Source organism: Pseudomonas sp. RC2C2 (assembly GCF_018390435.1).
GTDB lineage: Bacteria > Pseudomonadota > Gammaproteobacteria > Pseudomonadales > Pseudomonadaceae > Aquipseudomonas > Aquipseudomonas donghuensis.
Genome location: NZ_JAHBAX010000001.1, coordinates 3,737,694 through 3,795,364, shown reverse-complemented (window position 1 = coordinate 3,795,364; position 57,671 = coordinate 3,737,694). Strand labels below are relative to the sequence as shown.

General features: G+C 62.6%; 47 protein-coding genes and 2 pseudogenes (2 of these 49 cut by a window edge). 17 read left to right on the top strand and 32 right to left on the bottom strand.

Features of this window, described 5'->3' with window-relative positions; genetic code table 11:
- Together KHO53_RS17525 and KHO53_RS17520 are read right to left on the bottom strand one after the other, a co-directional pair.
- Positions 1-6,948: the 5' portion of a retention module-containing protein gene (locus KHO53_RS17525; RefSeq protein WP_213570559.1), read on the bottom strand. It extends 171 nt beyond the left edge of the window; 6,948 of the gene's 7,119 nt are visible here — the first part of the coding sequence; the start codon lies at positions 6,946-6,948; the stop codon falls past the left edge of the window.
- Positions 6,949-7,327: 379 nt separating this feature from the next.
- On the bottom strand, positions 7,328-7,510 hold the full coding sequence (locus KHO53_RS17520; RefSeq protein WP_162471131.1) for a hypothetical protein: 183 nt from the start codon (positions 7,508-7,510) through the stop codon (positions 7,328-7,330).
- Here KHO53_RS17520 and KHO53_RS17515 point away from each other — a divergent pair.
- The 3 genes from KHO53_RS17515 to KHO53_RS17505 are packed head-to-tail and all read left to right on the top strand — an operon-like array spanning position 7,467 to position 12,395.
- Positions 7,467-8,840 (top strand): TolC family outer membrane protein, encoded by a 1,374-nt coding sequence (locus KHO53_RS17515; RefSeq protein WP_010223049.1) that lies wholly within the window; start codon positions 7,467-7,469, stop codon positions 8,838-8,840. The genes KHO53_RS17520 and KHO53_RS17515 overlap by 44 nt on opposite strands.
- Before the next feature lie 40 nt (positions 8,841-8,880).
- On the top strand, positions 8,881-11,028 hold the full coding sequence (locus KHO53_RS17510) for a type I secretion system permease/ATPase (RefSeq protein WP_249684610.1): 2,148 nt from the start codon (positions 8,881-8,883) through the stop codon (positions 11,026-11,028).
- A gap of 11 nt (positions 11,029-11,039) precedes the next feature.
- Entirely contained in the window at positions 11,040-12,395 is a 1,356-nt protein-coding gene (locus tag KHO53_RS17505) for an HlyD family type I secretion periplasmic adaptor subunit (RefSeq protein WP_010223051.1), read from the top strand.
- A gap of 122 nt (positions 12,396-12,517) precedes the next feature.
- Here the strand turns inward: KHO53_RS17505 and KHO53_RS17500 are convergent, their stop codons facing one another.
- From KHO53_RS17500 to KHO53_RS17490, 4 genes and pseudogenes are all read right to left on the bottom strand, one after another.
- Positions 12,518-13,117 (bottom strand): tRNA-uridine aminocarboxypropyltransferase, encoded by a 600-nt coding sequence (locus tag KHO53_RS17500; protein WP_010223052.1) that lies wholly within the window; start codon positions 13,115-13,117, stop codon positions 12,518-12,520.
- Between the two features lie 78 nt (positions 13,118-13,195).
- Positions 13,196-14,173 (bottom strand): annotated as a pseudogene (locus tag KHO53_RS26045) (methyl-accepting chemotaxis protein); the annotation flags it as partial.
- A 273-nt stretch (positions 14,174-14,446) separates the two neighbouring features.
- Positions 14,447-14,755: pseudogene (locus KHO53_RS26040) on the bottom strand (PAS domain-containing protein); the annotation flags it as partial.
- A 142-nt stretch (positions 14,756-14,897) separates the two neighbouring features.
- Positions 14,898-15,791 carry a LysR family transcriptional regulator gene (locus KHO53_RS17490; RefSeq protein ID WP_010223054.1) on the bottom strand — a complete coding sequence of 298 codons (894 nt, stop codon included), beginning with the start codon at positions 15,789-15,791 and terminating at the stop codon, positions 14,898-14,900.
- A gap of 222 nt (positions 15,792-16,013) precedes the next feature.
- On the opposite strand from KHO53_RS17490, the gene speB reads away from it, so the two are divergent.
- Positions 16,014-16,964, top strand: a complete 951-nt coding sequence (speB, locus tag KHO53_RS17485; RefSeq protein ID WP_010223055.1) for an agmatinase — start codon at positions 16,014-16,016, stop codon at positions 16,962-16,964.
- Between the two features lie 145 nt (positions 16,965-17,109).
- Entirely contained in the window at positions 17,110-18,489 is a 1,380-nt protein-coding gene (locus KHO53_RS17480; protein WP_010223056.1) for a sodium:solute symporter family protein, read from the top strand.
- A gap of 54 nt (positions 18,490-18,543) precedes the next feature.
- Here KHO53_RS17480 and KHO53_RS25785 read toward each other — a convergent pair whose 3' ends face one another.
- Together KHO53_RS25785 and ptrR are read right to left on the bottom strand one after the other, a co-directional pair.
- Entirely contained in the window at positions 18,544-18,669 is a 126-nt protein-coding gene (locus KHO53_RS25785; RefSeq protein ID WP_010223057.1) for a PA1414 family protein, read from the bottom strand.
- A 123-nt stretch (positions 18,670-18,792) separates the two neighbouring features.
- Positions 18,793-19,686 (bottom strand): putrescine utilization regulator PtrR, encoded by an 894-nt coding sequence (gene ptrR, locus KHO53_RS17475; RefSeq protein WP_010223058.1) that lies wholly within the window; start codon positions 19,684-19,686, stop codon positions 18,793-18,795.
- Between the two features lie 106 nt (positions 19,687-19,792).
- On the opposite strand from ptrR, the gene KHO53_RS17470 reads away from it, so the two are divergent.
- Entirely contained in the window at positions 19,793-20,974 is a 1,182-nt protein-coding gene (locus tag KHO53_RS17470) for a YbfB/YjiJ family MFS transporter (RefSeq protein ID WP_036994229.1), read from the top strand.
- Here KHO53_RS17470 and KHO53_RS17465 read toward each other — a convergent pair.
- The 3 genes from KHO53_RS17465 to KHO53_RS17455 form a co-directional block, all read right to left on the bottom strand.
- Complete coding sequence (locus KHO53_RS17465) at positions 20,925-21,851, bottom strand: DMT family transporter (RefSeq protein WP_010223060.1); 927 nt, start codon at positions 21,849-21,851, stop codon at positions 20,925-20,927. The two genes, KHO53_RS17470 and KHO53_RS17465, sit on opposite strands and share 50 nt — an antisense overlap.
- Positions 21,852-21,960: 109 nt before the next feature.
- On the bottom strand, positions 21,961-22,353 hold the full coding sequence (locus tag KHO53_RS17460) for a hypothetical protein (protein ID WP_010223061.1): 393 nt from the start codon (positions 22,351-22,353) through the stop codon (positions 21,961-21,963).
- A gap of 234 nt (positions 22,354-22,587) precedes the next feature.
- On the bottom strand, positions 22,588-23,913 hold the full coding sequence (locus tag KHO53_RS17455) for a DEAD/DEAH box helicase (RefSeq protein ID WP_010223062.1): 1,326 nt from the start codon (positions 23,911-23,913) through the stop codon (positions 22,588-22,590).
- A gap of 144 nt (positions 23,914-24,057) precedes the next feature.
- Here KHO53_RS17455 and KHO53_RS17450 point away from each other — a divergent pair, with 144 nt between their 5' ends.
- On the top strand, positions 24,058-25,359 hold the full coding sequence (locus KHO53_RS17450) for a mechanosensitive ion channel family protein (RefSeq protein WP_010223063.1): 1,302 nt from the start codon (positions 24,058-24,060) through the stop codon (positions 25,357-25,359).
- Here the strand turns inward: KHO53_RS17450 and KHO53_RS17445 are convergent.
- The 3 genes from KHO53_RS17445 to KHO53_RS17435 all read right to left on the bottom strand — a co-directional run bounded on the left by KHO53_RS17445 (position 25,300) and on the right by KHO53_RS17435 (position 27,415).
- Positions 25,300-26,178 carry a carboxylate/amino acid/amine transporter gene (locus KHO53_RS17445; RefSeq protein WP_213570557.1) on the bottom strand — a complete coding sequence of 293 codons (879 nt, stop codon included), beginning with the start codon at positions 26,176-26,178 and terminating at the stop codon, positions 25,300-25,302. The two genes, KHO53_RS17450 and KHO53_RS17445, sit on opposite strands and share 60 nt — an antisense overlap.
- 213 nt (positions 26,179-26,391) lie before the next feature.
- Positions 26,392-26,991, bottom strand: coding sequence for an FMN-dependent NADH-azoreductase (locus tag KHO53_RS17440; RefSeq protein WP_100783142.1), 600 nt, complete (start codon positions 26,989-26,991; stop codon positions 26,392-26,394).
- A 109-nt stretch (positions 26,992-27,100) separates the two neighbouring features.
- Entirely contained in the window at positions 27,101-27,415 is a 315-nt protein-coding gene (locus tag KHO53_RS17435; RefSeq protein ID WP_010223066.1) for a hypothetical protein, read from the bottom strand.
- 49 nt (positions 27,416-27,464) lie between these two features.
- Between KHO53_RS17435 and KHO53_RS17430 the strand changes: the two genes are divergently transcribed.
- The 4 genes from KHO53_RS17430 (at position 27,465) to KHO53_RS17415 (ending at position 31,663) form a co-directional block, all read left to right on the top strand.
- Entirely contained in the window at positions 27,465-28,388 is a 924-nt protein-coding gene (locus KHO53_RS17430; protein WP_010223067.1) for a PA3225 family LysR-type transcriptional regulator, read from the top strand.
- A 14-nt stretch (positions 28,389-28,402) separates the two neighbouring features.
- Positions 28,403-29,215 (top strand): alpha/beta fold hydrolase, encoded by an 813-nt coding sequence (locus KHO53_RS17425; protein WP_213570556.1) that lies wholly within the window; start codon positions 28,403-28,405, stop codon positions 29,213-29,215.
- Entirely contained in the window at positions 29,209-29,766 is a 558-nt protein-coding gene (locus KHO53_RS17420; RefSeq protein WP_010223069.1) for a peptidylprolyl isomerase A, read from the top strand. The genes KHO53_RS17425 and KHO53_RS17420 overlap by 7 nt, the downstream gene beginning before the upstream one ends.
- Positions 29,767-29,830: 64 nt before the next feature.
- Complete coding sequence (locus KHO53_RS17415) at positions 29,831-31,663, top strand: ABC transporter ATP-binding protein (protein WP_213570555.1); 1,833 nt, start codon at positions 29,831-29,833, stop codon at positions 31,661-31,663.
- Between the two features lie 66 nt (positions 31,664-31,729).
- On the opposite strand, the gene KHO53_RS17410 is transcribed toward KHO53_RS17415, so the two are convergent.
- From KHO53_RS17410 to hrpA, 6 genes are all read right to left on the bottom strand, one after another.
- Positions 31,730-32,854, bottom strand: coding sequence for a GNAT family N-acetyltransferase (locus KHO53_RS17410; RefSeq protein WP_213570554.1), 1,125 nt, complete (start codon positions 32,852-32,854; stop codon positions 31,730-31,732).
- Positions 32,855-32,938: 84 nt separating this feature from the next.
- Positions 32,939-34,252: an OprO/OprP family phosphate-selective porin gene (locus KHO53_RS17405; RefSeq protein WP_010223072.1), complete on the bottom strand. Its 1,314-nt coding sequence runs from the start codon at positions 34,250-34,252 to the stop codon at positions 32,939-32,941.
- 198 nt (positions 34,253-34,450) lie between these two features.
- Positions 34,451-34,681, bottom strand: a complete 231-nt coding sequence (locus tag KHO53_RS17400; RefSeq protein WP_010223073.1) for an anti-sigma factor family protein — start codon at positions 34,679-34,681, stop codon at positions 34,451-34,453.
- Positions 34,675-35,286, bottom strand: a complete 612-nt coding sequence (locus tag KHO53_RS17395; RefSeq protein WP_010223074.1) for an RNA polymerase sigma factor — start codon at positions 35,284-35,286, stop codon at positions 34,675-34,677. Before KHO53_RS17395 ends, KHO53_RS17400 begins: the two co-directional genes overlap by 7 nt.
- 111 nt (positions 35,287-35,397) lie before the next feature.
- The gene (locus tag KHO53_RS17390; RefSeq protein ID WP_213570553.1) at positions 35,398-36,519 is read right to left on the bottom strand and encodes a beta-ketoacyl-ACP synthase III; all 1,122 of its coding nucleotides are present in this window, start codon (positions 36,517-36,519) and stop codon (positions 35,398-35,400) included.
- 206 nt (positions 36,520-36,725) lie between these two features.
- Positions 36,726-40,631, bottom strand: coding sequence for an ATP-dependent RNA helicase HrpA (hrpA, locus tag KHO53_RS17385; protein WP_213570552.1), 3,906 nt, complete (start codon positions 40,629-40,631; stop codon positions 36,726-36,728).
- Positions 40,632-41,079: 448 nt separating this feature from the next.
- Between hrpA and KHO53_RS17380 the strand changes: the two genes are divergently transcribed.
- A complete protein-coding gene (locus tag KHO53_RS17380; RefSeq protein ID WP_010223077.1) occupies positions 41,080-42,444 on the top strand; it encodes a glutamine synthetase family protein in 1,365 nt (454 codons plus the stop codon).
- Between the two features lie 30 nt (positions 42,445-42,474).
- Positions 42,475-43,782: an NAD(P)/FAD-dependent oxidoreductase gene (locus KHO53_RS17375; protein WP_213570551.1), complete on the top strand. Its 1,308-nt coding sequence runs from the start codon at positions 42,475-42,477 to the stop codon at positions 43,780-43,782.
- 97 nt (positions 43,783-43,879) lie between these two features.
- Here KHO53_RS17375 and fadD1 read toward each other — a convergent pair whose 3' ends face one another.
- Together fadD1 and fadD2 are read right to left on the bottom strand one after the other, a co-directional pair.
- Positions 43,880-45,577, bottom strand: coding sequence for a long-chain-fatty-acid--CoA ligase FadD1 (gene fadD1 / locus KHO53_RS17370; RefSeq protein ID WP_213570550.1), 1,698 nt, complete (start codon positions 45,575-45,577; stop codon positions 43,880-43,882).
- 265 nt (positions 45,578-45,842) lie between these two features.
- Entirely contained in the window at positions 45,843-47,531 is a 1,689-nt protein-coding gene (gene fadD2, locus KHO53_RS17365; protein ID WP_010223080.1) for a long-chain-fatty-acid--CoA ligase FadD2, read from the bottom strand.
- Between the two features lie 208 nt (positions 47,532-47,739).
- Here fadD2 and KHO53_RS17360 point away from each other — a divergent pair, with 208 nt between their 5' ends.
- Positions 47,740-48,684, top strand: coding sequence for an alpha/beta hydrolase (locus tag KHO53_RS17360; protein ID WP_010223081.1), 945 nt, complete (start codon positions 47,740-47,742; stop codon positions 48,682-48,684).
- Positions 48,685-48,719: 35 nt separating this feature from the next.
- Entirely contained in the window at positions 48,720-49,190 is a 471-nt protein-coding gene (locus KHO53_RS17355; protein WP_010223082.1) for a MaoC family dehydratase, read from the top strand.
- 3 nt (positions 49,191-49,193) lie between these two features.
- Here KHO53_RS17355 and KHO53_RS17350 read toward each other — a convergent pair whose 3' ends face one another.
- The 10 genes from KHO53_RS17350 to KHO53_RS17305 all read right to left on the bottom strand — a co-directional run bounded on the left by KHO53_RS17350 (position 49,194) and on the right by KHO53_RS17305 (position 56,034).
- A complete protein-coding gene (locus KHO53_RS17350) occupies positions 49,194-50,429 on the bottom strand; it encodes an RNA polymerase sigma factor (protein ID WP_036994212.1) in 1,236 nt (411 codons plus the stop codon).
- The gene (locus KHO53_RS17345) at positions 50,429-50,920 is read right to left on the bottom strand and encodes an SRPBCC family protein (protein WP_010223084.1); all 492 of its coding nucleotides are present in this window, start codon (positions 50,918-50,920) and stop codon (positions 50,429-50,431) included. Before KHO53_RS17345 ends, KHO53_RS17350 begins: the two co-directional genes overlap by 1 nt.
- A gap of 19 nt (positions 50,921-50,939) precedes the next feature.
- Positions 50,940-51,284 (bottom strand): YciI family protein, encoded by a 345-nt coding sequence (locus tag KHO53_RS17340; protein ID WP_010223085.1) that lies wholly within the window; start codon positions 51,282-51,284, stop codon positions 50,940-50,942.
- Between the two features lie 86 nt (positions 51,285-51,370).
- Positions 51,371-51,805: a YybH family protein gene (locus tag KHO53_RS17335; protein WP_213570549.1), complete on the bottom strand. Its 435-nt coding sequence runs from the start codon at positions 51,803-51,805 to the stop codon at positions 51,371-51,373.
- A 660-nt stretch (positions 51,806-52,465) separates the two neighbouring features.
- A complete protein-coding gene (aac(6'), locus tag KHO53_RS17330; protein WP_010223087.1) occupies positions 52,466-52,915 on the bottom strand; it encodes an aminoglycoside 6'-N-acetyltransferase in 450 nt (149 codons plus the stop codon).
- Positions 52,912-53,397, bottom strand: a complete 486-nt coding sequence (locus tag KHO53_RS17325) for a GyrI-like domain-containing protein (protein ID WP_010223088.1) — start codon at positions 53,395-53,397, stop codon at positions 52,912-52,914. Before KHO53_RS17325 ends, aac(6') begins: the two co-directional genes overlap by 4 nt.
- Before the next feature lie 298 nt (positions 53,398-53,695).
- Positions 53,696-54,355: a LysE family translocator gene (locus KHO53_RS17320; RefSeq protein ID WP_026001317.1), complete on the bottom strand. Its 660-nt coding sequence runs from the start codon at positions 54,353-54,355 to the stop codon at positions 53,696-53,698.
- An 81-nt stretch (positions 54,356-54,436) separates the two neighbouring features.
- Complete coding sequence (locus tag KHO53_RS17315; protein ID WP_213570548.1) at positions 54,437-54,769, bottom strand: type II toxin-antitoxin system HicB family antitoxin; 333 nt, start codon at positions 54,767-54,769, stop codon at positions 54,437-54,439.
- Positions 54,766-55,020 carry a type II toxin-antitoxin system HicA family toxin gene (locus KHO53_RS17310; protein WP_010223091.1) on the bottom strand — a complete coding sequence of 85 codons (255 nt, stop codon included), beginning with the start codon at positions 55,018-55,020 and terminating at the stop codon, positions 54,766-54,768. The genes KHO53_RS17315 and KHO53_RS17310 overlap by 4 nt, the downstream gene beginning before the upstream one ends.
- 57 nt (positions 55,021-55,077) lie before the next feature.
- The gene (locus tag KHO53_RS17305) at positions 55,078-56,034 is read right to left on the bottom strand and encodes a threonine dehydratase (protein ID WP_010223092.1); all 957 of its coding nucleotides are present in this window, start codon (positions 56,032-56,034) and stop codon (positions 55,078-55,080) included.
- Between the two features lie 87 nt (positions 56,035-56,121).
- Here KHO53_RS17305 and KHO53_RS17300 point away from each other — a divergent pair, with 87 nt between their 5' ends.
- Positions 56,122-57,465, top strand: a complete 1,344-nt coding sequence (locus KHO53_RS17300; RefSeq protein WP_010223093.1) for an aminotransferase-like domain-containing protein — start codon at positions 56,122-56,124, stop codon at positions 57,463-57,465.
- Positions 57,465-57,671, top strand: partial view of a DNA-3-methyladenine glycosylase family protein gene (locus tag KHO53_RS17295; protein ID WP_010223094.1) — the start only. The gene runs 423 nt beyond the window's last position; 207 of the gene's 630 nt are visible here — the first part of the coding sequence; it begins with the start codon at positions 57,465-57,467; its stop codon lies off the right edge, out of view. The genes KHO53_RS17300 and KHO53_RS17295 overlap by 1 nt, the downstream gene beginning before the upstream one ends.

The following is a 57,671-nucleotide window of genomic DNA, read 5'->3' as shown; positions in this document are numbered from 1 at the left end:
GCTGACCTCGATGGTCGATACCACGCTGGCGCCACTGCCAGTGACCTTGAAGTGCAGGTAATCATCCAGCGACGCTGTCGTCGCATTCTCACCCTGCAGCAGTTGCGACAGGTCCAGGTGATCGGTGCCCGGGGTAAAGTCGGTGACCACGTCATGGCCGCTGTTGCCCTGCTGATACAGGAAGGTATCGCTGCCCGAGCCTCCCGTCAGGGTGTTGTTGCCCGGCCCGCCGATCAATACATCGTCGCCGTCACCCCCTATCAGGGTGTCGTTACCCAAGCCGCCATTGAGCACGTTGGCATTGTCGTTACCGGTCAGGCTGTCGTCGTAGTCCGAACCGATCAGGTTTTCGATCGCCGCCAGGGTGTCAGTGCCCGCGCCACCGGTATTCTGCGCACCGGCTGTACCCAGGTTGACCGTCACCGCACTGCCTGCACTGGCATAGCTGGCGGTGTCGATACCCGCGCCACCGTCGAGCAGGTCGTTGCCGGCACCACCGATCAACAGGTCGTTGCCATCGCCACCGTAGAGGAAATCGTTGCCATCCCCACCGATCAGCACATCATTGCCCGCCCCGGCATTGAGGGTGTCGTTGCCGGCACCTGCCAGCAGGGTGTCGTCGCCGCCGGTACCGGTGAGGGTGTTGCCCACCTGGTACGTGATGTCGACATTGCCGGTGCCGGTGCCGCCATGCCCGTCGCTGACGGTGTAAGTGCCGTAGGCGGTTTCGTTCTGCGTATTGGAATAGTCGACCGTCATGGTCAACGCGTAGTTCTCCGCAGCGGTGGAACCGTTACTGTTGGCCAGGTTGACCAGGTGGATGCTGTAGACACCAGCATGGCTGGCGGTGAAGGCGCCACCGTCAGCGATGGTCTGATAGCTGCCGCTGTCATCCTTCCACTCCATCAGGATGTTGCCGGCCGCCAGGTTGTGATCGAGGGTCAGTGTCTCGCCTTTTTTCAAGGTGACGGTCAATACGTCCTCATCGTTGGCGTTGCCCCCGTTCACTGCCCCCAGGTAACCATTGACGATCAAAGCCGCGGTCATGCTATTGGCCGGGCCGCTGAAAGAGCTGCGCGGCAGATCCCGCAGCCGGTTGCCGCTGCTGCTGTTGGTACCGTTGAAGTTCACCGTCGGTGTACCGCTGCCCACCGTAAAGCCCGTGCCCGTGGCCTCCCAGCCGGTACTGAAGGTGGTCGTCGAAGGCACGCTGAGGCGGTCATGGTTGGCATCGCTGTCGTTGGCCAGCAACGCCTCGGCTGGCACGGTGATGCTGCTCGAAAGGATGTTGGTGATGATATGGTCGGCCCCGGCCACTGGCGCGGTATTGGCATAGACATTGATCACCAGGTTGGCGCTGGCGGTATCGCCATCGTTGTCACTGACCACGAAACCGATCTGCTCGACCTGGCTGCTGCCGCTGTCTTTAGGTGGCGTGTAGGTAAAATCGCCGGTGTCCATGTCGACCACGATGCTGCCGCCTATCGCGGTCTTCACGGTGATGCTGTTGGTACCGGTATCGAAGGTGCCGCGGTCCGCCGCACCGCTGGCGGCATAGGAACCTGCGCCGCTGTTGCCCGCGGGATCGAAGGTGTAGGTAGTGCCGTCAATCACCAACGACTTGATGAAGCCGCCGTCAGCGCCAAACTCGCCGCCACTCATCAGGCTGCCGGTGATCGGCGCGCCCTGTACGGTGCCGGACAGCACCGAATTGAGCTGGTTGAGGTCGGTGACCACGGTGGCATTGGTGTCAGTGTGGGTACTGCCATCGTACGCCAACGGATTGAGGTTGCCGGCGTTGACACCACCGCCAAGGCCAATGGCGTAGGACTTGATGCCGTTGCTGTCGAGGAAGCTCTCCCAAGCCGCTTCCCGTACCGCAGTGATGGAATGGCCCGAGGTCGGTTCGCCATCGGAGAAGAAATACACGATGTTCTGCGCACCGGTAATTTTGCCACCCGTGGTGTAGGCCGACTGCGCCGAGTTGACTGCCGAGTCGTAATAGGTCGAACCACCCGCACTCAGGCCGTTGACGATAGCCTTGGCCTGGTCGACGGTCACCCATACGGCTGAAGGCTGGCTGGCCCCCGTCGAGAACGTCACCAGCTGGACCTTCACGTCGCCCATTTCGTCGTACTTGTCGAGCAAGGCATTGATGGCCTGCTTGGCCAGCTGCATGCGCGTCAGCCCTGGCACGCCAGAGGCTTCACCCATACTGCCGGAGACGTCGATCACCAACAGCAGGTTGGAGTCCACCTGCCCCGGGGTAACCGAGCGTTCGGCCCCCACTGCACTCGGCACATCGTCGACGATCTTCACATCGATCGTCGCATTGGCTGAACTGCCATCGGTGTCGGTGGCGACGACATTGATGCTCTCGTTCAGATTATTGATGCCATTGGCGTTCGGGTGGTTTTCGCTGTCGAGCAAGGTGTAGGTGTAACTGACCACTCCGGTAGCCGGGTTGTAGCCGGTGATGGTGATGGAGTTACCCAGCGGCGTAGTCCCCGTCTGCGGGAAGCCATTGACAACGCCGCCACTGACGACGCTGACACCACCGACGGTCAGGCTCTGCAGGCCATCGGGGGCCGTCACGGTGAAACTGCCGGACTGGGTCAGGGCCGGAGAGTCGGGGCTGGTGCCGTCACTGAGGTTCTTCTCGTAGACCGTCAGCTCACCGCCATTGACGTTCAGGCCGTCAAGGGTCACCGGGTTGTCCAGGTTGCTGACATTGAGTTTCAGCGTCGCCGTGCTGGTATCGCCATCGGCATCGCGCAAGGTGTAGGTGAAACTCTCGACGCCATTGCCACCGCCATGCAGGTTGATGAAGTCCTGGTCGCCAGGGTTCAGGGTGTAGGTGTAGGAGCCATCGGCTGCCAGTACCAGAGTGCCGTAGGTACCAGTGAAGGTGCCTGGGGTAATCGGTCCGGTTACGCGGTCGGCACCTTGAACGTCATTGGTCAGCACATTACCGGTCAAGGTCAGCTGCACTTCGCTGGCAGTGGCCGCGTTAGTGTCATTAACGGCGCTCGGCAGATCATCGACGATGTTGACGTCAATACTGCCTGTGGCGCTGCTGCCGTCGGTATCGGTGGCGGTTACGGTGAAACTTTCGCTGAGGCTGTTGGCACCGTTGGCCGTAGGGTGATTCTCATTGTCGAGCAAGGTGTAGCTGTAAGTCACCAAGCCGGTGGCCGGGTTGTAGCCGGTGATGGTCAGGGTGTTGCCCAGTGCAGTGGTCGCCGATTGCGGGAAGCCGCTGGCCACCCCGCCGCTGACTACACTAATGCCGCCGACGGTCAGGGTTTGCACGCCGTCCAGCGCCGTCACGGTAAAGCTGCCGCTCTGGGTCAGGGCCGCATTGCTTGGGTTGCTGCCATCGCTGAGGTTGCTCTCGTAGACGGTCAGTTCACCACCATTGACGTTCAGGCCGTCGAGGGTCACCGGGTCGTTGAGGTTGCTGACGTTGAGTACCAGGTTGGCGGTGGACACATCGCCATCGGCATCGGTCAAGGTGTAGGTGAAGGTCTCGATGCCGTTGCCGCCACCGTGCAGGTTGAAGAAGTCCGGATCAGCGGTATTAAGCGTGTAGGTGTAGGAACCGTCGGCAGCCAGCACCAGGGTGCCGTAGGTACCGACGAAGGTACCAGCAGTAATTGGCCCGGTCGGCACACGGTCAGCACCCTGTACATCATTGCTCAGCACGTTGCCGGTCAGCGTCAGTTGGTTCTCGGTGGCGATAACAGCATTGGTATCGCCCGCTGCGCTCGGCAGATCATCGACGATGTTGACGTCGATACTGCCTGTGGCGCTGCTGCCGTCGGTATCGGTGGCGGTTACGGTGAAACTTTCGCTGAGGCTGTTGGCACCGTTGGCATTCGGGTGCGCCTCGTTGTCGAGCAAGGTATAGCTGTAAGTCACCACGCCGGTTGCCGGGTTGTAGCCGGTGATGGTCAGGGTGTTGCCCAGCGCCGTGGTCGCCGATTGCGGGAAGCCGCTGGCCACTCCGCCACTGACCACGTTGATGCCGCCGACGGTCAGGGTTTGCACGCCGTCCAGCGCCGTCACGGTAAAGCTTCCACTCTGGGTCAGGGCCGCATTGCTTGGGCTGCTGCCATCGCTGAGATTGCTCTCGTAGACGGTCAGTTCACCACCGTTGACGTTCAGGCCGTCGAGGGTCACCGGGTCGTTGAGGTTGCTGACGTTGAGTACCAGGTTGGCGCTGGACACATCGCCATCGGCATCGGTCAGGGTGTAGGTAAAGGTCTCGATACCGTTACCATCACCATACAGATCAATGAAGTCCGGATCGGCAGTGTTCAGCGTGTAGGTGTAGGAACCGTCAGCAGCCAGCACCAAAGTGCCGTAGGTACCCACGAAGGTACCAGCGGTAATTGGTCCGCTCGGCACGCGGTCCGCACCCTGCACGTCGTTGCTCAGCACGTTGCCGGTCAGGGTCAACTGGTTCTCGGTGGCGCTGATGGCGTTGGTATCGCCCGCTGCCGTCGGTACATCGTCGACGATATTGACGTCGATGACGCCACTGGCAGTGCTGCCATCAGTGTCGGTCACACTGACCGTGAAGCTCTCTCCCAGGCTGTTAGTGCCATTGGCCGTGGCGTGGGCTTCGTTGTCGAGCAAGGTGTAGCTGTAGGTCACCACGCCAGTCGAGGCATCGTAGCCGGTGATGGTCAGGGTATTACCCAACGCCGTGGTCGCCGATTGCGGGAAGCCGCTGGCCACCCCGCCGCTGACTACAGTAATGCCGCCGACGGTCAGGGTTTGTACGCCGTCCAGCGCCGTCACCGTGAAGCTACCCGTCTGAGTCAACGCAGGCGCATCTGGGCTGCTGCCGTCGTCCAGGTTCTTCTCGTAGACGGTCAGTTCGCCACCTTCGACGTTCAAACCATCGAGGGTAACGGGATCGTTGAGGTTAGTGACGTTGAGCTCCAGGTTGGCGGTGGACACATCGCCGTCAGCGTCAGTCAGGGTGTAGGTAAAAGTCTCGACACCATTACCGCCGCCATGCAGGTTGAAGAAGTCCGGATCGGCTGTATTCAGCGTATAGGTGTAGGAACCATCAGCAGCCAGCACCAGGGTGCCGTAGGTACCGACGAAGGTACCGGCGGTAATGGGCCCGCTCGGCACGCGGTCCGCGCCCTGCACATCGTTGCTCAGTACGTTGCCGGTCAGCGTCAACTGGTTCTCGGTGGCGATGGCGGCGTTGGCATCACCCGCTGCCGTCGGCACGTCATCGACAATGGAAACATCGATACTCATGCTCGCGCTGCTGCCATCGGTGTCGGTGGCAACCACATTGAAACTCTCACCAAGCGAGTTGCTGCCATTGGCCGTGGCATGCGCCTCACTGCCGTTCAGGGTATAGCTGTAGGTCACTTCACCGGTAGCCGGGTTGTAGCTGCTGACGGTCAGGGTATTGCCCAGTGCGGTCGTGAGCGATTGCGGGAAGCCATTGACCACCCCGCCGCTGATCACATTGATGCCGCCAACCGTCAGTGATTGCAGGCCATCCGCTGCGGTCACGGTAAAGCTGCCGCTCTGGGTCAGCGCCCCGGCATCGGGGCTACTGCCAGCCGCCAGGTTTTTCTCGGACAGCACCAGCTCGCCGCCGTTGATGCTCAGCCCGTTGAGCTCCACCGGATCATTGAGGTTGGTAACGTTCAGCACCAGGTTGGCGCTGGACACATCGCCATCGGCATCGGTCAGGGTGTAGGTAAAGGTCTCGATGCCGTTACCACCACCCTGCAGATTGAAGAAGTCCGGATCGGCAGTGTTCAGCGTATAGGTGTAGGAACCGTCGGCCGCCAACACCAGAGTGCCGTAGGTACCGGTGAAGGTGCCGGCGGTGATCGGCCCGCTCGGTACTCGGTCTGCGCCCTGCACGTCGTTGCTCAGCACATTGCCGGTCAGGGTCAGTTGGCTCTCGGTCGCGGTGACGGCATTGGTATCGGCCAGCGCCCGCGGCACATCGTCAATCACTGCGATGTCCAGTGAGCCACTGGCGACGTCGCCATCGGTGTCACTGACCAGTACCGCGATGGTTTCGCCGAACCCGTTGGCGCCAGCGCCGCTCGTGTGGGGCTCGGCACCGTTGAGGGTGTAGCTGTAGCTGACCACACCGGTCGCAGGGTCGTAGCCGGTGATGGCCAGCCCATTGCCCAGGCCGGTGGTGATCGACTGGCCGACACCCGTCACTGCACCCGCAGTAACAACGTTGATGCCACCGACATTGAGGTTGAACACCCCATCCGGCGCCTGCACCGTGAAACTGCCCACCTGGGTCAGCGCCGCCGGATCGCTGGCCGACCCCTGGGGCAGATGGGCCTCGTTCAACGACAGTTCGCCGCCCTCGACGGCGAGCCCTTCGATGCTCACCGGGTTGTCGACCACAGGCAGCGGCGGTGCGTCGTTATTGGTGTTGATCAGGCCGACGTCCAGCTCCGGCAACTCGGGAAAGCCATTGAAACCTGCAGTAGGAAAGCCAATTTGCGGATCAACGCGCCCGGCCACCTCATCGAGAATCACAAAAGTATGCCCGCCCCCCAGTGCACCCGGGGCACCGCCAGTACCTGGGCCCGCCGCAGTGGGGTCGGCGTCCTGGGTCGGGTCGGCACCGGCGGCGATGGCTTGCTGGAGTTTTTCCACGTCGCTCAGCTGGGCCTGGCTGGGGGTCAGCGCCTGCGGTGTGTCGACATGAGGCGCGTGGTTGGCCAGTAGCTCAGGGGTCAGGGTCAGACTGCTACCGCGGCCAAGGGTCAGTTCAGCACCGTTCTGCAGGTGGACGGCGACAGCGCCCGCCAGGCCTGTGTCCAACTGCTCACCGGCATACAGCCGATCGCCTTCAACCAGCGCCCGGCGGCTGCCATCGCTGCCTACAACGAAGACTTCGCCCACCACCTTGCTGACGATACCGATTAACTTAGCCATGAGCGCACTCCTCCACTGCAAGTCGGTTGATTGCAGCAAACGTGCGCTGAACATTGCGTGACCACCCCGGCGGGATTACCCCGGGCTAGCGCTGAAACAGCCCAGCAGGCGCTATGATTTCAATGAAATCAATAACTTCGCCTGCCAGTGCCGTGGTGAACGTGATTGAACGAAGTGGCCAAGTGACATGTGCCAATAAATTGTCGCCAAACTTCGCCCCGCCTCCATCCCCTCCGCTACATCCATGCCCTTTGCTGCAAAACACGGGAACTTCCTCTGACGCCCGAAAAAATGCACCCTAGCGCTGATTCCACGGGCGGTTTGATATGAACAATGTCTCGAATTTCTTAGACCGCATAAGTTTTTTTTCGCATAACTCTTATGAAAAAATCTTCTTAGCTGCACGCGTAAATGTTCTTAGCTCTGTTGTTACAAGCCTGATACGGTTTAACCTCAGGTTTTCGTCACTTTTTTGACGAATCGCAGGACCATTACTAGAAATCAGGGAGATGTAACCCATGCGCGTTTTGACCCCCATCACCAGCGCAATTCTGTTGGCCATGGCATGTTCCAGTGCCCAGGCGATGTCAATTAATGAAGCTGTGCAAAGCGCCGTGGATAACCATCCGGAAATCAATGCCAGCAGGAACAGCCGGTTGTCGGCCGATGAAGATGTGAAGTTCGCCAGAGGGGGCTACTTCCCGACGGTCGATTTGGTGGCCGGTTATGGTCGCCAGCGTTCCGACAACACCAATACCCGTGGTTTCAACACCGACGGCAGCCGCAACCATAATAAAGAGACGCTGACCTACACCCAGTCGGACCTGCGTCTGCGGCAGATGTTGTTCGATGGCTTCAACACCCCCAACGAAGTCGGCCGTACTGAAGCTGTGGTCAACTCGCGCGCCTACTACACCCAGGCCACCGCCGAGTCGATCGCCCTGCGCACCGTCGAGGTGTACCTGGAAGTGCTCAAGCGCCGCGAGCTGGTGACCCTGGCCAAGAACAACCTGCAAGCCCACTTGCGGGTCAACGATCAGATCAGCCTGCGCAGCGAGCGCGGCGTCGGCAGCAACGCTGACCGAGATCAGTCCACTGCCCGTCGCGCCCTGGCAGAAAACAACCTGTACACCGCCGAAGTCGACCTGGCCGACGCCGAAGCCAACTTCTATAGCGTCGTTGGCCGTTCCGCCGATGAGCTGGAAACCCCGGTGACCATCAAAGGCGAAGTACCTCCCGACCTGGGTGCCGCGCGCCAAGGCATGCTCGACAACAACCCTTACCTGAAGTCCGCCCAGGCCGACGTCAATGCGGCCGAGCAGCAATACGAAGTGGCCAAGTCGCCGTTCTACCCGCGCCTGGACGCGGTGCTGGCCACCGGTGCCAACAACAACACCGCAGGTCAGGTCGGCCACGACAACAACGACTGGCAAGCCGGTGTCGAGCTCAGCTACAACCTGTTCCGCGGCGGCAGCGACAAGGCCCGCCTGCAGTCCGATGCACACAAGATCAACCAGGCCATGGACATCCGCAACAATGCCCTGCGGACCCTCAACGAAAACCTGGCCCTGTCATGGAACGCCATGAACAACGCCCGCGTACAACTGCCAGCAGCGCGCGAATACGCCGAGACCACTACCCGCGTGCGGGCCGCCTACCAGGACCAGTTCGGCCTCGGCCAACGCACCCTGCTCGACCTGCTCGACAGTGAAAACGAGCTGTACAACGCCAACCGCCGCTACACCGAAGTGCGCTACACCGAAGAGTTCTCCATGTACCGGGTACTGGCCAACATGGGTGAGCTGTTGAGCAAGCAGCGCATCTCGCTGCCAGCCGAAGCGATCGCCAAGAGCGAAGTGAAGAGCGAGGCGCGCTTGCCCGATATGCGCTAATCCCCTCCACCCGCTACAGGAGTAGGCGACCGTGACCAGCATGCAATCTGCGAGCTCGGCAATAGATCCGCGCCAGAGTTTCGATGACCCGTTACTCGATGGCTTGCTGATCCTCTGCAAGCTGCACGGTTGCACCGCCAGTCGCGCCGGCCTGAGTGCCGGCCTGCCGCTGCCCGAGCAACGCCTGAGCCTTGAGCTGCTGCCCCGGGCTGCGGCACGGGCCGGGTTGCAGGCACGCGTCCTGCGCCGTGAGCTGGGGGCGATCTCGGCGCTCAACCTGCCTGTGCTGTTACTGCTCAAGGACGGCCGCTGCGCAGTGCTGCGCCGCTGGGGCGATGACGGCCGGGCGTTGATCCTGCCGTGTGAAGCCGAAGGTGGCGAGCAGTGGGTCAGCCGCCAGGAACTGCTTGAAGCCTACGCTGGGGAAGCGCTGTTCGCCCGCCCCCGCCACGAACTCGAAGACCTGCGTGCGCCGTTGATGCCGCGGGTCAACGCCTGGTTCCGCGACACCCTGAAGCTGTCCCGCTGGCTCTACAGCGACGCCATCCTCGCCAGCTTGCTGATCAACCTGTTGGGGCTGATGGTGCCCTTGTTCGTCATGCAGACCTACGATCGGGTGGTGCCCAACCAGGCCACTTCGACCCTCTGGGTGCTCACTGCCGGCCTGCTCATCGGCACCCTGTTCGAATTGACCCTGCGCGTGGTCCGCGCCCACTTGCTCGACCAGGCCGGGAAAAAGACCGACCTGATTCTCTCTGCCACCCTGTTCGAACGCATCACCGGCATGTCGATGAAAGCCCGCCCCGCGACCGTTGGCGGTTTTGCCCAGAGCATTCACGACTTCCAGGGCTTGCGTGAATTTCTCACCGCCGTAACCCTGACCAGCGTCATCGACCTGCCCTTCGTGGTGCTGATGCTGGCGGTGATCGGCCTGCTCGGCGGCTGGCTGGTGGTCATCCCGCTGATCGCCTTCCCGCTGACCATCCTCTTCGCCTTGTTCATTCAGGTGCGCCTGCGCGATACCGTGCAAAAAAGCCTGGCCCTGGGTGCCGTGCGCCAGGCGCTGCTGATCGAAACCCTCGGCGGCCTGGAAACCCTCAAGGCCTGCAGCGCCGAAAGCGAGCGCCAATACCAGTGGGAAAGCACCCATGGCGCCCTCACCCGCCTCGACGCCCACGCCCGCAACCTGTCGGCCATCGCCACCAACGGCACCCTGTTCATCCAACAGTTTTGCGGCATGGCCACCATCGTTGCCGGGGTTTACAGCATCATTGCCGGCAACCTCAGCGTCGGTGCCCTGGTTGCCAGCTACATGCTCGGCAGCCGGGTACTGGCACCGCTGGGGCAGATCGCCGGGCTGATCACCCGCTACCAGCAGGCACAACTGACCATGCGCAGCACCGATGCGCTGATGGCCTTGCCCCAGGAACGCCAGGCCGGCCAGCAGCCGCTGGAACGCACCCACCTGCACGGCGCCCTCGACGTCAACCACGTGAACTTTCGCTACCACGGGCAAAACGCCGCCGCCCTCAACGACATCAACTTCAGCGTCAAGCCGGGCGAGCGCATCGGCATCATCGGCCGCAGCGGCTCCGGCAAAAGTACCCTGGCACGCCTGCTGATGGGCTTCTATGCCCCGGATGAAGGGCAAATCCTGCTCGACAACATCGACCTGCGCCAGCTGGACATCGCCGACCTGCGTCACCAACTGGGCTATGTCGCCCATGACCTGCCGCTGCTGGCCGGCAGCCTGCGCGACAACCTGACCCTCGGCGCCCGCTATGTCAGCGATGCGCGCATGCTCGAAGTCGCCGAACTGACCGGCGTCAGCGAACTGGCCCGCCAGCACCCGCAAGGCTTCGACCGCCCGGTGGGCGAGCGCGGTCAACTGCTCTCCGGTGGCCAGCGCCAGGCCGTGCTGCTGGCCCGGGCGATGCTGCTCGAACCGCCGATCATGATCCTCGACGAACCCACCAGCCACATGGACAACAGCAGCGAAGACCAACTGCGCCAGCGCCTGCATGGCTGGGTGCAGGGCAAGACCTTGCTGCTGGTCACCCACCGCACCTCGCTGCTCAGCCTGGTCGACCGCCTGCTGGTGCTGGACAACGGCAAGATCGTTGCCGACGGGCCGAAGGACGCGGTCATCGATGCACTGCGCAAAGGCCGCGTTGGCGCGGCACTCTAGGGGGTCCATCCATGTCCGTAAGCCAAGGCCTGCGCAGTTACTTCCAGAGTTTCGGCAAGACCGCCGAACGCGAGTTCATGCCCGACGTGGCGGGCGCCACGCTGCAGGATTCGCCGCGCCTGTCACGCATCACCGTATGGCTGGCCGCAGCGTTGTTGCTGGTAGCGCTGCTCTGGGCCAAGTTTGCCGTGCTCGATGAAGTGACCATGGGCGAAGGCAAAGCCATTCCGTCGAGCAAGGTCCAGGTGATCCAGAACCTTGAAGGCGGCATCGTCACCGAAATCTTCGTGCGCGAAGGGCAGATGGTGAACAAGGGCGATACCCTGCTGCGCCTGGACGACACGCGCTTTTTGTCCAACAAGGGCGAGAGCGAGGCCGACCGCTTTGCCCTCACCGCCCAGGTCGAGCGCCTCTCGGCCGAAGCCGAAGGCCGGCCATTCCAGCTCTCCGAAGAGGTACGCAGCAAGGCACCACAGGTGGCGGAAGACGAGCTGGCGTTGTATCAGTCGCGCCAGCGCCGCCTGAACAGCGAGAAGCAGACCCTCAACGAACAACTGCGGCAGAAAACCCAGGAACTGGCCGAGTTCCGCTCCAAGGTCGAGCAGTACCGCTCGGCCCTGGCGCTGCTGCAGCAAGAGCTGAACATGTCCACGCCCCTGGTCGGCACCGGGGCAATCTCGCCGGTAGAGATCCTGCGCCTCAAGCGCAGTACTGTGGAAGCCCGCGGCTCGCTCAACGCCACCAGCCTGGCGATCCCCCGCGCCGAAGCGGCAGTGGCCGAGATCAAGAGCAAGATCGAAGAGTCTGAAGCCGGGTTTCGCTCGGAGGCCGCCAAGGAGCTCAACGAAAAACGCACCGACCTGTCGAAGATCACTGCCTCGAGCATCGCCATCGACGACCGGGTGACCCGCACCACGGTGGTTTCGCCAGTACACGGGATCATCAAGCTGCTCAAGGTCAACACCATCGGCGGCGTGGTCCAGCCCGGCAGCGACCTGCTGGAAATCGTGCCGCTGGAAGACAACCTGCTGATCGAGGCCAAGGTACGCCCACAAGATGTTGCCTTCCTGCACCCCGGGCAATCGGCGATGGTCAAGTTCAGCGCCTATGACTACACCATTTATGGCGGCCTCAAGGCCAAGCTCGAGCTGATCAGCGCCGATACCGTCACCGATGACAAGGGCAATGCCTTTTACCTGATCCAGGTACGTACTGACCGCAACCATCTGGGCGGTGACAACAAACCGCTGCTGATCATCCCGGGCATGACGGCCACGGTGGACATCATCACCGGGCACAAGAGCGTGCTCGACTACCTGCTCAAGCCGGTGCTCAAGGCACAGACCGAGGCGATGCGCGAACGCTGAGGCGTTCGGGAGCTGCTGAGTGCAGCTCATCGCCGGCAAGGCCGGCTCCCACAGTGAGTGTGTCTACCGGTCTTGTGGGAGCTGGCCTTGCCAGCGATCGAGCGCGAAGCACTCGCAACAGGTCAGCGCAAATGATTACGCTCGTACGTCTCGCGCCCCATCGCCGCGATCTGCCCCTCGATCAGCGCCTCGAACGGCTTTAACAACGCATCGAAACCCTGCGGCGCCTCCAACACGTTCAATGCCTGCACCACCGCCTCCAGGGTCGACAACGCGCCCGGCTGCGGTGCCTTGCGCAGGCGATAACGCGACGGCAGCACTTGCGCCAGGGTCACCCGCGGCAATCCGCCCAGCAACGGATTCAAATGCAGCAACTTGCTCGCCTTGCGCCAGGTGCCATCCGGCACCACCAACTGCCACGGGCGATCATCCTGGCCGTCGGCATAAGCCTCCAGCGGCAACGCCTCATCCCCCGGAAACAACAACGCACTGCGATACCCCGGCGCCTCAAGCAGCTCAGGCAGGTCCTCGAACACTTCCCCCACCCGCAACTGCGCATTACGCAAGCCAAGCGCCGCCAGCTTGGCGGTATTGAGGGCATGGCGCACTTCACTGGGATGCTGCAGCAACAGCACGCGGGTGCGGCTGCCCAGGGACGGGATCAACGGACAAAGACAATGAGCTTGTGGGCGCAAACAGCGCTCGCAGTGGATTCTGGACATCGGGTTCTCCTGAGCGGGCAAAGTGTGCCACAGCAGCCCCGAAAAAAGCCCACTTCCCTGTGGGAGAGACGCAAAGCGTCAGCGGTTGAAACGTTCAGCCAGGCTGTACAGGTAATCGGCCATGCGTTCGAGGTCCTGGCTGATCTCGGCGCCCTGCTTGGCCTGCCCGGCGCTGTGATCGCAGAGCTGGGCGATGCGGGTGATCTGTTGGTTGATGTCCTCGGCGACATGGCTCTGCTGTTCCGAGGCGGTGGCCATCTGCTGACTCATACCGGTGATGCGGCTGACCGCCTGGGTGATGCCCACCAGCGCCGACTGCACCGCCTCGACGCTGTGCACACTGTCGCGAGAAATCTGCTCGCCTTTGCTGGCACTGGAGACCGCCCGCTCGGCGCCGGCGCGCAACGAGGCGATGATCTGGTGGATCTCCTCGGTCGAGGTGCGGGTACGCTGAGCCAACGAACGCACTTCGTCAGCGACCACGGCGAAGCCCCTGCCCTGCTCGCCGGCCCGCGCCGCTTCAATGGCGGCATTGAGCGCCAGCAGGTTGGTCTGCTCGGCAATCGAGGTGATGACATCGACCACGCTGCCGATCGACTGGGTCTGGTCGGCCAGGGCATTGACCGCCTGACCGATGTCGCTGACCGCCTCGGCCATGCTGCCCATGGCGCGTAGGCTCTGCTGCGCCAGGTCACTGCCCTGCTGAGCCAGGTGGTCGGCGTCAGAAGCGGCGGTGGCGGTGTTCTGCACATTGTGGGTCACTTCCTGGATGGTCGCCGCCATTTGCGCGATGGCCGTGGCCGACTGGTCGGTTTCGCTGCGCTGGCGGTCGAGCATCTGCGCCTGGGCGCCAGACAAATCGGACGACTGCGCGGCACGCGCCTTCACCCCCACGCCAGCATCCACCAGCCGGGTCAGTGCCGTTTGCAAGCGCGCTTCTTCACTGAGGATTGCCAGGTCCAACTGGCCCTGCAGGCCGCTGTTGTCGCTATAGGTCAGGGCCACCAGAGGGCTGGTGAAGGCTTTCGGGTGCTCGCCCAGGGTACGGCGGATCACCCGGTTCTGGCGTGCCTCGATCAGGTACCAGGCGCTGAGCAAACTGGCCATCAATACGCCCAGCGCAGCGTACTGCGGTAGCCACAGGTAGCTGATCGCCGAAAGCACACCCGCCGCCACCAGTGGCCAGCCATGTTCCAGGCTAGCGCCAAGTCGCGCCGCCAGCGGTACCGGGCTTCGCCCCTGGCGCAACCGCGCATACAGACTTGTCGCGCGGCGGATCTGCTCGCGGCTCGGTACCGAACGCACCGACTCGAAGCCGCTGATCCGGCCGTTCTCGTAAATCGCCGTGACGTAGGCACTGACCCAATAAAAATCGCCATTCTTCGAGCGATTTTTCACCACCCCCATCCAGGGTTTGCCCTGTTTGATGGTGTCCCACATGTGGCCGAACACTGCAGGTGGCATGTCCGGATGACGCACCAGATTGTGTGGCTGACCGAGCAATTCCTCGTAGGTAAAACCGCTGATGGCGACAAAGGCATCGTTGCAATAGGTGATACGGCTGTTGAGGTCGGTGGTGGAAATCAGCCGTTGTTCGCTCGGAAAGGTTCTTTCATGCTCAGTGACGGGCAAATTCATGCGCATCTGGGCGATCCCTGCAAAGGAAATGATGGGAAATTTCATCAAGCCAATACAGGTTTAGCAGAGCAATTACGGGGTTGCGGCCGATACTTTCAGGATTTTTTGCAGCAGTGACTAAATTTTTCAGTGACTGTTTCGTTCAGGCAGACGTGAGTTGCGCCTTGAGCAGATCGCGGAAGGTCTGAATCAAGGGTTCGCGGCTGCGGCCACGGCGAATGATCATGGAGAACGGCGCCTGATAGCCGAAGGTCGCCGGCGATAGTACCCGCAAATCGCCCTTATCGGCCCAGGCCTGGGCGTAGTGCTCCGGCAGGTAGCCGATATAGGCGCCCGACAACACCAGAATCAGCTGCGCCTCCATACTTTCCACGGTCGCCGCGCTGTGCTTGAAACCGTGGCGGGCAAGCTCTGCTTGGCTCCAGTAGCCGCGACCGACCATGCGCTGCTGGGTGATCACCTGCTCGGGAATGCGCCGCTCGTTGAACAGCGGATGGCGGTTGCTGCAATACAGCCAGTGCTGCTCACGGTACAACGGCTGATACACCAGGCCGCTCATGCGCGTGGAAAAGGCGCCGATGGCCAGGTCCAGGCGGTTGTCCTGTACCCCCAGTTGCAGCTCGTAGGGGCTCGATACCGAGAGGTGCAAGTGCACCGCCGGGTGTTCCTGGCTGTAGGCGCCAATGGCTTCGGCCAGGGGCAAGGCCCGATCACCCACCGTGGAGTCGATCACGCCCAGGTTGAGGGTGCCGCGCAATTCGCCCTTGAGCGCCGCCGCGTACTGCTCGAAGCCGTCCATTTCCGCCAGCAGGCGCAAAGTCTCCTGGTGGAACAGTTCGCCCTTGCTGGTCAGGCTGAAACCACCGCGGCCGCGATGGCAGAGGACGATGCCCAGCGCCGCCTCCAGCTGGCTCATGTAGGTACTGATCGCCGAGGTCGACAGGTTCAGCTCGCGCTGGGCATTGGCGAAACCCTGATGACGCACGACGCTGACAAAGATGCGCAGGAGTTTCAGGTCAGGCAAGGCAGAGGCCATCTGATCGCGGTCCGCTGAGTGACAGATGGCCGGATTCTAACCCCAACACTGGCATTAGTTCAGAAAAACCTGAACTAAGTATTTGCCTGTAGCGATTCTTTTCATCCACTACCTTTTGCAGACTCTGCCGCAATGCACCTGCTTGCCGGCATTTCAGGGGTTGCCCCAGGCCAGCCAGACAGGTTCCAACAACTAGAACAATCGAATCGATGAGGCCCGACCGTGGACAAGATTCTGCACCAACCACTGGGCGGCAACGAAATGCCGCGCTTCGGCGGCATCGCCACCATGCTCCGTCTCCCTCACCTGCAAAGCGCCGAAGGCCTGGATGCCGCGTTCATCGGCATCCCCCTGGACATCGGCACCTCGCTGCGCTCCGGCACCCGCTTCGGCCCACGGCAGATCCGCGCCGAATCGGTGATGATCCGCCCGTACAACATGGCCACTGGCGCTGCGCCCTTCGATTCGTTGTCGGTTGCCGATATCGGTGACGTGGCGATCAACACCTTCAACCTGCTCGACGCTGTGCGAATAATTGAAGAAGCCTACGACGAAATCCTCGAACACAACGTCATCCCCATGACCATGGGCGGTGACCACACCATCACCCTGCCGATCCTGCGGGCGATCCACAAGAAGCACGGCAAGGTCGGGCTGGTGCACATCGATGCCCACGCCGACGTCAACGATCACATGTTCGGCGAGAAAATCGCCCACGGCACCACTTTCCGCCGCGCCGTCGAAGAAGGCCTGCTGGACTGCGACCGTGTGGTGCAGATCGGCCTGCGCGCTCAGGGCTATACCGCCGAAGACTTCAACTGGAGCCGCAAGCAGGGCTTTCGTGTGGTTCAGGCCGAAGAGTGCTGGCACAAGTCGCTGGCGCCGTTGATGGCCGAAGTGCGCGAGAAAGTCGGCGGCGGCCCGGTGTACCTGAGCTTTGACATCGACGGTATCGACCCGGCCTGGGCGCCCGGTACCGGCACCCCGGAAATCGGCGGCCTGACCACGATCCAGGCGATGGAAATCATCCGCGGTTGCCAGGGCCTGGACCTGATCGGCTGCGACCTGGTGGAAGTCTCGCCACCTTACGACACCACCGGCAACACCTCGTTGCTCGGTGCCAACCTGCTGTACGAAATGCTCTGTGCACTGCCGGGCGTGGCTCGCCGCTAACGGTTGCACACCAGGAGTTGCAACAGGGCAGGAGCCATGACAGTCGGGCCGCAACGACGGCCCACTGAGTAGACGAATGACCCGGCGCCAGGCTTGCCTGGCGCCGGGGTCGATCTCACCATAATAAAGATAATTGGAGACACCCATGGCCTTGGACATATTCGTTGTTCTGATCTACGCGGCCGGCATGCTCGCGCTTGGCTGGTTCGGCATGCGCCGGGCAAAAACCCATGAAGATTACCTGGTGGCCGGGCGCAACCTGGGCCCAAGCCTGTACATGGGCACCATGGCCGCCACGGTCCTGGGCGGCGCTTCGACCGTCGGTACCGTACGCCTTGGCTATGTACACGGGATTTCCGGCTTCTGGCTGTGCGCCGCCCTGGGCCTGGGCATCATTGCCCTGAACCTGTTCCTGGCCAAACCACTGCTGCGCCTGAAGATCTTCACCGTCACCCAGGTGCTGGAAAAACGCTACAACCCCATGGCCCGCCAGGCCAGCGCGGTGATCATGCTCGCTTACGCGCTAATGATCGCGGTGACCTCGACCCTGGCCATCGGCACCGTCCTGCAAGTGCTGTTCGACCTGCCGTTCTGGGGCGCGGTGCTGCTCGGTGGTGGCGTGGTAGTGGTGTACTCGACCATCGGCGGCATGTGGTCGCTGACCCTGACCGACATCGTCCAGTTCGTGATCAAGACCGTCGGCCTGATGTTCGTCCTGCTGCCCATCTGCCTGTACAAGGTCGGTGGCTGGGATCAACTGGTGGCCAAGCTGCCCGCCAGCAACTTCAGCCTGACCACCATCGGCTGGGACACCATCATCACCTACTTCCTGATCTACTTCTTCGGCATCCTGATCGGCCAGGATATCTGGCAACGGGTGTTCACCGCCCGTGACGAGAAGGTCGCCAAGTATGCGGGCACCACCGCTGGGGTTTATTGCGTGATCTACGGCCTGGTGTGCGCAGTGATCGGCATGGCGGCGCATATCCTCCTGCCGGATCTGGACAACGCCAACAACGCCTTTGCCGCAATCGTCAAATCCGCCCTGCCTGACGGCATCCGCGGCCTGGTGATTGCTGCTGCGCTGGCGGCGATGATGTCGACCGCCAGTGCCGGCCTGCTGGCAGCGTCCACGGTACTGACCGAAGACCTGCTGCCGAAACTGCGTGGCGGCAAGCAGTCGAGCCTGGGCATCAACCGCCTGTTCACCCTGCTGACCGGTATTGCCGTGCTGGGTATCGCCCTGGTGGTGACCGATGTCATCAGCGCGCTGACCCTGGCTTATAACCTGCTGGTGGGCGGCATGCTGATTCCGCTGATCGGTGCCATCTACTGGAAACGCGCCACCACCGCAGCGGCGATCACCAGTATGAGCCTGGGCTTCGTCACCGCTCTGGCGTTCATGATCAAGGACGGGATGGATGCCAACACGCCGATCTACTACAGCCTGGCGATCGGCCTGGTGAGTTTTGTGCTCGTCAGCCTGATGTCGCGCCGCCCGGTAGGCGCCGTCAACCTGGCCTGACCTGCAGATGCAGCACGGCCGTCGCATCAGCAATGATGCGGCGGCCGACGTGTTTTAGCGACGTGGCTGGCGCTTGCGCTGTTCTTCGTCAGTTGGAATCGGCACCGGCTGTAGCGGTGGCGGGATCAGGCCCAAGGCAGCGGCCAGGTCGTGGAGCCAGTTGAACAGATGGTTTCTCATAACTCCCCCTTACGGGTCAGCCTGCACGGCGAACAAATCCTGCGATGCTTCATACAGATCATAGCCCGATGTCTTACATTGCGCATGTTGAAAACATACGACCAAAGCCAAGTTTGATCTCCCTCAAGCACTGACCGCCAGCCCCGGCGCCTGTGCAACTGTTTCCCCTTGTTGCAAATCGATCCAGGCACTCAGGTTCGCCCCGCGCATGCCCTTGCGCCACATCAGCCAGGTGGTGGCCTGGCCGAACGGCGCCTGCAGGCGATGCACCGCCACCCGCTCCCTGCCCGGCAGGCTGTCGAGCATCGACTGGGCCATCAGCGCCACCCCTGCCCCGGCGATTACGCAGGCGAGCATGCTTGGGTATGACTCGATCTCCATGGCCCGGCCCATGGCCGCATGATCATGGGCATACCAGGCTTCCAGGCGCATCCGGTAGGAACAACCCTGACGAAAGGTGAACACCGCCCGCCCGGCGACATCGCGGGCACTGCGCACTGGCGCATGGCCGGGCTCGGTGATCAGCACCAGGGTTTCATCGCACAGCGGTACCCCATCGAGCCCGGCCAGGGCTAGCGGTCCATCAACCAATGCCGCGTCCAGGCGGCCACTGAGCAAGCCTTCGAGCAACTCGCCGCTGGGCGCCGCCTGCACCTGCAGGTTCACCGCCGGATAAGCGCTGTGGTACCGGGCCAGCAGCTCCGGCAGGTGAATCGCCGCAGTGCTGTACATCGAGCCGAGGACGAACTCCCCGGCGGGTTGCCCGCCCTGCACGGCGGCAAAAGCTTCATCATGCAGGGCAAGCATGCGCCCAGCGTAATCGAGCAGCACCTTGCCCGCCGGTGATAGCTGCAAACGCTGGCGTTCACGGCGGAACAGCTCGACGCCCAGTTGCTCTTCGAGCTGGCGCAGGCGGGTCGACAGGTTCGACGGTACCCGGTGCAGGCGCTCGGCAGCGCGGGTCACCGAGCCCTCCTCGGCCACCGCCTGAAAAATCCGCAACTGGCTGAGCTCCATGAGACATTCTCCAAAACAGAATAAGTTTCTCATAATTATTCAATTTTATTGAAAATCAACCGGCTTTAGCCTGACGGTCATCCACGCTTGTGCAGGAATCGCCGCCATGTCGCCACTTGCCCGCCTTCTCGCCTGTGCCGTTGCCCTGATGATGGCCATGGGCATTGGCCGCTTCGCCCTGACCCCGCAGTTGCCGCACCTGATCAGCGAAGGCCAGATCAGCCTGACCGCCGCCGGCCTGATCGCCGCCGCCAACTACCTGGGGTATTTCCTCGGTGCGCTGGACGCCATGTTCGCCCGCCGCCCGGGCCAGGTCAGCGCGCGCCTGCACGCAGGGCTGTGGCTGTGTGTAGTGCTGACCCTGGCGTCGTTCTGGGCCAGCGGCTTCTGGGCCCACCTGCTGCTGCGCTTTGGCACCGGCGTGGCCAGCGCCTGGGTGCTGGTCATGCTCACCAGCCTCAGCCAGCAAGTGGCGGCGGCCAGCAACCGGCCACGGCTGGGCGCCCTGGTATTTGCCGGGCCTGGCGTGGGAATTTTGCTTACCGGCATGCTGGCGCTGGTCGCCAACCTCAAGGGCCTGGGTTCGGCACCTTTGTGGCTGATCTACGCGGCGGTTGCGCTGCTGATGCTGCTGGTCGTGCTGCCAGCGCTGCCACGTCCGCAGCCAGACATGCCTGCTGGCAGCCCGGCGCTCGCCCAGCCCGCCGCACAAGGGATGGGCCGTTTGGGCGGGGTGTATGCGCTGTACGGTATCGGTTACATCATCCCCGCGACCTTCATGTCGCAGATGGCCAGCGCGCGCTTTCACGGGCACTGGCTGGCTGATCTGTTCTGGCCCGGCTTCGGCCTGGCGGCAGCGCTGGGCGTGGTGCTGGTCAGCCTGCGCCGCCCGGGCATGGGCAGTACCTCACACTGGCTGATCGCAACCCTGTGGCTGCAGGCCGCCGGCGTGTTCGCTTGTCTGCTGGGCAACGGCCTGGGCCTGGCGCTCGGGGTGGTCCTCTGTGGCGGCCCGTTCCTGGCCTGTATGCAACTGGTAATGCAACGCTCGCGGGAGCTGGCGCCGCAGGCAAGCCAACGCAATGCCGGGTTGCTGACCGCCTGCTTTGCCCTCGGCCAGCTCAGCGGGCCGTTGCTGGCGGCGCTGAGCAATCAGTTTGCCGGCAGCCTGCAAGCCGCGCTGGTCATCGCGGCCAGCGGCCTGTTACTCGCAGGCATGCTGCTGTTGCGCGCGCAGGCTAGCCGAGCAGGCTGCGCAGGCGTCGGCGCACCCACTGCTCAGCGCTGACCAGGGTCACCCCGAGCAGCACCATGATCGCCCCGAGGACGAAGTTCAGGCTCAGCGGCTCGCCGAGCAGCAGCACCCCGAAGGTCACCCCGAACAACGGGGTAATAAAAGAGAACACCGCCAGGTTCGAGGCCAGGTAGCGGCGCAGCAGCCAGAACCAGGTCAGGTAGCTGAAGAACGACACGATCAGGCCCTGGAACAGCAGGCTGCCGATCGATAGCGGGGTGAACTGCACGTGGGTAACCTGACCACTGGCGACGGCTATCAGCAGCAAGCCGACGAAACCGACCGCCAATTGATAGAACAGCGTCAGGGTCGCCGGGGCTTCAGACAACCGCGAAGCACGCACCACCACGGTGGTTGCGCCCCAGGCCAGGCCCGCCAGCACACCGAAGGCATCACCGAGCAACATGCGCCCGTCCAACTGCGCCAACGAGATACCACCTGCAAAAGCAAAGGCAATGCCGCCAAACGCCAACAGGATGCCCAGCCACTGCAAGGGCCGCAGCCGCTCGCTCGGCAGCATGAAATGCAGGCCCAGGGCAGTGAACACCGGTGCGGTGTAAAGGAATACCGACATGTGCGCCGCCGAGGTCAGCTTCAGGCCTTCGGCGATGAACAGAAACTCCAGGCCGAACAGCGCACCGGCCAGCAGACCGCCACGCCAGGTGCTGGCTACCTGATCCCAGCCGCCGCGAAAGCACATCAGCAGGCCGACCAGCACCGCCGCCATGCCCGAGCGCATGGCCTGTTGCATGACCGGGGCGATATCCGGCGCGGCCCACTTGATCATGACCTGCTGGATACCCCAGATCAGGCACAGTACCAGCATCACTTGCAGGGCAAAGGCATCGGTATTGCGGCGGCTGACGCTCATCGGGCGCCCCCGGAATCAGGCATCGACATGGCAGGTTCTCGGCAGAAGTGGATCCAGCGCCGATTATCAGCGGCAGCGGCCGCTCAATGCCAGCCTTGTGTTGCCTGCTTCAGGCAATCTGCGCCCTGGAGGCCAATTGATCGAAGGTCGTTTCGTCCAGGGGATCGTCCTGTTCATCCAGTACCTGACGCGGGTGAGCGTTGCCCGGAATGCTGCTGTCCAGCAGGCTCAACAGCCGCGAGCCGCGTTCGGTGAGGATGAAGTTCTCGCCGTTGCCGCCCTCGTCTTCCGGGCGTGACGCAAAATAACCGCGCTCGAACAGCAGCTTTTCGTACTCACATGCCTTGGTTTTCAGATGATCGAGATCGCCAGGGGCCGCACCCTCGGCCGCCAGCTGGGCCGCATGCTGCTCGGCGTAGGGCCTGGGGGTAAAACTGTGCCCGGCGCTGTTCTGCGCTTCGTGCAACAGGCGTTCGATCAGGTCCCAGTCGTAGGTGGTCATTGGCATAGCCTCAATCAGGGTAAGTAAGATTGTGACCGGTGCGCGGGGCTGCGGTTCGACTGATTTTAAGCGTGCCGCCAGCCTGCTGCCCGCTGATCGACAAGCGGTTGCAGGAGCTGAAGGCAGCGGAGAAAAAGACCTGAAATCGGGGTGAAGCTATCGCTGGCAAGCCAGCTCCCACAAGGACGACAAAGAACCTGTGGGAGCCGGTCTTGCCGGCGATGAGGCCGGCGCTTACTCCGCAGCCGGCGCCGGCTTGCGGCGCTTGAGCGGTGCCAGGCCATCGGCGCTGGCCAGCGGGGCGTTAGGCTTCGGCTTGGCGGTCGGCTTGCGCTTGGCTACGACCTTCTTGTCGCCTTTCTTGTCAGCTTTTTTCTTCTTCACACCGGCCGCCTTGCCCGAGGCCTTGACCTTCTTCGGCCCGGTGTACGTACCTTTGACTTCCTTGATCACCCGACGCTCGAAGCTCTGCTTCAGGTAGCGCTCGATGCTCGACATCAAGTTCCAGTCGCCGTGGCAGATCAGCGATACCGCCAGGCCTTCGTTACCGGCACGGCCGGTACGGCCGATGCGGTGCACGTACTCGTCGCCACTGCGTGGCATGTCGAAGTTGATCACCAGGTCCAGGCCGTCGACGTCCAGGCCGCGGGCAGCGACGTCGGTGGCAACGAGGATCTTGGCGCCGCCCTGCTTCAGGCGCTCGATCGCCAGCTTGCGGTCCTTCTGGTCCTTGTCGCCGTGCAGCACGAACGCCTTGTAGTCCTTGGCCACCAGGTGCCCGTAGATGCGGTCGGCCATCACCCGGGTGTTGGTGAAGATGATCGCCTTGTCGTAGGTCTCGTTCTGCAGCAGCCACTGCACGATCTGTTCTTTGTGCTGGTTATGGTCGGCGGTGATGATCTGCTGGCGGGTGCCTTCGGCCAGCTGGCTGACGCTGTTGAGCATCAGGTGTTCAGGGGTTTTCAGCACTTTGCCGATCATGTCGCGCAGGCCGGCACCGCCGGTGGTGGCGGAGAACAGCATGGTCTGTTCACGGTTCGGGCATTCGTTGCACAGGCGCTCGACGTCTTCGGCAAAGCCCATGTCGAGCATGCGGTCGGCTTCATCGAGCACGATGACCTGGACATGCTCCAGGTGCAGGTTGCCGGCATTGAGCTGTTCGAGCAGGCGACCCGGGGTGCCGATCAGCACGTCCGGCACCTTGCGCAGCATCGCGGCCTGTTCCTTGAAGTCTTCACCGCCGGTGATCAGGCCGGCCTTGATGAAGGTGAACTGGGAGAAACGCTCGACTTCCTTGAGGGTCTGCTGCGCCAGCTCGCGGGTCGGCAGCAGCACCAGGGCGCGAATTTCGACACGTTTTTGCTTGAGGTCAACCAGGCGGTTGAGCATCGGCAGGACGAAGGCTGCAGTCTTGCCGCTACCGGTTTGCGCCGTCACCCGCAGGTCACGCCCTTGCAACGCCAATGGGATGGCCGCTGCCTGCACCGGCGTCGGCTCGACAAATTTCAGCTCGGCCACGGCTTTGAGCAGGCGTTCGTGCAGGGCGAATTGGGAAAACACGGGTGTACCTCGGGCATGTGCAAAAAATTCAGTTGCATAGGGTAACGTTTTCCGGCGTCGGAGCCGAATTTCTTTTGGCAACTTCTTGCCAATACGCGCTCTAATGGCCTTGTTTTCGACTTGCGGACCCTCTACGACACCGTTATGGACATTCAACAGCTGTGGCAAAACACCCTGGACCTCTGGGGTACCCTCGATCAACACCCGGTGCTGCACGCCGGTATCGGCCTTGGCGTCCTGTTGGCGATTGCCCTGGTGCTGGGCCGGGTGGCGCGTTTCCTGGTGCTGCACGCCGCCCGCCTGCTCGGTCGCCAGCCGGCCCTGCACTGGGTCAACGACCTGCGCGAGAACAAGGTGTTCCAGCGCCTGGCCCAGACCACCCCGTCGCTGGTGGTGCAGTTTGGCCTCAAGCTGGTGCCGGAGCTCAGCGCCACCAGCCAGCATTTCCTCGGCAACGTTGCCCTGGCCTTCACCATCCTGTTCCTGACCCTGGCCCTGAGCGCCCTGCTCGACGCCCTGCTGGACATCTACGCCCGCACCGAGCACGCCCGTACCCGCTCGATCAAAGGTTACGTGCAGTTGGCCAAGATGGTCCTGTTCGTGTTCGGCGCCATCGTCATCGTCGCCACCCTGATCGACCGCTCGCCGCTGTTGCTGCTCTCAGGTCTGGGTGCGATGTCGGCCGTCATCCTGTTGGTCTACAAGGACACCCTGCTGTCGTTCGTCGCCAGCGTGCAGCTGACCAGCAACGACATGCTGCGGGTCGGCGACTGGATCGAGATGCCCCAGGTCGGCGCCGATGGCGATGTGGTGGACATCACCCTGCACACGGTCAAGGTGCAGAACTTCGACAAGACGATTGTTTCCATTCCCACCTGGCGCTTGATGTCCGAGTCGTTCAAGAACTGGCGCGGCATGCAGCAATCGGGCGGGCGGAGGATCAAGCGCAGCCTGTTCATCGACGCCGGCGGCGTGCGTTTTCTGACCAGCGCTGAAGAGCAGCGCCTGTCCGAGGTGCGCCTGCTGACCGACTACATCGCCCGCAAACGCAACGAACTGCACAGCTGGAACGAGGCCCAGGGCCCGGTGGCCGAGCTGTCGGCCAATCGCCGCCGGCTGACCAACGTCGGCACCTTCCGCGCCTACGCCCTGGCTTATCTGAAAAGCCACCCGGACATCCAGCCGAACATGACCTGCATGGTCCGCCAGATGCAGACCACCGCCCAGGGCGTGCCGCTGGAAATCTACTGCTTCACCCGCACCACGGCGTGGGCCGAGTACGAACGCATCCAGGGCGACATCTTCGATTACCTGCTGGCGGTGTTGCCGGAGTTCGGCCTGAGCCTGTACCAGCAACCCAGCGGCAACGACCTGCGCGCCGGCCTGTTACCCTCGACCTTGCCCAGCCAGCAGCGGGCGCTGAGTGCCGAGACGACTGAGCCATAGCGACGCCAGGATCACCGCCCCGCCGATGAACAACCGGCCCAGCGGCTCGTGCTGGTTCCAGATCAGCAGGTTGACCAGCAAGCCGACCGGTACATGCAGGTTGTTCATCACCGCCAGGGTGCCGCCTGAAACCAGGCAGGCGCCCTTGTTCCACCAGTACAAACCCAGCGCCGTCGGGCACAGCCCCAGGAACAACAGCACCAGCCATTGCACGTCGGTGCTCGGCAGGTGCTGGGTGTTGCCGAACAGCAGGAACGCCGGCAGCACCACCAGCAAGGCGCCCAGGTAGAAGTAGCCGAAACGCCGGTAATGCGGCAGGTCGCTGGGGTTGCGCGCGATCAGGTGGCGGTACAGCACCTGCCCGGCGGCATAGGTGAAGTTGGCCAGTTGCAGGAGCAAAAAGCCCATGAAGAAGTCCGGGCTGATGCGGTCAAAGCGAATCACCGCCGCGCCGGCAACCGCCACCAGCGCCGCCACCAGCGCCCAGGGGTTGAAACGCCGATTCAGGGCATCTTCGATCAGGGTCACGTGCAAGGGCGTGAGAATGGTGAACAGCAGCACCTCCGGCACTGTCAGCACGCGAAAGCTCAGGTACAGGCAGACATAGGTGATGCCGTATTGCAGCGCACCGATCAGCAGCATCGAACGCATGAAGCGCGGTTCGACCTGGCGCCAGCGAGTCAGCGGCAGGAACACCAGCCCGGCCAGCAGCACCCGCGCCAGCACGGCGAAGTAGCTGTCGACATGGCCGGCCAGGTACTCGCCGATCAGGCTGAAGGAAAACGCCTGGATCAACGCGACAATCAATAAATAGCCCATGTGTGCCCCTTGCTGTGGAGGCGGCGACCTTAGCGGTTCGCGGGAGGCCCGGCAACTGCTGAAGGCCCTGCGGGCCTTATCGCTGGCAAGGCCAGCTCCCACAGTGCTTGCATGCAATGGCGAAATAAAAAAGCCCGGTCCTGCACAAGGCAGCGACCGGGCAGGCACACCCAAAGGAGCAACAGGTGTCAGGCGGGAAAATTCATTGCCGGCTCATGCCACCGCAGCGAGCTGCGCCTTGGCCTGGTTCAGGCCCTTCTCGTGGAAATCGCCGCCCATGTTCAGGCCTTCGGCGTGGATGAAGGTCACGTCATGGATACCGATAAAGGCCATGACCTGGCGCAGGTAAGGCTCCTGATGGTCGCTGCTGGCACCGGCATGGATACCACCACGGGCGGTGAGGATGTAGGCGCGCTTGCCGGTCAGCAGGCCCTGCGGCCCGGTTTCGGTGTACTTGAAGGTGATGCCGGCACGCAGTACATGGTCCAGCCAGGCTTTAAGGGTGCTGGGAATGGTGAAGTTGTACATCGGTGCGGCCAGGACCAGCACGTCGGCCGCCAGCACTTCATCGGTCAACTCGTTGGAGCGGGCCAGGGCCTGCAGCTCATCGGCATTGCGCTGGGCTTCAGGCTTCATCCAGCCACCGAGCAGGTTGCCATCCAGGTGCGGCACCGGGTTGACGGCCAGGTCGCGCAGGGTGACCTGGTCGGCCGGGTGGGCGGCTTGCCACTGGCTGACGAAGTCACGGGTCAGTTGCCGGGAGATCGAGTCCTGCTGGCGGGCGCTGCTTTCGATGACGAGTACACGGGACATGGGGCTTGCCTCCATCGGCGAGTTCGGTAAGTCGATGGAGGCAAGATTAATGATTGACCTATCGATAAAAAAGCGTAAAAACTGGGTCCAACCTATCAGTTAAATTGTTTTATTCCGGTTTGCAGCTCAAGGCGATACGCAGCTTGATGATTTCCCGGTTGAACTTGGCCGTGGCATCGACGCTTTTTTTCGCCGGCACCAGTACGCGGCGCACCCGTGGCGCTTCCGGGCCGTTGCGAAAGGACACCTTGCACTGCGCGGCAACGTCGCCATAGTTGTTCAGGGTGATCGAGCCAATGTCACGGTCGGTGTCGTAGGTGGTGTAGTCGACCTTGACGCCGTCGATGTCCTTTTCCACGTCGATGGGATAGGCCAGGGCCGTGAGCGGAAGCAGGGCCAGCAATACAGCACAATATTTCTTCATACGACGCTCTCCATGAAAGAGCGCCAGCTTAGGACAACAGGAGCCGAAGATGAAAGCGCCGCGCGTAACCCTGGACCAGTGGCGGACCCTGCAGGCGGTGGTCGATCATGGTGGCTTTGCCCAAGCCGCCGAGGCCCTGCACCGCTCGCAATCCTCGGTGAGCTACACCGTGGCGCGCATGCAGGACCAGCTCGGCGTGCCGCTGCTGCGCATCGACGGGCGCAAGGCCGTGCTGACCGAGGCCGGCAACGTGCTGCTGCGCCGCTCGCGGCAACTGGTCAAGCAGGCCAGCCAGCTCGAAGACCTGGCCCACCATATGGAACAGGGCTGGGAAGCCGAAGTGCGCCTGGTGGTCGATGCCGCCTACCCCAACGCCCGCCTGGTCCGCGCCTTGAGTGCGTTCATGCCGCAAAGCCGTGGCTGCCGGGTGCGCCTGCGTGAAGAGGTGTTGTCCGGGGTCGAGGAAGTCCTGCATGAAGGCGTCGCCGACCTTGCCATCAGCGGCTTCAATATTTCCGGCTACCTGGGCACGGAGCTCAGTTCGGTCGAGTTCGTTGCCGTTGCCCACCCCGAACACAGCCTGCACCGCCTGGGTCGGGAACTGAGCTTCCAGGACCTGGAAAGCCAGCTGCAGGTGGTGATCCGCGACTCCGGCCGCGCGCAGCCGCGTGACGTCGGCTGGCTGGGCGCCGAACAGCGCTGGACGGTCGGCAGCCTGGCCACCGCCGCGACCTTCGTCAGCAGCGGCCTGGGCTTTGCCTGGTTGCCCCGCCACCTGATCGAACGCGAGCTGCGCGAAGGCCTGCTCAAGCCTTTGCCACTGGATCAGGGTGGCAGTCGCCACCCACTGTTCTACCTTTACTCGAACAAGGACAAACCCCTGGGCCCGGCGACGCAGATCCTCGTCGAATTGCTGCGCAACTTCGACACCGCACCGCTGGATGTGCCCTTCGCCGCGCCCGCCCAAGCCTGACAGGAATCACGCCGATGGCCTACTTCGAACATGAAGGTTGCTCGCTGCACTACGAGGAATACGGCCAGGGCGAGCCGCTGGTGCTGCTGCACGGCCTGGGTTCCAGTTGCCAGGACTGGGAAATGCAGGTGCCGACGCTTGCCCGCCAGTACCGGGTGATCCTCATGGACATCCGCGGCCACGGCCGCTCCGACAAGCCCCGCGAGCGCTACAGCATCGCCAGCTTCAGCGCCGACCTTCTAGCCCTGCTCGAGCAACTGCAGACCGGCCCGGTGCACCTGGTCGGCCTGTCCATGGGCGGCATGGTCGGCTTTCAGTTTGCCGTCGATCACCCCGAGTGGCTGCGCAGCCTGTGCATCGTCAACAGCGCCCCGGAGGTCAAGCGCCGCGGCCGCAGCGACTGGATCTGGTGGGCCAAGCGCTGGGCCCTGGCGCGGCTGCTGAGCCTTGAAACCATCGGCAAGGGCCTGGCCGAACGGCTGTTCCCCAAGCCACAGCAGGCCGACTTGCGGCGCAAGATGGCCGAGCGCTGGGCCAGGAACGACAAGCGTGCGTACCTGGCCAGTTTCGACGCCATCGTCGGCTGGGGCGTGGCGGAACGCCTGGGGCAGATTCGCTGTCCTACCCTGGTCATCAGCGCCGACCAGGATTACACCCCGGTACAACTTAAAGAGCGCTACGTGGCCCTGATTCCACACGCACGGCTGGCGGTGATCGAAGATTCCCGGCACGCTACGCCCCTGGACCAACCTGACCTCTTCAATCAGACGCTGCTGCAGTTCCTGGCGGCGTCCACCACCTCTCAAGGATCATTGAGCCCATGCTGAAAAAACTCCTGCTCGCCACCTGCTCGGTCGTCTTCGCCACCAGCCTGATGGCCGCTGAAAAAGCGCCTCATGTAATGCTGGAAACCAGCTTCGGTCAGATCGAAATCGAACTGAACGAAACCAAGGCGCCGATCAGCAGCAAGAACTTCCTGCAATACGTGGACAGCGGTTTCTACAACAACACCATCTTCCACCGGGTGATCCCGGGTTTCATGGTCCAGGGTGGTGGTTTCACTGAGCAGATGGTGCAAAAAGACACCAAGGCGCCGATTCGCAACGAAGCCAGCAATGGCCTGCAAAACGTCCGTGGCACGTTGTCGATGGCACGCACCTCCAACCCCAACTCGGCCACCAGCCAGTTCTTCATCAACGTTGCCGACAACGCCTTCCTCGACCCGGGCCGTGACGCCGGTTACGCAGTGTTCGGCAAGGTCGTCAAAGGGATGGATGTGGTCGACCAGATCGTCAACTCGCCGACCACCGTCAACAAAGGCATGCGCGATGTACCGGTCGACCCGGTGTTCATCAAGTCGGCCAAGCGTATCGACTGACCCAGGGCTTCACAGGGACGTGAACCAGGCCTGCGGGTCGAACTGAACAGGAGTTACCGTTTTCATGCTGTTTCGCCGCTTCGAAAAGCTCATCGACATCTTCCGTGAGGCGCCTACTGCGGCGCCGCCCACCACGGTATGGCCGTTCTATGTGTACTACCTGCGCCAGGTGTGGCCAAGTTTTGCCGCGCTGCTGGTGATCGGATTCATCGGCGCATTGATCGAAGTGGCCCTTTTCAGTTACTTGAGCCGGATCATCGACCTGGCTCAAGGCACCCCTTCGCTTGATTTCTTCAGCGATCACGCTGCCGAACTGCTGTGGATGCTGGTAGTGGCGCTGATTCTGCGCCCGGTGTTTCTCGGCCTGCACGACCTTCTCGTACACCAGACCATCAGCCCGGGGATGACCAGCATGATCCGCTGGCAGAACCATACCTTCGTGCTCAAGCAGAGCCTGAACTTCTTCCAGAGCGATTTTGCCGGACGCATCGCCCAGCGCATCATGCAGACCGGCAACTCGCTGCGCGACTCGGCGGTGCAGGCGGTGGACGCGCTGTGGCACGTACTGATCTATGCGATCAGCTCGCTGGTGCTGTTTGCCGAGGCCGACTGGCGGCTGATGTTGCCGCTGATGACCTGGATCGCCTGCTACATCGGCGCACTCTGCTACTTCGTGCCACGGGTCAAGGCCCGAGCCGTGATCTCCTCCGATGCCCGCTCCAAGCTCATGGGCCGCATCGTCGATGGCTACACCAACATCGCTACCCTGAAACTCTTCGCCCACACCGACTTCGAGCAGCAATACGCTCGTGAAGCGATCAGCGAGCAGACCGAAAAAACCCAGTTGGCCGCCCGCGTGGTCACCAGCATGGACGTGGTCATCACCAGCCTCAACGGCCTGCTGATCGTCAGCACCACGGGCCTGGCGCTATGGCTGTGGACCCAGTCGCTGATCACGGTCGGAGCCATCGCCCTGGCCACCGGCCTGGTGATCCGCATCGTCAACATGTCCGGCTGGATCATGTGGGTGGTCAACGGCATCTTCGAGAACATCGGCATGGTCCAGGATGGCCTGCAGACTATCGCCCAGCCGGTGAGCGTCACCGACTCGCCGAGCGCTACTACGCTCAAGGTCGATCGCGGCGGGGTGAAGTTCGACAACGTCAGTTTTCACTACGGCAAGGGCAGCCGCATCATCGACGGCCTGAACCTGGACATCCGCCCAGGCGAGAAGATCGGCCTGATCGGCCCGTCCGGCGCGGGCAAGTCAACCCTGGTCAACCTGCTGCTACGCCTGTACGACCTGGAAAGCGGGCGCATCCTCATCGATGGCCAGGACATCGCCCAGGTGACCCAGGCCAGCCTGCGCGCGCAGATCGGCATGATCACCCAGGACACCTCGCTATTGCACCGCTCGATTCGCGAAAACCTGCTGTATGGCCGCCCCGACGCCACCGAAGAAGAGCTGTGGGAAGCGGTACGCCGGGCCCGGGCCGACGAGTTCATTCCGCAACTGTCCGATGCCCAGGGCCGCACCGGCTTCGATGCGCATGTGGGTGAACGCGGGGTCAAGCTCTCCGGCGGCCAGCGCCAGCGCATCGCCATTGCCCGGGTGCTGCTCAAGAATGCGCCGATCCTGATCATGGACGAGGCGACTTCAGCACTGGACTCGGAAGTTGAAGCGGCGATCCAGGAAAGCCTGGAAACCCTGATGCAGGGCAAGACCGTGATCGCCATTGCCCACCGGCTGTCGACCATCGCCCGCATGGATCGTCTGGTGGTCCTGGAGAAAGGCCGGATCGCCGAGATGGGTAGCCACGCGGAGTTGCTGGCGCATCAAGGCTTGTATGCGCGCTTGTGGCATCACCAGACCGGGGGGTTTGTCGGGATCGACTGACAGTAACCTCATCGCGGGTCAAGCCCGCTCCCACAGTGGGAGCGGGCTTGCCCCGCGATGAAGCCCTCAGCCTTGCCGATAAGGCAACGCTAAACGCGCCTCCTCGGCATACGCCAACACCCCCGCCCGCTCCTGCTGCAGGAACTCCTCCACCGCCCGGCGCAAGCCCGGGTGCAGCAGGTAATGCCAGGAACGGGTGATCACCGGCTCAAAACCGCGAATCAGCTTGTGCTCACCTTGCGCCCCGGCATCGAAACGCTGCAGGCCTTCGGCAATCGCCAGGTCCATGCCCTGGTAGAAACAGGTCTCGAAGTGCAGCCGGTCGAACGCATCCAGGCAGCCCCAATAACGGCCATACAGGCTGTCGCCACCGACCAGGCTGAAGGCCATGGCGACATCGCGGCCGCCCTGACGGGCCATGACCACACGAATCGCTGCGGGCATGCGCTCAGCCAGCAGACTGAAAAACGCTCGGGTCAGATAAGGTGCACGACGGCGTACGGCATAGGTATTGGCATAACAGGCAAAAACGAAATCCCACTGGGCCTCGCTCAGTTCATCACCGCGAAACCAATGAAACTCGATGCCGTGCCCCACGACCTGCTCACGCTCCTTGCGCATCTGTTTGCGCTTGCGTGAACTCAAGGTGTCGAGAAAATCCTGGAAGTCGCGGTAGCCCTGATTACGCCAATGAAACTGGCAACCCAGGCGTTCCATCCAGCCTTCACGCTCGCGCATCAGCGCATCGGCGCGCTCATCGGTGAAGTTGATATGCGCGCCGGACATCCCCTGTGCAAACAGTTCGTCCGTCAGTTGATCGACCAGCTCGGCCGCCGCATGCGGGTCGCCCAGCAAGCGTGGGCCGGTCACCGGCGAGAACGGCACGGCGCAGAGCAGCTTGGGATAATAGGCAATCCCCGCCCGCTCGCAGGCATCGGCCCAACCGTGGTCGAACACGTACTCGCCGAATGAGTGGGTCTTCACATAGGCCGGCAAGGCCGCGCGCAGTTGGCCGGCACTGTCGGTGAGCAACTGATGCGCCGGGCTCCAACCGGTGTTGCGGCTGACGCTGCCGCTGTCCTCCAGGCTGGACAGAAACGCGTGGCGCAAAAACGGCTGCTCCTGTGGCACCAGGGCATCCCAGGTGGCAGGCGTGAGTTCGGCAAGGTGTTGCAAGATGAGCTTGGGCATTGACGCAGTCTGCCTCGTCGCGCAGACGAAAAAAAGCCCCGCACAAGCGGGGCTGAAGATCTAACGGATGAGGAGCGGTATTGCTTAGAACACGTACTGCGCGCGCATGACGAAACCGTCGCCGCTGTCGTCGCCGACAGCGTTCTCGGCATTGTCGACCTTGGCTTTGACGTACACGCCGCTGAGCTTGATCGACTCGTTGGCGTACCAGTTCAGACCAACGTTATGCACCTTGCCTTCGATATCGCTGACGTTGGCGAACGCGCCATTGTCGTCATCGACGCTCAGGTGGTCATAGCGGTAGAACACTTCCCAGGCACCGATCTGCTTGTTCGAGGGTTTGATGCTGTCGAACTTGCCGAGCTTGTAGCCACGGGCTTCACCGGTGATGGTGTAGGCCAGCTGACCGTAGTAGCCGTCAGCCTTGATGTCGGAGAACGCGGCGCTGTCGGCCTGGACGTCACGCTTGACGTATTCGCCCTGAACCGAGAACGGGCCCATGGCCCAGGCCGCTTCCAGCCCCCAGGCCTTGTCGGTGTCATAGGCACCGGCCGGGGTGTTGTTGCGGCCGCCCAGGGTCAGGCGGTTGCCGTTGGTACCGGCATCCTGGCCGCCGTCGGTGCTGACGCCGCGCATGCCCAGGCGGCTGCGGATACGGCCGTCGAACGCGGTGTCGGAGAGGTCGCGCTGGGCATAGTTGATACCCAAGTGCAGGACGTTGCCGGCTTCGTGCATCGGTGCGAAGACGCCACGCAGGTTGAACTGCTTGGTGCTGTCGCCGTCCTTGTCCTGGTTGGTGGCGTCCTTGGCGAAGGCACCGACCGAGCCATACAGCGAGTCACCGGCGTTACCCGAAACCTGCAGGCCCAGGCCGCCGTTGTGGGCGTTGGTCCAGTCGACCAGGTCGTAGGCAGCGGTACGTTCCTGAGCGGTTACCCACTTGGAGCTGGTGGCTTTTTCCAGGCCGAACTCAGGGTCGAAACGACCGAACTTGATCGATACCGGGCTGAAGCCGTTGTAGGCCAGCGAGGCTTCATCGAAGTAACCGTCTTCGGAACGGTTGTCACCGCCGGAGTTGTGCGAGAAGTCGTAAGCGATCTGGTAGGCCCAGTCCTTGTACATCACGCCGCCCAGTTCCAGGTAGGCGCGGCGGAAGTAACCGGCGTCAGCGGTGTTGCCGTTGTTGGTGTAGAAACCGTCGAAACGGCTGTAGTCGGCCTGAATCCGACCGCCCAGCTTGAAGCTGAACTCTTTGTCGGTGGTAGCGACCTCGAGGCCACCCTTGGTCTTGACTACGATATCGGCGCCGTCGGTGGTCACGGTACCCGCGAAAGCCTGGGCGGTAACGGCCATGGCCAAGGCGCTGGCTGCGAAACCTGCGAAGTGCTTACGGATCATCGAAGAAGCTCCCCTACTTTATGGTCTTGATAATGTTGGAAAAACACGCGGCTCAAGCCACTTGTGCTGGGGAGGAATCTTGGCGGGGGCTTATGTCAGATCAGTGGCTTTTAGATAAATGTTTTGTGACAAGGGAACTTTTTTACTTCGAAATGAAATAAGCCGGAAAGCTCCGTTGCAGAGCCTTCCAAGCGTGATTCAGGAGTTTTTCAGCTCCCGGGCCAGACGCTCGGCCAGGGCATCGCTGTCGACCACCGGCGCCTCCGGCAAGGCCCGTACCGTCGCCTGGGCCACGCGCATCTGCTTGAGAAAGCGCCGGCAGTGGCGACAGAACAACAGGTGCTGACGCACCATCAGGCGCTCGCCCAGGGTCAGTTGTTCATCCAGGTAGTCGCTCGAGCGGGCGACGAGTTGCTTGCAGCTCAGCATTGGCCGGTTTCCTCGAAATGTTCCAGGGTCGCAAAGACCTTGAGGCGCGCCCGGTGCAGCAGCACGCGGACATTGGAGAGGGAAATCTCGAGAAGATTACAGATCTGCTCAAGCTCCAGGCCCTGCCGCTCGCGCAACACCAGCACACTGCGTTGCAGTTCCGACAGGCTCAGCAAAGTATGTTCAAGGCATTCGCGCAACTGCTCACGGCTGAGCATGGCCTCTGGCGTGTCTTCGTGCCAGGCCGAGGGCCCGTGCAGCCAGTGCCCGTCGGTGGCGAAGCGCTCGTCGCCGACCGTGCCATGAGGGCCAGGCAGGTCATCGAGCAGCACTTCGCGGCGATTCTGCTTGTAGCGGGTCTTGGCCGCGTTGGCGGTAATGGTGAGCAGCCAGGTCTTGAGGCTCGAACGCTGCTCGAAGCCCTTGAGGTTACGCACCACCGCCAGCCAGGCATCCTGTACCGCCTCATCGGCGTGCCGGCTGCCGACAATCGCGTAGGCGACTGCGCGCATGGCGCCCTGATAGGTGTCGACCAGTTCCTTGAACGCTTGTTGCTCACCCTTGAGCAGCCTCTCCAGCAAGCGGGCTTGTTGTTCGCCAGTCATCGCCATCCATCCATCGTTCTGCGGGTAGAGTCCGATTAGGCGGATTTGTTACAGCCAACGCCATCAGCGAAGTGCACCAGCGCGGTGGGACACTTCGCCCTTAACTGAAGCTCAGCGCTTGCGCAGGATCACGCTACCAATCGAATAACCGGCGCCGAACGAGCTGAGCACGCCCAGCGCGCCCTGTGGCAGGTCATCCTGATGCTTGTGCAAGGCGATCACCGAGCCTGCCGAACTGGTGTTGGCATAGCTGTCGAGGATCACCGGTGCCTCTTCTTCCAGGGCATCACGGCCGAGCAGTTTCTTGACGATCAAGTGGTTCATGCTCAGGTTGGCCTGGTGCAGCCAGAAGCGCTTGACGTCGCTGACGTTGAGGTTGTTATCGGTCAGGTGCTGGCCGATCAGCTCGGCAACCATCGGGCAGACCTCGCGGAACACCTTGCGGCCTTCCTGGACGAACAGCTTGTCGGGGGCGCCGATGCCCTCTTCGCCCGCGCGGTTGAGGAAGCCAAAGTTATTGCGGATGTTGTTCGAGAACTGGGTCAGCAGCTTGGTGCTGACAATGTCGAACTGGTGTTTGGAGGTGGCCAGGTCGGCGCGCTCCACCAGTACGGCCGTCGCGGCATCACCAAAGATGAAATGGCTGTCGCGGTCACGGAAGTTCAGGTGTCCGGTGCAGATTTCCGGGCTGATCACCAGTACCGCGCGGGCCTGGCCCAGTTGCACGCTGTTGCAGGCGGTCTGGATGCCGAAGGTGGCCGACGAGCAGGCCACGTTTATGTCGAAACCAAAGCCGTTGATGCCCAGGGCCTGTTGCACTTCGATGGCAATGGCCGGGTACGGGCGCTGCAGGTTGGAACAGGCAACGATGACCGCATCGACGTCCGCAGCCGTGCGGCCTGCGCGTTGCAGGGCCTGTTCGGCGGCGGCTACGGCCATCTGGCAGAGGATCGACGGTTCGTCGTTGGAGCGCTCCGGCAGGCGCGGCTTCATGCGCTGCGGATCGAGGATGCCGTCCTTGTCCATGACGAAGCGGCTTTTGATCCCCGAGGCTTTTTCAATGAAGGCGGCGCTGGACTCGGCCAGGGCCTGGACCTCACCGCGCTCGATGGCGGCGGCGTTGTCGCGGTTGAACTGCTGCACGTAGGCGTTGAAGGACTCCACCAGCTCTTCGTTGGAGATGCTGTTGGCCGGGGTGTACAGGCCGGTGCCGCTGATGACGACGTTATGCACGGTCGTTCCTCTGTTCGGGGCCATTGCCAGCCCGGCAACGGCCTGTTCGGTCGGTTTGAGTTGGCACCAAAGTACCAACTTTGACTGGTAATGACCCTGACGTGCAGGGCCCCTGCGCAGTGCTGCATTCGAGAGCCGCGCACGCCCGGCAGGTAATTCCGGGGTACGCGGCGAATATCAGCCAAGTGTGCCACAACTGCAGGGGTTTAGGCTTCCACCTGACTCCACTGCTTGCTCAGTCGTTTGTCGGAAACCGGCACCTTGGTACCCAACTGCTGGGCGAACAACGACACCCGGTATTCCTCCAGCCACCAGCGGTACAGCTGCAGCTGCTCGTCGCGCTTGCCTTCCTGGGCGTGCTTGTCGAGGCGGGTCTGGTACTGGCTCCAGAGGTTGCCCAGCTCACCACTCCAGACCCGGTCCTTCTGCACCTGGGCACCGAGTTTCTCCAGGCGCAATTCGATGGCCCTGAGGTAGCGTGGCAGTTCCTTGAGCCACAGCCCCGGGGTTTCACGGACAAAGCCCGGGTAGACCAGGTTAGCCAATTGCTGCTTGATGTCGTTGAGGGCCACGGCCTGAGCCAGGTCGATCTTGCCCTTGAAGCGCTTTTGCAGGCCGTGCCAGAGCTTGAGGATCTCCAGGGTCAGGCGCGCCAGGCGTTCGGCGTGCTCGGCCCAGCTTCCGCGCTTGCGCTCGGCCAGCGAGGCCAGGCCTGCGCCATCGCGCGGCAGGGTGCTTTCGCCGTCAAGGATGCAGCTGTCGAGGCTGGCCAGGAGGATATCTTCGACCAGCGCCTCGACCCGGCCCAGTTCACGGTACAACAAGCCAAGCTCGGTCAGCCCCGGCAGCTTGCTGCGCAGGAACTTGGCCGGCTCCGCCAATTGCTGCAGCAACAAGCGCTGCAAGGCACGGCGGTGCTGGAATTCGGCTTCGGCCTGGGTCGAGAAACGCCCCTCCTTGACCGTGCCGTTGTCTTCCACCAGCGCCGGATACACCGTCATCGACAGCCCGGCAAACTTCTGTTGCGCGGTCTCGGCCACCTGGGTAAAGGCCTTGGCCTGCACCGGCTGCTGGCTTTGCGCAGTCTGCGGCACCGCCAATGCCGCCTGACTGGCAGCGGCGAAGCGTGCAGTCAGTTCAGCCAGGTCGCGGCCTTCACCAAGGAACTTGCCCTGGCCATCGACCACTTCCAGGTTCATCTTCAGGTGGCTGTCGACCTGCGAAGCGGCTTCGGCCCAGGCTTCATCGCTGACCCGCACACCGGTCATGCGCAGCAGCTCGCGACCCAGCGCCTGGGGCAACGAGCCTTCGCCAAAGCTCATGCGCTGCAACGCGGCCTTGACGAAGTCCGGCACCGGCACGAAGTTCTTGCGCAGCGCCTTGGGCAGGTTGCGCACCAGGCCAATGCACTTGGCTTCCAGCAGGCCCGGCACCAGCCACTCCAGGCGCTCGCCCGGCAGGCTCGGCAACAGGGGCGCCGGCACCCGCACGGTGACGCCGTCTCGCGGATGGTTCGGCTCGAAGTGGTAGCTCAGGGCCAGGCTCAGGTCGCCCAGGCGCAAGGTGTCCGGGTACTGCGCGGCGGTGACTTCACTGGCCTCGCGGGCCAGCACGTCTTCCTCGCGCATGATCAACAACTGCGGGTCTTTCTGGCTGTTGACCCGGTACCAGCTGTCGAACGTTGCGGTCTGGTGGATCTCGGCCGGCAGGCGCGCTTCATAGAAGCCGTACAAGGTTTCTTCATCGGCGAGGATATCGCGCCGACGGGCCTTGGCCTCCAGCTCGTCGAGCTGCTCGAGCAAGCGCCGGTTGGCGCTCAGGCATTTGGCTTTGGACTGGATCTCGCCACCGACCAGCGCCTCGCGGATAAACAGCTCGCGGGACATCACCGGGTCGACCGGGCCGTAATGCACTGGCCGACGGCCGACCACGATCAGGCCATAGAGGGTGACCTGCTCGAAGGCCACCACCTGGCCGCGCTTCTTCTCCCAGTGCGGTTCGAAGTGGTTTTTCTTGATCAGGTGCCCGGCCAGCGGCTCGATCCAGTCCGAATCGATCTTGGCCACCATGCGCGCATAGAGCTTGGTGGTTTCCACCAGCTCGGCGGTCATCAGCCACTGCGGGCGCTTCTTGCCCAAACCGGATGACGGGTGCACCCAGAAGCGCCGCTGGCGGGCACCGAGGTAGTCACCGTCTTCGGTCTTCTGGCCGATCTGGCTGAGCAGGCCGGACAGAATCGCCTTGTGCAGGCGCGGGTAGTCAGCAGGCTCCTTATTGATGCTCAACTGCAGATCACGACAGATCAGACTCAACTGCCGGTGAGCATCGCGCCATTCGCGCAGGCGCAGGTAGTTGAGGAAGTTTTTCCGACACCAATTGCGCAGCGGGCTGGCGGTCAGGGCCTGGCGCTGCTCCTCGAAGCCGCGCCACAGGTTGACCAGCGCGGCGAAGTCGGAGTCGGCATCCTTCCATTGCGCATGGGCCTGGTCCGCCGCTTGCTGGCGCTCCGGTGGACGCTCGCGCGGGTCTTGCACCGACAGCGCACTGGCGACGATCAACAGCTCGTTGAGACTGCCTTGCTTGGCGCCTTCGAGCAGCATGCGGCCCAGCCGCGGGTCCACTGGCAGGCGCGCCAGTTGCCGGCCCAGGGGCGTCAGCTGGTTCTCGCGGTTGACCGCCGAGAGCTCCTGCAACAGGTTGAAGCCGTCGCTGATGGCCTTGCCATCCGGTGGTTCGATGAACGGGAACGCGTCGATCTCGCCCAGGCGCAGGTGCAGCATCTGCAGGATGACCGCAGCGAGGTTGGTGCGCAGGATTTCCGGGTCGGTAAAGGCCGGCCGCGCGTTGAAGTCTTCTTCGCTGTACAGGCGCACGCAGATGCCCGGTTCGACCCGGCCGCAGCGGCCCTTGCGCTGGTTGGCGCTGGCCTGGGACACGGCTTCGATCGGCAGGCGCTGGACCTTGGCCCGGTAGCTGTAGCGGCTGATCCGTGCGGTGCCGCTGTCGATCACATAGCGAATGCCCGGCACTGTCAGCGAGGTTTCGGCGACGTTGGTGGCCAGCACCACACGCCGCCCCGGATGGGACTGGAAAATCTTCTGCTGCTCGGCCGGTGACAGGCGCGCGTACAACGGCAGGATCTCGGTGTGGCGCAACTGGGCCTTGCGCAGCATCTCGGCGGCGTCGCGAATTTCGCGCTCGCCCGGCAGGAACACCAGCACATCGCCCGGGCCTTTGCCCAGGCTGCGCTCGTGGGCGGCAATCTCGTCGAGGGTGGCGAGGATCGCCTGGTCAACGGTGAGGTCGTCCTCGACGCGGTTGCCCTCCTCGTCCTGCTCACTGGTCAATGGCCGGTACCAGGTTTCCACCGGGTAGGTGCGACCCGACACTTCGATGATCGGCGCATCGTTGAAGTGCTTGGAGAAGCGCTCAAGGTCAATGGTCGCCGAGGTGATGATGACCTTGAGATCGGGACGGCGTGGCAGCAGGGTCTTCAGGTAGCCGAGCAGAAAGTCGATGTTCAGGCTGCGCTCGTGGGCTTCGTCGACAATGATGGTGTCGTAGCGCTCAAGAAAACGGTCGTGCTGGGTTTCGGCCAGGAGGATGCCGTCGGTCATCAGCTTGACCAGGGTGTTGGCATCGCTCTGGTCTTCAAAGCGCACCTGGTAGCCAACCAGCGCCCCCAGTGGCGTGCCCAGCTCTTCGGCGACCCGGGTAGCGACACTGCGCGCAGCAATCCGCCGTGGCTGGGTATGGGCGATCAGGCCATGCTGGCCGCGGCCAAGCTCCAGGCAGATCTTCGGCAACTGGGTGGTTTTGCCCGAGCCGGTTTCACCGGCGATGATCAGCACCTGGTGCTCGGCCAGGACCTTTTTGATCTCGTCACGCTTGGCCGCAATCGGCAGGCTGTCGTCGTAACGGATGCTCGGCACGCTGGCCTTGCGCGCAGTGACCTGGGCGCAGGAGGCCTGAACCTTGTCGACCCATTGCGCAAGCTTGGCCTCGTCCGGGCGCTTGCGCAGCTCGTGCAGCTGCCGGCGCAGGCGGTGACGCTCGGCAATCATGGCGTGGTCGAGGTTTTTCAGCAGTTGATCAATCGCGTGGTCAGTCATGGGGGCTTTTTAGTCGTGCAGGTGAGCCTGCTTTTGCATGATCGGCTTTTTCAAGGGCTGCGATTGTCGCAGATTTGCCGACGCTCGGCACGGTTGCAGGCGGCCCGGGCATTGTTTAGTCAAGACTTACCTGAAGTTGCACAAAGGCTTATTTAATGAACCTTCCCCGGCATGGGAGTATCCAGGCATGACTTCGTCTCCCGGTTTGCCCCGTCCGCTGCTGCGTCCTTCGTTCCCGAAGGTGCGGGCACGCTCTGGGGAAAATCCTCTGGTGCACATCATTCTCGCCTTCTGGGCCTTGTGGCACTGCCGCCATGCCCGCCCACCGGACGCCCGCTTCGCTCTGCACTGAACCGTGCGGCCAGCTTCTGGCCGACCTTCCTTGTCGAAGACTGCCGCCTGACCGGCTAGGCAGTCCTGTGCGCCTGACGGCGCGAGCGAGCGCACCATGCAATTTGCCCCCATCGAGCAGGCCCGAACGTTTCTGGCCGCCAACCCCGATATCGAAATGATCGAGCTGTTCATCCTCGACGCAAACGGCGTGCCGCGCGGCAAGCTGCTGCACCGCGAAGAGCTGCTGGCGGTGTACGAAAGCGGTCGGCCATTGCCCAGCACCATCCTCGGCCTGACCCTGAACGGCGACGACGTGGAAAACTCCGGGCTGGTCTGGGATGTCGGCGACATTGATTGTCGCGCCTATCCCCTGGAAAACAGCCTGGTGCGTCTGCCGTGGCGGCAGATTCCCACAGCGGCGCTGCAGGTCAGCATGCACCCCAGCGAAGGCCTGCCGGCGAGCATTGCCGACCCGCGCCATCTGCTGATCAAGGTCATCGATGCGCTCAAGGCCGACGGTTACTACCCGGTGATGGCCTGCGAGCTGGAGTTCTACCTGCTTGACCAGAAGCGCGACAGCCAGGGCCGGCCGCAACCGGCGCTGGACAGCGACGGCGGCCGCCCGCGTGGCACCCAGGTCTACGGCCTGCGCGAACTGGAACAGATCGAGCCGTTTCTCGCCGACCTCTATGCTGCCTGCAAAGCCCAGGGCATTCCGGCGCGCACGGCGATTTCCGAGTACGCCCCGGGCCAGGTGGAAATCACCCTGGAGCATGGCGACGCGCTGCTGGCCATGGACCAGGCAGTGCGCTACAAGCGCCTGGTCAAGGGCGTGGCACACAAGCACGGGATGCAGGCCTGCTTCATGGCCAAGCCGTTCGATCACCTGGCCGGCACCGGCATGCACATGCACGTGAGCCTGGCCGATGCCCTGGGCAACAACCTCTATGCCAGTGAAGACAAGGCCGGCACGCCGCTGCTGCGCCAGTCGGTGGCCGGCATGCTCAAGCTGCTGCTCGATTCGCTGCTGCTGTTTTGCCCCAACGCCAACTCCTATCGACGCTTCCAGGCCAACAGCTATGCGCCGCTGGCGCCGACCTGGGGGGTGGATAACCGCACCGTCAGCCTGCGCGTGCCAGGCGGCCCGGCCAACAGCCGGCATATCGAGCACCGCATCTGCGGCGCCGATGCCAACCCTTACCTGGCCGCGGCGGCGATCCTTGCCAGCCTGCATCACGGCATCCGCCAACAACTCGACCCGGGCGCACCGGTCGAGGGCAATGGCTATGCCCAGGCCACCGAACTGCTGCCCACCGACTGGCTGACGTCGCTGACTGCGCTGGAGCGTTCGAGCTGGGCACGGGAGGCCTTCGGCGCCGAGTTCCTCGGCGTGTACCTTGCGGTCAAGCGCGCCGAGTACCGCCAGTTCATGGCCGAAGTCGGCGAGCAGGACTGGCGCTGGTACCTGACCCAGGCCTGACTCTCTCTTTTTGCGCCAAGGATTTTTGTCATGAATGCAGCCGTAAATCCCGGCCCTGCCCAGCGCAGTGCCTCCTACTACACCGCAAGCCTCAATGACGCCACGCAGTACCCGACGCTCAAGGGCACGGTGAAGGTCGATGTGGCAATCATCGGCGGTGGCTTTACCGGTGTCGCCAGCGCCGTGGAGCTGGCCGAACGCGGCCTGAAGGTCGCCCTTATCGAAACCAATCGCATCGGCTGGGGCGCCAGCGGGCGCAACGGCGGCCAGGTCACCGGCAGCCTCTCGGGCGATGAAGCGATGCGCAAGCAGATGCGCGACAAGCTCGGTGATGACGTCGATGACTTCATCTGGCACCTGCGCTGGCGCGGCCACCAGATCATCGAGCAAAGGGTGGAACGCTACGGCATCGACTGCGACCTCAAGCGCGGCCACCTGCACGCGGCGATGAAAGCTTCGCACATGGGCGAACTGCGCGCCTTTGCCGCCGAGGCCGAGCGCCACGGCATGGGCGATCAGGTCGAGCTGCTCGACCAGCATGCCATGCGCGAACACCTGCAAAGCCCGCTGTACCTGGGTGCCTTGAAGAACCGCCGCAACCTGCACCTGCACCCGCTCAACCTGTGCCTGGGCGAGGCCCGCGCCGCGCACAGCCTGGGCGCGTTGATCTTCGAGAACTCCGAGGTACTGGACATCATTCACGGCGACCAGCCGGCGGTGGTGACGGCCCACGGCCGGGTCGAAGCCAAGCAGGTTTTGTTGGCCGGCGACGTCTATCACAAACTGGAACAGCGCCAGCTCAAGGGCAAGATCTTCCCGGCCATGGGCGGCATCGTCACCACCGCGCCACTGGGTGAGCTGGCCGCGCAGATCAACCCGCAGGACCTTGCGGTGTACGACTGCCGCTTCGTCCTCGACTACTACCGGCTGACCGCCGATGGCCGCCTGCTGTTTGGCGGTGGCGCCAACTATTCCGGGCGCGACTCACGGGATATCGCCGGTGAACTGCGCCCGTGCATCGAGCGCACGTTTCCGGCGCTCAAGGGCGTGCCGATCGAGTTCCAGTGGAGTTGTGCGATGGGGATTGTGGTCAACCGCATTCCGCAGCTGGGCAAGCTGTCGGATAACGTCTGGTACTGCCAGGGTTATTCCGGGCACGGCATCGCCACCAGCCATATCATGGGCGAAATCATGGCCGAAGCACTGACCGGGACACTGGAGAAATTCGATACCTTTGCCGGCTGCAAACACATCAAGGTGCCAATGGGCGATGTGTTGGGCAATCCGTTGCTGGCGGCGGGGATGTGGTATTACCAGATGCTCGAAAAATTGCGCTGAAACCATCGCTGGCAAGCCAGCTCCCACAAGGGCCAATTACACCGTACCTGTGGGAGCTGGCTTGCCAGCGATCGAGCGCGAAGCGTTCGCCTGAAACTCAGGCGATCTTCTTAAGGCCCAGCTTCTTCAGCTCTTCATCACGCAGTTCACGGCGCAGGATCTTGCCAACGTTGGTCGTCGGCAACGCATCACGGAACTCGACAAAGCGTGGCACTTTGTAGCCGGTGACATTGGCGCGCATATGCTCCATCACCTGCTCCTTGGTCACGGTCATGCCCGGCTTGACCACGATGAAGATCTTGATCACTTCACCGGACTTCTCGTCCGGCACGCCGATGGCCGCACACTGCAGCACGCCTGGCAAGGCCGCCAGCACATCTTCGAGCTCGTTCGGATAGACGTTGAAACCGGAGACCAGGATCATGTCTTTCTTGCGGTCGACGATACGCATGTAGCCGTCCGGCTGGATCAGGGCGATGTCACCGGTCTTCAGCCAGCCGTCGCTGTCGAGGATCTCGTTGGTGGCATCTTCACGCTGCCAGTAGCCCTTCATCACCTGCGGCCCCTTCACGCACAACTCGCCGACTTCGCCCAGTGCCAGTTCCACACCGGCGTCGTCGATGATCTTGCACAGGGTCGAGGGCATCGGAATACCGATGGTGCCGATCTGGTTCTGCTCGGCCGGGTTGACCGCTGCCACCGGGCTGGTTTCGGTCATGCCGTAACCTTCGCAGATGGCGCATCCGGTCACTGCCTTCCAGCGCTCGGCGACACTCATCTGCAGCGCCATACCGCCCGACAGGGTGATCTTCAGGCCGGAGAAATCCAGCTTGCGGAAATTCTCGTTGTTGCACAGGGCGACGAACAAGGTGTTCAAACCAACAAAGCCGCTGAACTTCCACTTCGACAGTTCCTTGACCATCGCCGGTAAGTCACGCGGGTTGCTGATCAGGATGTTGTGGCTGCCAATCAGCATCATCGCCATGCAGTGAAAGGTGAACGCGTAGATGTGGTACAGCGGCAGCGGTGTGATCAGGATCTCGCAACCTTCGTTGAGGTTCGAGCCCATCAGCGCCCGGCATTGCAGCATGTTGGCCACCAGGTTGCGGTGGGTCAGCATCGCGCCCTTGGCCACCCCGGTAGTGCCGCCGGTGTATTGCAACACGGCCACATCATTACTGCCCGGATTGGCTTCCTGAACAGTCTTGCCGCGGCCTTTGCTCAAGACATCGTTGAACTTCACCGCTTTGGGCAGGTGATAGGCCGGGACCATTTTCTTCACGTACTTGATCACGCTGTTGATCAACAGGCGTTTAACCGGTGGCAACAGGTCGGCCACTTCGGTGACAATAACGTGTTTGACCTGGGTCTTGGGCACCACCTTCTCGGCCAGGTGCGCCATGTTCGCCAGGCAGACCAGCGCCTTGGCGCCGGAATCGTTGAACTGGTGTTCCAATTCCCGCGCGGTATACAACGGGTTGGTGTTGACCACGATCAGGCCCGCCCGCAGGGCACCGAACACGGCAACAGGGTATTGCAGGACGTTGGGCAGCTGCACGGCAATACGATCACCCGGCTGCAGGTCGGTATGCTGTTGCAAGTAGGCGGCAAAGGCCCCCGACAACTCATACAACTCGCCGTAGGTAAGGGTTTTGCCCAGGTTGCTAAAGGCCGGTTTATCGGCAAAGCGTTGGCAAGACTGCTTCAATACCGCCTGAATATTCGGATACTCATCAGGATTGATTTGCGAGGCAATCCCGGCTGGGTACTTATCCTTCCAAAAATTTTCGATCATGGAAGCCCACTCCTCCAGCAGCAGCGAATTCTTCACCGCAGTCGATGCGATTATTATTGATATAAGATTACGGTTTATTGCAAACCTGATAATCCGAAGCGGGCCGAGAGTAGCAGCTTTGCCAAGGGCCGCCTAGAGCTAAAGTAGCCCAAACAGTCACGGAAATGACTCTTGATTATCACGTAGTCATTTTTAGAGTAAAAATTCTAAAGCCTTGGGTTTCAAGAAGCAAGCCGCAAGCTGGAGGCGTGCTTGCGGCTTGCCGTCAGGCTATATCGCGCAACTCCCTGCGCAGAATCTTGCCCACCGCCGTCATCGGCAACGACTCCCTCAACACAATGTGCTTGGGCACCTTGTAGCCCGTGAAATTGGCCTTGCAATAAGCCTTCAGCTCTTCAAGGGTCACCCCGCCCTCGCGCGGTACCACGAACAGCTTCACCGCCTCGCCCGAACGCTCGTCAGGAACGCCGATCACCGCGCAACTGGCCACCTGCGGATGGCCCATCACCACCTCTTCGATCTCGTTCGGATACACGTTGAAACCCGAGACAATGATCATGTCCTTCTTGCGGTCAACGATGCGGGTAAAGCCATCCGGGTCGATCACTGCAATGTCGCCGGTCTTGAACCAGCCTTCGCTGTCCAGCGCCTCGGCGGTCGCCTCAGGGTGCTGCCAGTAGCCTTTCATGACTTGCGGGCCCTTGATGCACAACTCGCCGCGCTCGCCAAAGGGTTGCTCGACGCCCTCGTCGTCAATGACCTTGAACGCCGTGCCCGGCACCGGAATGCCCACGGTCCCCAGGCGCGCCAGCTGGCCATAAGGGTTGGTACTGGCGACCGGCGAGGTCTCGGTCAGGCCGTAGCCTTCGACAATGCGGCAACCGGTGATGCTCTCCCAACGCTCGGCGGTGGCGCTGACCAGTGCGGTACCACCGGAGTTGGTGACTTTCAGCGCCGAGAAGTCGAGGTTCTTGAACTCGGGGTGGTTCATCAGTGCCACGAACAGGGTGTTGAGCCCCAGCAGCGCAGAAAACTTCCACTTCTTCAGTTCCTTGATAAAGCCAGGAATGTCCCGCGGATTGGTAATCAGCACGTTGTGGTTACCGGTCACCATCATGCACATGCAGTTCGCGGTGAAGGCATAGATATGGTAGAGCGGCAGCGGTGCAATCATCACCTCCTGCCCTTCCTTGATCAGGCGCTGGCCATCGGGCCCATGCTGGGAGAAACACGCCAGCACCTGGAGCATGTTGGCCACCAGATTGCCGTGGCTCAGCATCGCGCCCTTGGCCAGGCCCGTGGTGCCACCGGTGTACTGCAGCACGGCGATGTCGTCCAGGCTCTGCGCTACCGGCTTGAGCGACTGGCCCTGGCCCTGGGCCAGGGCGCTCTTGAACGGCACTGCCTGGGGCAGACGGTAGTCAGGGACCATCTTCTTGACCTTGCTGACGATGGTATTGACCAACCAGCCCTTGGCCGTCGGCAGCATGTCGCCCATCTTCGCTTCGATGAGAAACTCGATGCCGGTGTCGGGCAGCACTTCCTGCACCAGCTTGCCGAACATGTTCAGGTACACCAGGGCCCGCGCGCCGGAATCCTTGAACTGGTGGCGCATTTCGCGGGCGGTATACAGCGGGTTGGTATTGACCACGATCAGCCCGGCGCGCAAGGCGCCGAACACGGCGATGGGGTACTGCAGCACGTTGGGCATCTGTACCGCGATGCGGTCGCCCGGCACCAGGTCGGTGTGCTGCTGCAGGTAAGCGGCAAAGGCCGCAGAATAGCGTTCGAGCTCAGCGTAGCTCAGGGTTACCCCGAGGTTGCTGAACGCCGGACGGTCAGCGAACTTCTTGCAGGAGCGTTCGAAGACTTCGACCACGGACTTGTAAGCATTTACGTCAATTTGCGAAGGAACGCCTGCCGGGCGCTTGTCATTCCAGAAATCAGCTTGCATTTATTCTTGTCCTCATACCTGAGCCGTTCCGGCCCCCTTGCCTGCTTGGCGAAGAAGGTGCTCTGCCGACGTTAGCAGGTATGTCGCAGGTGGCAAATACGCCAAGCGCTGTCATTAACATTGTGAATCTTATTGCTGAGGACCCTGCGATTGTTCGCCTGGGTTATACACTGAGCTGATTCTCCGACTTGTGTGACAAGGACTCGCCATGCACCACGACGCGTTCTGGCTTGCGGCCAGCGATCACTGCAGCCTCTACGTTTACCAATGGCTGCCGGACACGCCGATCAAAGCGGTGGTGTTGCTCGCCCATGGCATGGCCGAGCATGCCGGGCGCTATCAACGCCTGGGCGAAGCCCTGACCAACGCCGGCTATGCCCTGCTCGCCCACGACCAGCGTGGCCACGGACGCACCGCCGAACTTGGCACTTTAGGCCTGTTCGCCCGACACAATGGCTGGAACAGCGTGATCAATGACCTGGGCCTGCTCAGCCAGCACATCGGTCAGCAGTTTCCGGGCACGCCGGTGTTCCTGTTCGGCCACAGCATGGGCAGCTATATCGCCCAGGCCTACCTGATGCACCATGGCGCCAGCCTGCAGGGCGCGATTCTCAGCGGCTCGAACTTCCAGCCCCCGGCCCTGTACCGCACCGCGTGCCTGATCGCCCGCTTCGAAGCCTGGCGCCAGGGCCCGCTGGGGCACAGCGCGCTGATCGAATGGCTGTCGTTCGGCTCGTTCAACAAAGCCTTCAAGCCCAACCGCACGGCCTTCGACTGGCTCAGCCGCGACAACGCCGAAGTCGACAAGTATGCTGCCGACCCGTTGTGCGGCTTTCGCTGCAGCAACCGTTTGTGGATCGACCTGCTGATGGGCCTGGAACAAATCAGCCAGCCCCGCAACCTGGCGCAGATCGATCCGAACCTGCCGATCCTGGTAATGGGCGGCGAATGTGATCCGGTCAGTGCCGGCAAGCGTCTCAAGGATCTGGCCGGTGCCTTGCGCCTGGCCGGCAATCAGCACGTACAGTTGCAGCTCTACCCCCAGGCGCGGCATGAGTTGCTCAACGAAACCAACCGTGACGAGGTCACGGCCGCGATCATCGACTGGCTGCAGCAGGCGCTGACCATTGCTCGCCCCGCCCGCAGCGAATGACCGGCCGGCCGCCACGATAGAAGGAAAAACAAGTGATGACCCAGGTCACCAACACGCCGTACGAAGCCCTTGAAGTCGGCCAGACCGCCAGCTTCAGCAAGACTGTCGAAGAACGTGACATTCAGCTGTTTGCTGCGATGTCCGGTGACCACAACCCGGTGCACCTGGATGCCGAGTTCGCCGCCAAGAGCATGTTCAAGGAGCGTATCGCCCACGGCATGTTCAGTGGCGCGCTGATCAGCGCCGCAGTGGCCTGCGAGTTGCCTGGCCCTGGCACCATCTACCTGGGCCAGACCATGAGCTTCCAGAAACCGGTCAAGTTCGGTGACACCCTGACCGTGCGCCTGGAAATCCTCGAGAAACTGCCGAAGTTCAAGGTGCGCATCGCCACGCGCGTGTTCAATCAGAACGACGAGCTGGTGGTCGACGGCGAGGCCGAGATTCTCGCCCCGCGCAAGCAGCAGACCGTCGACCTGGTCAGCCCGCCACCCATCACCATCGGCTGAGCCTCACAGCTCGCGCAGACGGCGCTCGATAAAGCGCCGCTCGGGGCCCTGGCGGGTCAGTTCAAGGGCGCTGCGATAGGCCTCGCGGGCTTGATCCAGCCGGCCTAGCTGGCGGCACAGTTCGGCGCGGGCCGAATGGGCCAGGTGATAGTCCTGCAACTGCCCACGAGCCAGAATCGCCTCCACCGCCGCCAATCCCGCCTGGGCACCATCGCGCCGGGCCAGGGCGGCCGCGCGGTTGAGCTCGACCACCGGCGACGGCCAGTGCTGCAGCAGCACATCGTACAGACCGACGATCTCATGCCAATCGGTTTGCTCGGCACTGTCCGCCTGCGCATGCACGGCGGCAATCGCTGCCTGCAAGCTATAGACGCCGAACTGCTGACTGCGCAGGGCCTGCTGCACCAGTTGGCAGCCTTCGGCAATCAGCTCGCGGTTCCACAGGCTGCGGTCCTGTTCATCGAGCACAACAAGCTCGCCCTGGGCATCGCTGCGCGCTTGCTGCCGCGAGGCCTGCAACAGCATCAGCGCCAGCAGGCCGAGCACCTCCGGATCGGGTAGCAATTGCTGGAGCAAACGCCCCAGGCGGATGGCTTCATCGCTCAAGTCATGGCGCATCAGACTCTCCCCCGAAGACGCCGAATAGCCTTCGTTGAACACCAGGTAGATCACCCGCAGCACGCTATCAAGCCGCTCCGGCAGTTCGGCCAGCGACGGCACCTGATAGGGAATCCGCGCATCGCGGATCTTGGCCTTGGCGCGGACAATACGCTGGGCGATGGTCGCCGGGCTCTGCAAAAACGCGCGGGCGATTTCTTCGGTGGTCAGGTCGCAGACTTCGCGCAGGGTCAGCGGTACCTGGGCATCGGCGGCCAGCGCCGGGTGGCAACAGGTGAAGATCAGGCGCAGACGGTCATCCTCCAGCTCTTGGTCATTCACCTGAACCTCCTGGAGCGACGCCAGCGCCTGCATCAACTGCGCCTGAGAACGGTCGAAACGCGCCCGTCGGCGCAGGCTATCGATTGCCTTGAAGCGCCCGGTGGACACCAGCCAGGCCCTGGGGCTTGCCGGAATGCCGTCGCGCTGCCAACGCTCGACAGCGATGAAGAACGCCTCATGCATGGCCTCTTCGGCGAGGTCGAAGTCGCCGAGCAGGCGAATCAGCGTCGCCAGGATACGCCGCGATTCCTGCCGGTAAACGGCCTCCAGTTGCGCCCGTACCTGTGCCAGCGCGGCCATCAGTCGGGCATCTGCGTGGTCACCACCGCCACCAGGCGATCCAGGCTCTCACCCCAGCCACGGTGAAAACCCATCTCTTCATGGGCCTGGCAATCGGCAGCACTCCAGTGCCAGGCGCGGGCGGTGTATTGGGTCTTGCCATGGACGTCGTCGAAGGTCACCACCGCCGTCATGAAGGCTTTGTTCGAAGGCACCCAGCCCGGGCCAAAGGCATCGGTGAAGACGATCCGCGCTGGCGGCACGATCTCCAGAAACACCCCCTGATTCGGGTACTCGCTGCCGTCGGGGGCACGCATCACCGTACGAAACAAGCCGCCCACCCACAACTGCATCTCACATTCCGGTGTGGTCATGCCGTTGGGGCCCCACCATTGGGCAAGCAGTTGCGGCTCGGTCCAGGCCCGATACACCTTGCTCCGCGGCGCGTCGATCAGGCGTGTCAATGACAGCTCGTGCTGCGCCTTGGGCTGCTCGGGGGGTAGAAGGCTCATGGTGTTGTTCTCCTTCGCTTCAGGGTTGCAACTCTCGGATCGGCCGCACCTCGACACTGCCGACCCGCGCAGCGGGAATGCCCTTGGCAATGTTCAAGGCCTCGTTCAAGTCTCGCGCATCGACCAGATAGAAGCCGGCCAACTGCTCCTTGGTTTCGGCGAAGGGGCCGTCGGTCAGGCTCATCTGCCCGCCGCGCACGCGCACGGTAGTCGCGGTCTGCACCGGCTTGAGCGCCTCGGCGGCAAGCATGCGACCACTGCCCTGGATCGATTCGGCGTAGGCCATGCACTCGGCGTCGGCCGGGCTGTCGGGCAGGCTGTGCAGCAGACTTTCATCACAGTAGACCAGGCACAGGTATTTCATCGTCGTCTCCACAGCTGGGGATACTATGGCGGCAGAGCGCACCGCCTTAGAAAGCGCGATTCGGCATAACTCTCGGGGTTTTCAGCTCAAGGCTTGAGCGAGAACAGCGCGGCACCGGACTCCATGTCGAACGGTGCCGACCAGTGCTCATGAATGACCTTCCATTGCCCGCCGATGCGCTGGTAGCCGACGGTAACCCGCATGTAGCAGCTTTGATCCTCACCGCCTTCGCTGTTGGCCGGGCCACAACGGTTGAGCCAATGCGCCAGTGCCAGCTCCGGGGTAGCCTGGATCTGCAATTGCTCGACCTCGAAGACCATCTCGCCCGGGCAATGCTCCATACAGGCCTGCCAGTGGGCGCGGTAGGCAGCCTTGCCCTTGAACTGCAGTGCCTTGACCGCATCGAAGGCGCGGATGTCATCGGCGCAAGGGGCGGTGATGGCCTCGATATCACGGGCGCGAACAGCCGGAATCCACTGTTCGATGAGTTGGCGGATTTCGTTCTCGGCGGCACTGTTCATGGTCGTGTCCTCTGCGCGATCAGGCGCCGAACCATTCGGCGCGTTCACAGATGGTCGATTGGCGGCGGCTGAAATCGACAGACAGGGAAAATGGTTGTTCACGGAATCCTGGGGCTATGATTCTTGGGTTGGGATGTTGCAGGCTGCGGGCTTATCCATTTTGTGTGGCGCTGCTGCCGGCCCCTTCCGCCTTTACGGCGGCGCCTTGAACTACGCGCATCAAGATCAAGATCAAGCAAGTCGGTGCTCGCTTTGCCAGCGAGCTTGTCCCGCTCCGGCGTCAGCTTGGCTGCGCCATAATCTGATTTCGCAGATACGCCAGTGCAGGCGCCGCCCGTAACTTCGCGACTTCAGGAGGCTGAGCGTAGGTGTCTGGAGGGGGCTGGTGCGCAGCACCCTTCGGCCCAAGCCGAAGTCGCGAGACGTAGACTTGGCGTAGCAAGTCGTAGGCCGCGATGCCCCTGGAAGGCACCGAAGCGAAGGAACCCGGAGCGAAGCGTAGGGCCGTATGCAGGAGCGAGCGGTTTTGGTTCCTTTTGCCAAGAACAAAAGGGACCCGCCGTAAGGGCGGAAGGGGCCGGCAGCAGCGCCACAGCGAATGGATTAGCTCACAGCCTCAAAAACCAACCCAAGGATCGCATCCGCGAAGCCCCCTAAAGATCAGCCCTTGGCCAAAGGCTTGAGAAAGTACACCACCCGCTCAGTTTCACTAAAGCCCAATGCCGCATGCATCGCGTGACTGCTGTGGTTGTCCAGGGCAGCATCCGAGGCCAGCTCGCTGCAACCCAGGCTGGCGCCCCACTGTTCAACCGCCGCAATCAGGTGCCCGGCAACACCCTGGCCCCGAGCCTGGGGCGCGACGAACACGCCTTCGAGAAAGGCCACCGGCGAACTGTTGCTGCCATTGACGTAATCACTGCGGATCGAGGCTTCGGCAAAACCCAAAGCGCGCCCGGCGCGGTCACGGGCCAGAAAGGCCACCAGGCGCTGGGGCTGCTCGATGATTTCGCGCACTGACTGGCGGTGCTCCTCCAGCGGGCACTGGGGCCACAGCGCCTGGCGCAGCACAAGCCAATCGTCTTGCTGTACATCGGTGCAGGTTTCGATCATTTGCTTTCCAGAGGCAGCCATATTTCCATCACGCTATTGCGGTCATCGGGGTTGAAGTCCTGGCCATAACGCTCGAACTCAGGCGCGTTGGCCACAGTTTCGCCGGACACCGGCACCCAGTCCTTCCATATGGCCTGAAAGGTGGCCTTGAGGTTGTCGAGGCTGCCGTGGTGCTCAAACACTGCATAACGTCGGGCCTTGAGTTCGACATGCTGAAAACCGGCAGGCAGCGAATCGGTGTCCTGCACCCGGACCCCGGCGATATAGTCGAAATTGCCTTGGCCATCACCGTTGCTGCACACCCCGTAGGTTTCCCCGCCTATCTGCCCGGGAACCCGGCCAATGTGCTGCTCGAAGCGTTGCCACAGGGTGGGGATTTGCTGGAGGGTGGCCTGGCCATAGCGCTCACCAAGTCCGGCAACCGTGAAGGTACGACCGTCTTCGAAACGCGCGGGTTTGATCGGGGGAGTCTGCAGAGTCATGTCCTTTGCCTCGTTCGCCAGGGTAATGGGCACAGCGTATCCGTACCCAGCGCTAGGGTAGCGGCAATTACCCATTCTCGGAATCTGCTCGAGGGCCCGCCCCTGACGAAAAGAGCCCCTTGCGGAGCTCTTGGCATTATTGCGAAAGAAAACTGCCGCCTGAGCGTTTGGCGCGTTTGGCGGCGTGTTTTTCTTTGGCGGTTTTCAGTGGTTTTTTCTTCGTCGCCTTTTTTGCATCCAGACCTTTCATCGAAGCTCCTCCTGCCTGACGGCACCTGCGCACCGGTGTCTCGAATCATTATAGACCCGGCGCGGCCGCAGGCACGGCGAGGATGAACTCGCGGTAACCGGAAAGAATCACGTAGCCGGCGAAATAGCAGAAAATGCCCGCCGACAGCAGGTACGACCAGGTCAGCAAGCGATCCCCCAACAACCGTCCGCCATGGCTGGCAATGCCGCACAACGACAGGCACCAGATCAGCCCGGCGGCAAAAAAACCGGAGAGAAACAGCCCGGCTTCGAACAGGCTGCCGCCACCGGAACGGGAAATCAGCACCCCGCCGACCGCGGCAAACCAAAGGATGGCGCTGGGCGACGACATGGCCAGGAAGATCCCGCGCATGAACTCGCGCCAGCCCGATTCCACGACCACCTCGCCACGGGTCTCCAGGTGGGCGTTGCCACGCAGCGCCGCCAGCAGCATCTTGATGGCAAACCACACCAGCAACACCGACCCGCCCAGCCACAACACCCAGCGTACCGTTTCAAATTGCAGCAGCACGGTCATCCCCGCCAATGCCGCAATGGCATACAGCAGGTCACCGACACAGGTGCCCAGCCCCAGCCAGAAACCCTGCAGGAAGCCTCGCTGCATGGCCAGGGTGATCATGGCGATATTGGCAATGCCGATATCCAGGCACAACGACAAACTCAGCAGAAATCCATTTGAAAAAGGCATCGACGTTCCGTAACCGCTGTTGAGGGCAGGCGCTATTTAAACGGTTTTTCGCCGGGCTGTATTGGAAGAAATTGCCTTTACTCAGGCTTGTGCTGCACGCTCAAACACTTCATCGGCCCATTGGTTGAGGCTCTTGCCTGCCGATTGAGCTGCGATGGTCGCCGCGGCATGGACTTCTGGCCTGATACGCAGCATGACTTTGCCGGAAGCGGGTTTTTCCGGCTTGACCCCACGCTCGGCGCAATCGGCCAGGTAGTCATCCAGCGCCAGGTGAAACGCCTCGTGCAACTGCATGACGGCGCTGGCGTGGAAGCTGATGATGTCACGCACACCCAGGACACGACCGACGAAAATATCGTCCCGTGGATCGTATTCGACTCGGGCGGTGTAGCCCTTGTAGCTCATAGTGTTCATGGTTGAACTCCTGCCCGTAGAAGAAACTCGCGGGCTTCTTCCACCTGATATCGCTTGGCCTCTTTGCCCGGGTGCGGCCGGTGACAGCGCCAAAGCTGATCACCCAGGATCAACTTGACCCTGGAGCCCTCACGTTCCTGCACTTGCCCGCCCAGATACAGCACTAGCGCCTCGATGTCGGTAAACACCAGGCTGGCGCTGGTCGGTGTGCGGAAGATGCTGTCGAGGATCTTTCGATATCGATTGTTCATCGGAAAATGCTATCAAAATAAGATAGCACTTTTTCCAATGCTTCAATTCAGGATTTTTCAATCACCCGCCAATACCTGCGCATACCGCTGCCGATCAATATTCGCCCCGCTGAGAATCACCGCCACCTTGCGCCCCTGCTGGCGCTCGCGCTCCTGGATCAGCGCGGCAAGCCCGGCGGCCCCTGCGCCTTCGGCGGTGTTGTGGGTGTCTTCGTGGTAGATGCGCATGGCCTGGGCCACTTCCTCATCGCTGACGCGCACGATGCGCGCGGCATGCTGGCGGATGATTTCGAACGCTTCGGGCAACGGCATGCGGCAGGCCATGCCGTCGGCGAAAGTATTGGCCGTGGCGGTGGTGACGATGCGGCCCTGCTCCAGGCTCTGGGCAAATGCGTCCGCAGCACTGGACACCACGCCGACGATTTCTGTGCGCAGGCCAAGCAGGTTGCGCGCCTGGATCAGCCCGCAGATGCCCGAGCCCATGCCGATCGGCACGTAGACGCAATCGAGCGCATGCACCGCCTCCAGCAACTCCAGGGCATAGGTGGCGACGCCGCGAATCAGCTCGGGGTGAAACGGCGGCACGCTCTCAAAGCCGTGCAACTCGGCCAGGCGCGCGGCCTCTTCGCGGGCCTGGTCAAAGTCGGCGCCGTGCTCGACCAGTTGGGCGCCAAGGGCGCGCATCGCCGCATTCTTCTCCCGCGAGTTGCCCTCGGGAACCACGATGATGATCGCCAGCCCGGCAGTGCGCGCGGCCAGGGCCATGCTCTGGCCGTGGTTGCCACGGGTCGCGGTGACCAGGCCACGTACCGTGGGCTTCTGTTCCCGCAACCACTGCACATACATCAGACCGCCGCGCACCTTGAAGGCGCCAGTCGGCGCGTGGTTCTCATGTTTGACCCAGACCTCGCAGCCCAGCCGTTCGGCCAGGCGCGGCCAGGCGTATTGCGCGGTGGCGGGAACGCTGGCATGAACCAGGCGGGCAGCATCTCGCAGGGCAGGCAGGTCGAACATGAAACACCTCGGCAGGATCGGATTTGACCTGATCCTAGTCTCCGCGCATTGTATGGGTAAATTCTTATATTGCATGGCCAACAATAAATGTGGACCCCTACCCTCAGCGCCGATGCCCAGCCGCGCTACCTGGCCCTGGTCGACGCCATTGCCGCCGCCATCGAGCGCGGCGAACTGAAAGTCGGTGAACGTCTGCCGCCACAACGACGCCTGGCCTGGAACTTGGGGCTCAACCCCAGCACCACCCAGCAGGCCTACCGCGAAGCTGCAGCCCGGCATTTGGTTTCGGGGGAAGTCGGGCGTGGCACTTATGTGCTGGCCGGCAGCAAGGAGGCCACACTGTTTCGCCTCAAGCAGAAGGACCTGCAGCCGAGCCTGATCGACCTGTCGACCAATGTACCGGTGATCGACCCGGCCAACCGCGACAGCGAAACCACCTTGCAGGTGCTGTTGCAGGACGGCCAGGCGGGTTGCCTGGACCATTACCTGAGCGCCGAAGCGTTGCTGCGCGGCCGTGTGCACGGTGCCGCCTGGCTGGCCAACCGTGGCCTTGAGCTCAATGACCGGCAGTTGCTGCTGTGCGGTGGTGCCCAGCAGGGCTTGTTCACGGTGTTGCTGTCGCTGTGCCAGCCGGGTGAAGCGGTGCTGGTCGAAGCCCTCACCGCACCCGGTATCAAGGCCGCCTGCCGGCAGTTGCGCCTGCCGCTGCATGGTATCGCCCTGGACGATCAGGGCATTGTGCCAGACGACCTCGATCGGGTCGCCCGTGCCACCGGCGCGCGCATCATGGTGCTGACCCCGAGCCTGCACAATCCTACCGGTGCGTGCATGAGCAGCGCACGCCAACAGGCGATCGCCGAGGTGGTCGAGCGCCATGACCTGCGGGTGATCGAAGATGATGTCTACGGCGCGCTGACCGACCAGCCACCGCTGTGGCGGCTGCTCGGGCACCGCGGCGTGTTGATCAGCAGCCTGTCGAAAACCGTTGGCGCCGGCCTGCGCCTGGGCTGGATCGTGGCTGATCCAGCCCTGCTGGCACAGGTCGATCCCCATGCCCAGGCCACCCATTGGCAGGTGTCGCCACTGAACCTGCAGATCGCATGTCGCTGGATTGCCGATGGCACGGCGCAGCGGCGCCTGGCCTGGCAGCGCGAGGAAGTCCTCCAGCGCTGGCGCCTGGCCTGCAGAATTCTGGGTAGCCACCTGGTCAATAGCCAGCAGCCTTCCCCACACATCTGGGTCAAGGCCGGGCACAGCGCCGCCCGCTTGACCGAGGCCTGCCGGGCCAGCGGCGTGGCGGTGGTGCCAGGCGACGTGTTTGCGGTAAAACAGCATGACCTAGAGGCGATCCGCATCAGCCTGTCGGCGGCTGGCAGCCGGGCCGAACTCAAACAGGCACTGGAGCACGTGGCAAAGGCGCTGGAGGCCTGATGAGCAAGCACGCTTTGTATGCCGAGGCGCAAACCTACCTCGCCGCCTTGGACCGACGATGGGCCGCGCACATCGAGGCAGTCGGTCCTTGCCTGCATCAACCCAAACCCACCCGCGACCCGTATCAGGCGCTGGTGCGGGCCATCGCCTACCAGCAACTGCACGCCAAGGCCGGCGATGCGATTCTCGGGCGCTTTCTGGCGCTC

Coding starts and splice junctions, on each gene's coding strand:
- KHO53_RS17515 (WP_010223049.1), top strand. CDS start 7,467: ATGCGCGTTTTGACCCCCATCACCAGCGCAATTCTGTTGGCCATGGCA.
- KHO53_RS17520 (WP_162471131.1), bottom strand. CDS start 7,510: ATGGCCAACAGAATTGCGCTGGTGATGGGGGTCAAAACGCGCATGGGT.
- KHO53_RS17510 (WP_249684610.1), top strand. CDS start 8,881: ATGCAATCTGCGAGCTCGGCAATAGATCCGCGCCAGAGTTTCGATGAC.
- KHO53_RS17505 (WP_010223051.1), top strand. CDS start 11,040: ATGTCCGTAAGCCAAGGCCTGCGCAGTTACTTCCAGAGTTTCGGCAAG.
- KHO53_RS17500 (WP_010223052.1), bottom strand. CDS start 13,117: ATGTCCAGAATCCACTGCGAGCGCTGTTTGCGCCCACAAGCTCATTGT.
- KHO53_RS17490 (WP_010223054.1), bottom strand. CDS start 15,791: ATGGCCTCTGCCTTGCCTGACCTGAAACTCCTGCGCATCTTTGTCAGC.
- KHO53_RS17480 (WP_010223056.1), top strand. CDS start 17,110: ATGGCCTTGGACATATTCGTTGTTCTGATCTACGCGGCCGGCATGCTC.
- KHO53_RS25785 (WP_010223057.1), bottom strand. CDS start 18,669: ATGAGAAACCATCTGTTCAACTGGCTCCACGACCTGGCCGCTGCCTTG.
- ptrR (WP_010223058.1), bottom strand. CDS start 19,686: ATGGAGCTCAGCCAGTTGCGGATTTTTCAGGCGGTGGCCGAGGAGGGC.
- KHO53_RS17470 (WP_036994229.1), top strand. CDS start 19,793: ATGTCGCCACTTGCCCGCCTTCTCGCCTGTGCCGTTGCCCTGATGATG.
- KHO53_RS17465 (WP_010223060.1), bottom strand. CDS start 21,851: ATGAGCGTCAGCCGCCGCAATACCGATGCCTTTGCCCTGCAAGTGATG.
- KHO53_RS17460 (WP_010223061.1), bottom strand. CDS start 22,353: ATGACCACCTACGACTGGGACCTGATCGAACGCCTGTTGCACGAAGCG.
- KHO53_RS17450 (WP_010223063.1), top strand. CDS start 24,058: ATGGACATTCAACAGCTGTGGCAAAACACCCTGGACCTCTGGGGTACC.
- KHO53_RS17445 (WP_213570557.1), bottom strand. CDS start 26,178: ATGGGCTATTTATTGATTGTCGCGTTGATCCAGGCGTTTTCCTTCAGC.
- KHO53_RS17440 (WP_100783142.1), bottom strand. CDS start 26,991: ATGTCCCGTGTACTCGTCATCGAAAGCAGCGCCCGCCAGCAGGACTCG.
- KHO53_RS17435 (WP_010223066.1), bottom strand. CDS start 27,415: ATGAAGAAATATTGTGCTGTATTGCTGGCCCTGCTTCCGCTCACGGCC.
- KHO53_RS17430 (WP_010223067.1), top strand. CDS start 27,465: ATGAAAGCGCCGCGCGTAACCCTGGACCAGTGGCGGACCCTGCAGGCG.
- KHO53_RS17425 (WP_213570556.1), top strand. CDS start 28,403: ATGGCCTACTTCGAACATGAAGGTTGCTCGCTGCACTACGAGGAATAC.
- KHO53_RS17420 (WP_010223069.1), top strand. CDS start 29,209: ATGCTGAAAAAACTCCTGCTCGCCACCTGCTCGGTCGTCTTCGCCACC.
- KHO53_RS17415 (WP_213570555.1), top strand. CDS start 29,831: ATGCTGTTTCGCCGCTTCGAAAAGCTCATCGACATCTTCCGTGAGGCG.
- KHO53_RS17410 (WP_213570554.1), bottom strand. CDS start 32,854: ATGCCCAAGCTCATCTTGCAACACCTTGCCGAACTCACGCCTGCCACC.
- KHO53_RS17405 (WP_010223072.1), bottom strand. CDS start 34,252: ATGATCCGTAAGCACTTCGCAGGTTTCGCAGCCAGCGCCTTGGCCATG.
- KHO53_RS17400 (WP_010223073.1), bottom strand. CDS start 34,681: ATGCTGAGCTGCAAGCAACTCGTCGCCCGCTCGAGCGACTACCTGGAT.
- KHO53_RS17395 (WP_010223074.1), bottom strand. CDS start 35,286: ATGACTGGCGAACAACAAGCCCGCTTGCTGGAGAGGCTGCTCAAGGGT.
- hrpA (WP_213570552.1), bottom strand. CDS start 40,631: ATGACTGACCACGCGATTGATCAACTGCTGAAAAACCTCGACCACGCC.
- KHO53_RS17380 (WP_010223077.1), top strand. CDS start 41,080: ATGCAATTTGCCCCCATCGAGCAGGCCCGAACGTTTCTGGCCGCCAAC.
- KHO53_RS17375 (WP_213570551.1), top strand. CDS start 42,475: ATGAATGCAGCCGTAAATCCCGGCCCTGCCCAGCGCAGTGCCTCCTAC.
- fadD1 (WP_213570550.1), bottom strand. CDS start 45,577: ATGATCGAAAATTTTTGGAAGGATAAGTACCCAGCCGGGATTGCCTCG.
- fadD2 (WP_010223080.1), bottom strand. CDS start 47,531: ATGCAAGCTGATTTCTGGAATGACAAGCGCCCGGCAGGCGTTCCTTCG.
- KHO53_RS17360 (WP_010223081.1), top strand. CDS start 47,740: ATGCACCACGACGCGTTCTGGCTTGCGGCCAGCGATCACTGCAGCCTC.
- KHO53_RS17355 (WP_010223082.1), top strand. CDS start 48,720: ATGACCCAGGTCACCAACACGCCGTACGAAGCCCTTGAAGTCGGCCAG.
- KHO53_RS17350 (WP_036994212.1), bottom strand. CDS start 50,429: ATGGCCGCGCTGGCACAGGTACGGGCGCAACTGGAGGCCGTTTACCGG.
- KHO53_RS17345 (WP_010223084.1), bottom strand. CDS start 50,920: ATGAGCCTTCTACCCCCCGAGCAGCCCAAGGCGCAGCACGAGCTGTCA.
- KHO53_RS17340 (WP_010223085.1), bottom strand. CDS start 51,284: ATGAAATACCTGTGCCTGGTCTACTGTGATGAAAGTCTGCTGCACAGC.
- KHO53_RS17335 (WP_213570549.1), bottom strand. CDS start 51,805: ATGAACAGTGCCGCCGAGAACGAAATCCGCCAACTCATCGAACAGTGG.
- KHO53_RS17325 (WP_010223088.1), bottom strand. CDS start 53,397: ATGACTCTGCAGACTCCCCCGATCAAACCCGCGCGTTTCGAAGACGGT.
- KHO53_RS17320 (WP_026001317.1), bottom strand. CDS start 54,355: ATGCCTTTTTCAAATGGATTTCTGCTGAGTTTGTCGTTGTGCCTGGAT.
- KHO53_RS17315 (WP_213570548.1), bottom strand. CDS start 54,769: ATGAACACTATGAGCTACAAGGGCTACACCGCCCGAGTCGAATACGAT.
- KHO53_RS17310 (WP_010223091.1), bottom strand. CDS start 55,020: ATGAACAATCGATATCGAAAGATCCTCGACAGCATCTTCCGCACACCG.
- KHO53_RS17305 (WP_010223092.1), bottom strand. CDS start 56,034: ATGTTCGACCTGCCTGCCCTGCGAGATGCTGCCCGCCTGGTTCATGCC.
- KHO53_RS17300 (WP_010223093.1), top strand. CDS start 56,122: ATGTGGACCCCTACCCTCAGCGCCGATGCCCAGCCGCGCTACCTGGCC.